General features: G+C 60.2%; 58 protein-coding genes and 6 pseudogenes (1 of these 64 only partly in view). 45 read left to right on the top strand and 19 right to left on the bottom strand.

The features are described from left to right. The 27 genes and pseudogenes from CKW15_RS17905 to CKW15_RS28820 form a co-directional block, all read left to right on the top strand. Nucleotides 1–1413: the 3' portion of a phage terminase large subunit family protein gene (locus CKW15_RS17905; RefSeq protein WP_095152534.1), read on the top strand. Its footprint begins 597 nt before the window's first position; only the last 1413 of its 2010 coding nucleotides appear in the window; its start codon lies off the left edge, out of view; it ends in the stop codon at nt 1411–1413. Nucleotides 1414–1464: 51 nt separating this feature from the next. After that, nucleotides 1465–1671 (top strand): phage head-tail joining protein, encoded by a 207-nt coding sequence (locus CKW15_RS17900; RefSeq protein WP_027923826.1) that lies wholly within the window; start codon nt 1465–1467, stop codon nt 1669–1671. Further along, nucleotides 1671–3155 (top strand): phage portal protein, encoded by a 1485-nt coding sequence (locus CKW15_RS17895; protein WP_095152533.1) that lies wholly within the window; start codon nt 1671–1673, stop codon nt 3153–3155. The genes CKW15_RS17900 and CKW15_RS17895 overlap by 1 nt, the downstream gene beginning before the upstream one ends. Continuing rightward, entirely contained in the window at nt 3152–4300 is a 1149-nt protein-coding gene (locus CKW15_RS17890; RefSeq protein WP_095152532.1) for a head maturation protease, ClpP-related, read from the top strand. Before CKW15_RS17895 ends, CKW15_RS17890 begins: the two co-directional genes overlap by 4 nt. Further along, the gene (locus tag CKW15_RS17885; RefSeq protein WP_095152531.1) at nt 4297–4641 is read left to right on the top strand and encodes a head decoration protein; all 345 of its coding nucleotides are present in this window, start codon (nt 4297–4299) and stop codon (nt 4639–4641) included. The genes CKW15_RS17890 and CKW15_RS17885 overlap by 4 nt, the downstream gene beginning before the upstream one ends. A 62-nt stretch (nt 4642–4703) precedes the next feature. Continuing rightward, on the top strand, nt 4704–5699 hold the full coding sequence (locus CKW15_RS17880; RefSeq protein WP_095152530.1) for a major capsid protein: 996 nt from the start codon (nt 4704–4706) through the stop codon (nt 5697–5699). Between the two features lie 2 nt (nt 5700–5701). Continuing rightward, on the top strand, nt 5702–6016 hold the full coding sequence (locus CKW15_RS17875) for a hypothetical protein (RefSeq protein WP_095152529.1): 315 nt from the start codon (nt 5702–5704) through the stop codon (nt 6014–6016). Continuing rightward, on the top strand, nt 6013–6645 hold the full coding sequence (locus CKW15_RS17870) for a hypothetical protein (protein WP_095152528.1): 633 nt from the start codon (nt 6013–6015) through the stop codon (nt 6643–6645). Before CKW15_RS17875 ends, CKW15_RS17870 begins: the two co-directional genes overlap by 4 nt. Continuing rightward, the gene (locus tag CKW15_RS17865) at nt 6638–7201 is read left to right on the top strand and encodes a hypothetical protein (RefSeq protein WP_095152527.1); all 564 of its coding nucleotides are present in this window, start codon (nt 6638–6640) and stop codon (nt 7199–7201) included. Before CKW15_RS17870 ends, CKW15_RS17865 begins: the two co-directional genes overlap by 8 nt. Further along, nucleotides 7168–7728 (top strand): phage baseplate assembly protein V, encoded by a 561-nt coding sequence (locus tag CKW15_RS17860; protein ID WP_095152526.1) that lies wholly within the window; start codon nt 7168–7170, stop codon nt 7726–7728. Before CKW15_RS17865 ends, CKW15_RS17860 begins: the two co-directional genes overlap by 34 nt. Before the next feature lie 56 nt (nt 7729–7784). After that, nucleotides 7785–8006 (top strand): hypothetical protein, encoded by a 222-nt coding sequence (locus tag CKW15_RS17855; protein WP_095152525.1) that lies wholly within the window; start codon nt 7785–7787, stop codon nt 8004–8006. 13 nt (nt 8007–8019) lie between these two features. Then, nucleotides 8020–8346, top strand: coding sequence for a GPW/gp25 family protein (locus CKW15_RS17850; protein WP_043302559.1), 327 nt, complete (start codon nt 8020–8022; stop codon nt 8344–8346). Next, complete coding sequence (locus tag CKW15_RS17845) at nt 8343–9230, top strand: baseplate J/gp47 family protein (RefSeq protein WP_095152524.1); 888 nt, start codon at nt 8343–8345, stop codon at nt 9228–9230. The genes CKW15_RS17850 and CKW15_RS17845 overlap by 4 nt, the downstream gene beginning before the upstream one ends. Continuing rightward, nucleotides 9227–9838, top strand: coding sequence for a phage tail protein I (locus tag CKW15_RS17840; protein WP_095152523.1), 612 nt, complete (start codon nt 9227–9229; stop codon nt 9836–9838). The genes CKW15_RS17845 and CKW15_RS17840 overlap by 4 nt, the downstream gene beginning before the upstream one ends. Further along, a pseudogene (locus CKW15_RS29135) lies at nt 9801–10226 on the top strand (phage tail protein); the annotation flags it as partial. The gene CKW15_RS17840 and the pseudogene CKW15_RS29135, both read left to right, overlap by 38 nt. A gap of 660 nt (nt 10227–10886) precedes the next feature. Beyond that, nucleotides 10887–10965: pseudogene (locus CKW15_RS29130) on the top strand (hypothetical protein); the annotation flags it as partial. 86 nt (nt 10966–11051) lie between these two features. Next, the gene (locus CKW15_RS29125) at nt 11052–11951 is read left to right on the top strand and encodes a phage tail protein (protein WP_371856307.1); all 900 of its coding nucleotides are present in this window, start codon (nt 11052–11054) and stop codon (nt 11949–11951) included. Further along, entirely contained in the window at nt 11951–12568 is a 618-nt protein-coding gene (locus CKW15_RS17830; RefSeq protein WP_095152521.1) for a tail fiber assembly protein, read from the top strand. The genes CKW15_RS29125 and CKW15_RS17830 overlap by 1 nt, the downstream gene beginning before the upstream one ends. A gap of 99 nt (nt 12569–12667) precedes the next feature. Next, the gene (locus CKW15_RS17825) at nt 12668–13831 is read left to right on the top strand and encodes a phage tail sheath family protein (RefSeq protein WP_095152520.1); all 1164 of its coding nucleotides are present in this window, start codon (nt 12668–12670) and stop codon (nt 13829–13831) included. 12 nt (nt 13832–13843) lie between these two features. Then, a complete protein-coding gene (locus CKW15_RS17820) occupies nt 13844–14347 on the top strand; it encodes a phage major tail tube protein (RefSeq protein ID WP_060539975.1) in 504 nt (167 codons plus the stop codon). A gap of 11 nt (nt 14348–14358) precedes the next feature. Beyond that, nucleotides 14359–14667, top strand: coding sequence for a phage tail assembly protein (locus CKW15_RS17815; RefSeq protein WP_095152519.1), 309 nt, complete (start codon nt 14359–14361; stop codon nt 14665–14667). Nucleotides 14668–14809: 142 nt separating this feature from the next. Continuing rightward, nucleotides 14810–17155, top strand: a complete 2346-nt coding sequence (locus CKW15_RS17810; RefSeq protein WP_095152518.1) for a phage tail tape measure protein — start codon at nt 14810–14812, stop codon at nt 17153–17155. Between the two features lie 9 nt (nt 17156–17164). Further along, nucleotides 17165–18022, top strand: coding sequence for a phage tail protein (locus CKW15_RS17805; protein WP_095152517.1), 858 nt, complete (start codon nt 17165–17167; stop codon nt 18020–18022). Then, a complete protein-coding gene (locus tag CKW15_RS17800; protein WP_095059210.1) occupies nt 17997–18203 on the top strand; it encodes a tail protein X in 207 nt (68 codons plus the stop codon). The genes CKW15_RS17805 and CKW15_RS17800 overlap by 26 nt, the downstream gene beginning before the upstream one ends. A gap of 52 nt (nt 18204–18255) precedes the next feature. Beyond that, complete coding sequence (locus CKW15_RS17795) at nt 18256–19290, top strand: phage late control D family protein (RefSeq protein WP_095152516.1); 1035 nt, start codon at nt 18256–18258, stop codon at nt 19288–19290. Nucleotides 19291–19492: 202 nt separating this feature from the next. Further along, nucleotides 19493–20287 carry a DNA adenine methylase gene (locus tag CKW15_RS17790; protein WP_095152515.1) on the top strand — a complete coding sequence of 265 codons (795 nt, stop codon included), beginning with the start codon at nt 19493–19495 and terminating at the stop codon, nt 20285–20287. Between the two features lie 60 nt (nt 20288–20347). Further along, nucleotides 20348–20452: pseudogene (locus tag CKW15_RS28820) on the top strand (lysis protein); the annotation flags it as partial. A 1-nt stretch (nt 20453) separates the two neighbouring features. Here the strand turns inward: CKW15_RS28820 and CKW15_RS17780 are convergent. The 9 genes from CKW15_RS17780 to CKW15_RS17740 all read right to left on the bottom strand — a co-directional run bounded on the left by CKW15_RS17780 (nt 20454) and on the right by CKW15_RS17740 (nt 25439). Further along, nucleotides 20454–20687, bottom strand: a complete 234-nt coding sequence (locus CKW15_RS17780; protein WP_095152514.1) for a hypothetical protein — start codon at nt 20685–20687, stop codon at nt 20454–20456. A 423-nt stretch (nt 20688–21110) separates the two neighbouring features. After that, a complete protein-coding gene (locus CKW15_RS17775) occupies nt 21111–21599 on the bottom strand; it encodes an ImmA/IrrE family metallo-endopeptidase (protein WP_177450586.1) in 489 nt (162 codons plus the stop codon). Further along, nucleotides 21577–21963, bottom strand: coding sequence for a helix-turn-helix domain-containing protein (locus CKW15_RS17770; RefSeq protein WP_095059201.1), 387 nt, complete (start codon nt 21961–21963; stop codon nt 21577–21579). The genes CKW15_RS17775 and CKW15_RS17770 overlap by 23 nt, the downstream gene beginning before the upstream one ends. 405 nt (nt 21964–22368) lie before the next feature. Next, entirely contained in the window at nt 22369–22680 is a 312-nt protein-coding gene (locus CKW15_RS17765) for a hypothetical protein (RefSeq protein ID WP_008020327.1), read from the bottom strand. 79 nt (nt 22681–22759) lie between these two features. After that, the gene (locus CKW15_RS17760) at nt 22760–22969 is read right to left on the bottom strand and encodes a hypothetical protein (protein WP_095152512.1); all 210 of its coding nucleotides are present in this window, start codon (nt 22967–22969) and stop codon (nt 22760–22762) included. Nucleotides 22970–23213: 244 nt separating this feature from the next. Next, entirely contained in the window at nt 23214–23492 is a 279-nt protein-coding gene (locus tag CKW15_RS17755) for a hypothetical protein (protein ID WP_095152511.1), read from the bottom strand. Nucleotides 23493–23750: 258 nt separating this feature from the next. Continuing rightward, a complete protein-coding gene (locus CKW15_RS17750) occupies nt 23751–24308 on the bottom strand; it encodes a Smr/MutS family protein (protein ID WP_095059191.1) in 558 nt (185 codons plus the stop codon). 88 nt (nt 24309–24396) lie between these two features. After that, nucleotides 24397–24717, bottom strand: coding sequence for a hypothetical protein (locus CKW15_RS17745; RefSeq protein WP_095059189.1), 321 nt, complete (start codon nt 24715–24717; stop codon nt 24397–24399). A 131-nt stretch (nt 24718–24848) separates the two neighbouring features. Then, entirely contained in the window at nt 24849–25439 is a 591-nt protein-coding gene (locus tag CKW15_RS17740; protein WP_095059188.1) for a cysteine hydrolase family protein, read from the bottom strand. 239 nt (nt 25440–25678) lie between these two features. On the opposite strand from CKW15_RS17740, the gene prmB reads away from it, so the two are divergent. Then, nucleotides 25679–26587, top strand: a complete 909-nt coding sequence (gene prmB, locus CKW15_RS17735; protein WP_095059187.1) for a 50S ribosomal protein L3 N(5)-glutamine methyltransferase — start codon at nt 25679–25681, stop codon at nt 26585–26587. A gap of 66 nt (nt 26588–26653) precedes the next feature. Here the strand turns inward: prmB and CKW15_RS17730 are convergent, their stop codons facing one another. Then, entirely contained in the window at nt 26654–29320 is a 2667-nt protein-coding gene (locus CKW15_RS17730; RefSeq protein ID WP_095059185.1) for an autotransporter outer membrane beta-barrel domain-containing protein, read from the bottom strand. Between the two features lie 728 nt (nt 29321–30048). Between CKW15_RS17730 and CKW15_RS17725 the strand changes: the two genes are divergently transcribed. The 3 genes from CKW15_RS17725 to CKW15_RS17715 all read left to right on the top strand — a co-directional run bounded on the left by CKW15_RS17725 (nt 30049) and on the right by CKW15_RS17715 (nt 34200). Continuing rightward, on the top strand, nt 30049–30549 hold the full coding sequence (locus CKW15_RS17725) for a sigma-70 family RNA polymerase sigma factor (protein ID WP_095059184.1): 501 nt from the start codon (nt 30049–30051) through the stop codon (nt 30547–30549). A gap of 145 nt (nt 30550–30694) precedes the next feature. After that, a complete protein-coding gene (locus tag CKW15_RS17720) occupies nt 30695–31678 on the top strand; it encodes a FecR family protein (protein WP_095059182.1) in 984 nt (327 codons plus the stop codon). A 98-nt stretch (nt 31679–31776) separates the two neighbouring features. Beyond that, on the top strand, nt 31777–34200 hold the full coding sequence (locus CKW15_RS17715) for a TonB-dependent receptor (protein ID WP_095059181.1): 2424 nt from the start codon (nt 31777–31779) through the stop codon (nt 34198–34200). A 199-nt stretch (nt 34201–34399) separates the two neighbouring features. Here CKW15_RS17715 and CKW15_RS17710 read toward each other — a convergent pair whose 3' ends face one another. Further along, nucleotides 34400–35551 carry an MFS transporter gene (locus tag CKW15_RS17710; protein WP_095059179.1) on the bottom strand — a complete coding sequence of 384 codons (1152 nt, stop codon included), beginning with the start codon at nt 35549–35551 and terminating at the stop codon, nt 34400–34402. A gap of 165 nt (nt 35552–35716) precedes the next feature. Between CKW15_RS17710 and CKW15_RS17705 the strand changes: the two genes are divergently transcribed. Then, complete coding sequence (locus tag CKW15_RS17705) at nt 35717–36703, top strand: diaminopimelate epimerase (protein ID WP_095059178.1); 987 nt, start codon at nt 35717–35719, stop codon at nt 36701–36703. 125 nt (nt 36704–36828) lie between these two features. Here the strand turns inward: CKW15_RS17705 and codA are convergent, their stop codons facing one another. The 3 genes from codA to CKW15_RS17690 all read right to left on the bottom strand — a co-directional run bounded on the left by codA (nt 36829) and on the right by CKW15_RS17690 (nt 39786). After that, nucleotides 36829–38073 carry a cytosine deaminase gene (codA, locus tag CKW15_RS17700; protein WP_095059177.1) on the bottom strand — a complete coding sequence of 415 codons (1245 nt, stop codon included), beginning with the start codon at nt 38071–38073 and terminating at the stop codon, nt 36829–36831. 201 nt (nt 38074–38274) lie between these two features. Then, complete coding sequence (queD, locus tag CKW15_RS17695; protein WP_095059175.1) at nt 38275–38631, bottom strand: 6-carboxytetrahydropterin synthase QueD; 357 nt, start codon at nt 38629–38631, stop codon at nt 38275–38277. Between the two features lie 75 nt (nt 38632–38706). Continuing rightward, nucleotides 38707–39786, bottom strand: a complete 1080-nt coding sequence (locus tag CKW15_RS17690; protein ID WP_095152510.1) for a patatin-like phospholipase family protein — start codon at nt 39784–39786, stop codon at nt 38707–38709. Between the two features lie 211 nt (nt 39787–39997). Between CKW15_RS17690 and CKW15_RS17685 the strand changes: the two genes are divergently transcribed. Genes CKW15_RS17685 through CKW15_RS17670 form a run of 4 tightly spaced genes read left to right on the top strand, consistent with a single transcriptional unit; the run spans nt 39998 to nt 42608 of the window. After that, complete coding sequence (locus CKW15_RS17685; protein ID WP_095059173.1) at nt 39998–40306, top strand: PepSY domain-containing protein; 309 nt, start codon at nt 39998–40000, stop codon at nt 40304–40306. Next, on the top strand, nt 40306–40626 hold the full coding sequence (locus tag CKW15_RS17680) for a PepSY domain-containing protein (protein WP_095059172.1): 321 nt from the start codon (nt 40306–40308) through the stop codon (nt 40624–40626). Before CKW15_RS17685 ends, CKW15_RS17680 begins: the two co-directional genes overlap by 1 nt. A 3-nt stretch (nt 40627–40629) precedes the next feature. Continuing rightward, nucleotides 40630–41298 carry a response regulator transcription factor gene (locus CKW15_RS17675; protein WP_095059170.1) on the top strand — a complete coding sequence of 223 codons (669 nt, stop codon included), beginning with the start codon at nt 40630–40632 and terminating at the stop codon, nt 41296–41298. Then, nucleotides 41295–42608, top strand: a complete 1314-nt coding sequence (locus CKW15_RS17670) for a sensor histidine kinase (protein ID WP_095059169.1) — start codon at nt 41295–41297, stop codon at nt 42606–42608. Before CKW15_RS17675 ends, CKW15_RS17670 begins: the two co-directional genes overlap by 4 nt. 150 nt (nt 42609–42758) lie before the next feature. On the opposite strand, the gene CKW15_RS17665 is transcribed toward CKW15_RS17670, so the two are convergent. The 3 genes and pseudogenes from CKW15_RS17665 to CKW15_RS29115 form a co-directional block, all read right to left on the bottom strand. Continuing rightward, nucleotides 42759–44435 (bottom strand): MFS transporter, encoded by a 1677-nt coding sequence (locus CKW15_RS17665; protein WP_095059167.1) that lies wholly within the window; start codon nt 44433–44435, stop codon nt 42759–42761. 254 nt (nt 44436–44689) lie between these two features. Beyond that, nucleotides 44690–45283, bottom strand: a pseudogene (locus CKW15_RS29120) (methyl-accepting chemotaxis protein); the annotation flags it as partial. Nucleotides 45284–45547: 264 nt separating this feature from the next. Then, a pseudogene (locus tag CKW15_RS29115) lies at nt 45548–46618 on the bottom strand (HAMP domain-containing protein); the annotation flags it as partial. A 568-nt stretch (nt 46619–47186) separates the two neighbouring features. On the opposite strand from CKW15_RS29115, the gene CKW15_RS17655 reads away from it, so the two are divergent. Then, nucleotides 47187–48503, top strand: a complete 1317-nt coding sequence (locus tag CKW15_RS17655; protein WP_177408835.1) for a Na+/H+ antiporter family protein — start codon at nt 47187–47189, stop codon at nt 48501–48503. A gap of 112 nt (nt 48504–48615) precedes the next feature. On the opposite strand, the gene CKW15_RS17650 is transcribed toward CKW15_RS17655, so the two are convergent. Next, nucleotides 48616–49548: a LysR family transcriptional regulator gene (locus CKW15_RS17650; protein WP_095059160.1), complete on the bottom strand. Its 933-nt coding sequence runs from the start codon at nt 49546–49548 to the stop codon at nt 48616–48618. Between the two features lie 112 nt (nt 49549–49660). On the opposite strand from CKW15_RS17650, the gene CKW15_RS17645 reads away from it, so the two are divergent. The 3 genes from CKW15_RS17645 (at nt 49661) to CKW15_RS17635 (ending at nt 50857) form a co-directional block, all read left to right on the top strand. Then, a complete protein-coding gene (locus tag CKW15_RS17645) occupies nt 49661–50155 on the top strand; it encodes a DMT family transporter (RefSeq protein WP_095059159.1) in 495 nt (164 codons plus the stop codon). Next, nucleotides 50155–50610: a DMT family transporter gene (locus CKW15_RS17640; protein WP_095059157.1), complete on the top strand. Its 456-nt coding sequence runs from the start codon at nt 50155–50157 to the stop codon at nt 50608–50610. The genes CKW15_RS17645 and CKW15_RS17640 overlap by 1 nt, the downstream gene beginning before the upstream one ends. Before the next feature lie 88 nt (nt 50611–50698). Further along, nucleotides 50699–50857, top strand: a complete 159-nt coding sequence (locus tag CKW15_RS17635) for a metallothionein (protein ID WP_082344443.1) — start codon at nt 50699–50701, stop codon at nt 50855–50857. Nucleotides 50858–50913: 56 nt separating this feature from the next. Here the strand turns inward: CKW15_RS17635 and CKW15_RS17630 are convergent, their stop codons facing one another. Beyond that, entirely contained in the window at nt 50914–51141 is a 228-nt protein-coding gene (locus CKW15_RS17630; RefSeq protein WP_095059155.1) for a DUF6555 family protein, read from the bottom strand. A 102-nt stretch (nt 51142–51243) separates the two neighbouring features. Here CKW15_RS17630 and CKW15_RS17625 point away from each other — a divergent pair, with 102 nt between their 5' ends. From CKW15_RS17625 to CKW15_RS17605, 5 genes and pseudogenes are all read left to right on the top strand, one after another. Continuing rightward, nucleotides 51244–52023, top strand: a complete 780-nt coding sequence (locus CKW15_RS17625; protein ID WP_095059153.1) for a helix-turn-helix transcriptional regulator — start codon at nt 51244–51246, stop codon at nt 52021–52023. A 93-nt stretch (nt 52024–52116) separates the two neighbouring features. Then, a complete protein-coding gene (locus CKW15_RS17620) occupies nt 52117–53073 on the top strand; it encodes a zinc-binding alcohol dehydrogenase family protein (RefSeq protein WP_095059152.1) in 957 nt (318 codons plus the stop codon). 90 nt (nt 53074–53163) lie between these two features. Continuing rightward, on the top strand, nt 53164–54198 hold the full coding sequence (gene selD / locus CKW15_RS17615) for a selenide, water dikinase SelD (protein ID WP_095059150.1): 1035 nt from the start codon (nt 53164–53166) through the stop codon (nt 54196–54198). After that, nucleotides 54198–55322: a tRNA 2-selenouridine(34) synthase MnmH gene (gene mnmH, locus CKW15_RS17610; RefSeq protein WP_095152509.1), complete on the top strand. Its 1125-nt coding sequence runs from the start codon at nt 54198–54200 to the stop codon at nt 55320–55322. Before selD ends, mnmH begins: the two co-directional genes overlap by 1 nt. Nucleotides 55323–55342: 20 nt before the next feature. Further along, nucleotides 55343–55503: pseudogene (locus tag CKW15_RS17605) on the top strand (IS256 family transposase); the annotation flags it as partial.

Below are 55503 nucleotides of genomic sequence, written 5' to 3'. Positions count from 1 at the left end.
CGGGGCAGTACGTTTGGGCGTAACGCCAAGTTCTACTTTTCCAGCTCGCCGACAATCCGGGGCGCCTCGCGCATTGCCGATTTGTTCGAGTCCAGCGACCAGCGTTTTTACTACGTGCCATGTCCGACCTGTGGGCACATGCAGGTCCTCGAATGGGAGCGCCTGCATTACTCGACGGATTGCCAACTGGCGCACTACGAGTGTGCCGGACCTGACTGTGACGTGCTGATCGAAGAGCATCACAAGGGTGAGATGTTGGCCAAGGGTGAGTGGCGCGCACATGCCCAGGGCGATGGCGAAACCGTCGGCTTCAACCTCAATGCGTTGTACTCGCCGCCCGGCTGGACCGGTTGGGCCGCGCAGGCTAAACAGTTTGAAAAGGCCAAGACCGCTATGTCCCGCGGTGATCTGGAGCCTATGCAGGTGTTTTACAACACCCGTCTGGCCAAGGTCTGGGACAGCGCCCAGGAGCAAACCAAAGCCGATGTGCTGATGGCCCGGGCCCGCCTTGAAACCTATGGTCTGGGTTCGATGCCGTTTGCCGTGCTGATGCTCACCGCCTCGGTCGACGTTCAAGCCAACCGTCTGGAGTTTATGGTGGTGGGGTGGGGCGCCGGCATGGAGCGCTGGATTATCGACTACCAGGTGATCTGGGGTGATCCCTCCGATGAGCGTACCTGGTCGGTGCTCGACGACAAACTCAAGGCGCGTTACCCGCATCCATGTGGTGCGCAGCTGACGATCCGCGCCGCCGGCATCGACTCTGGCGGCAACCACACCGACGAGGTGTATCAGTTCTGCCGGCTGCGCCGCTGGCGCAACATCTTCGCGGTAAAGGGCGCGAGCAAGCCGGGTCGACCGGTGATTGCGCAGCGGCCATCGATGATGGATGTCACCTGGAAAGGCCTGACCGAGCGCAAAGGTGTCGAGCTGTGGTTCGTCGGTACCGACACGGCCAAGGACTGGATTTACAACCGCTATCCGGTGGACGACGGTCCCGGCGCGCTGCACTTTGCCAACGACCTGCCGGACGATTTCTTCGCTCAGTGTGTCGCCGAGCGCAAGGTGACCCGCTACGTCAAAGGCTACAAAAAAATCGAATGGGTCAAGGGCAAGGCGGAGCGCAACGAAGCCCTGGACTTGATGGTGTACAGCCTGGCAATGGCGCATTACTTGGGGCTGAATCGCTACAAGGAACACGACTGGGATCGGGTAAAAACCGCCCTGTTGCAGGCGGTTCCCCCAAGTGAGAAAGCCGTCATGGTTGAGCGTATCAGCACTCCGGCGACGCCACGGCGGCCACCGGCTGATCCCGTATTGCCAACGGCCAAGCCGGCAGCAGCACCGCTACCCATTGCACGGCCCCCACAGCGTCGCACCTCCAGCAGCGGCTACCTCAAAAAACGGCGCTGAGTGGTAGCGCGCATTTGCACATCACGTTGTCTTTTACCTTAGAGCGATCTCATGGCCTTTACCCAACAGCAACTCGATGCAGTCGAGAAGGCAATTGCGCGCGGTGAAAAAATCGTGCGCTACGCCGATCGCAACGTCGAGTACCGCGACATCGACGAATTGCTCAGGGCACGTGACGAAATCCGTAGCTCGTTGATCGCGGCGGCCGGACCTCGTTCGCGCATCGTGCGGCTTTACCATGGAGGCAAGGGACTGTAATGGCTCGTCACTTTCCCACCTTGGGTCGTAGCGGATTCCTGATCCCGTCGAACATCAAGGCCAGCTATGAAGGCGCTGCCGAAGGGCGTCGTTCCGCCAGTTGGGATGCGCCCGACGCTGGTTTCAACAGCATTGCCATTCCGGCGTTGCGCAACCTGCGTTCACGTTCACGTGCGGCGGTGCGTAACGACCCGTACGCCTTCAACATCATCGACAAACGGGTCAGCAATCTGATCGGCACCGGCATCACGCCGCGGCCGAAAACTCAGGACGATGAACTTCGGCATCTGTTGCAGGAGCTTTGGGCCGACTGGACCGAAGAGTCCGATGCCGACGACCTCACCGACTTTTATGGACAGCAGGCGTTGATCGCCCGGACGGTGGAAACCGCCGGTGAATGTTTTGTCCGCCTGCGTCCGCGCAGCCTCGACGAAGGTTTCGTGGTGCCGTTGCAGCTTCAGGTGCTGGCCCCGGAGTTTGTGCCGCACGACAAGTTCGAGGCTGCGCGCAACGGCAACACCATCCGTGCCGGGATCGAGTTCAGTCCAGACAGCCGCCGGGTCGCGTACTGGATGTATCGCTCGCACCCCGGTGATGCCTCTTCATTGAACAGCGGCTACAACCAGCTGGTGCGGGTACCGGCTAGTCAGGTGCTGCATATTTTTGAACCGGTCGAACCGGGGCAGTTGCGTGGCTTGCCGCGCCTGTCGCCGGTGCTCAAGCGCCTGCGTAGCCTGGACAACTACGACGATGCGGTGTTGTTCCGCCAGGAGGTGGCCAACCTGTTCGCCGGCTTTATCAAAAAGCCCTCACCAGACGATATTCAAACCCCGGTGGACCCGGTCACCGGGGCGCCACTGAACCTCGCCTCGGATGGTTTCACGCCCATGGTCGCGCTGGAGCCCGGGACTATGCAGGAGTTGTTGCCGGGGGAGGAGGTCGAGTTTTCCTCGCCGCCGGATGCCGGGAACAACTATCCAGATTTTATGCGTCAGCAATTGATGGCGGCGGCCGCCGGCGCCGGGATGCCGTACGAGATCCTCACCGGCGACATGCGCGAAGTGAATGACCGTGCGCTGCGGGTGGTGCTCACCGAGTTTCGGCGCCGACTGGAGCAGCTGCAATTCGGTGTGTATGTGCACCAGTTATGTCGCCCGGTGCGAGCAGCGTGGATGGACATGGCGGTGCTCAGTGGCGCCGTGTTGTTACCCGATTATGCCCAGCGGCGCCGTGAGTACCTGCGTACGCGCTGGGTGCCCCAAGGCTGGGCCTATATCCATCCGGTTCAGGATGTTCAGTCACGCACGATGGAAGTTAACGCCGGCTTTGCCTCGCGCAGCGAAATGGTCCTGCGTACCGGTTATGACGCCGAAACGGTGGACGAAGAAAACGCCGCCGATGCCGAACGGGCTCGTGGCAAGGGTCTCAACTACAGCACGCTCGTCGAACTGCTTCAGGCGCTCGACGACAAGGAGCAAGCATGAGCAAGAATACGACTCCGCGCATTTACAACAAGGCCGGTCAGCCGGTACCGGTGCAGGACAAAAGCTGGTACGCCGTGCACGCCAGTGGCGAAGCCGCCGAGCGGGTGATCGAAGTCTTTGTGTACGGCGAGATCGGCACCTGGGGCATTACCGCCAGTCAGTTCATGCAGGATCTACGCGCCGTGGATGACGGGGTGTCACCGGTGATTGCGGCGTTCAACAGCATCGGCGGCGACCTGTTCGACGGGTTGGCCATGCACAACACCTTGTCGAGGCTGGGCGAGCGTTGCACGGCACGCATCGATGCACTGGCCGCGAGCGCGGCGAGTGTCGCCGTGTGCGGTGCCCACAAGGTAGTGATCGCGTCCAATGCGATGCTGATGATTCACAACCCGTGGACTTACGCGGCCGGCGACGCGGACAGCTTTCGTAAGGTGGCTGATGTTCTCGATCAAACCATGGAGGCGATCATCGCGGCCTACAAGGCCAAGGCACCGGACATCGATGAGGTGGAGTTACGAGAGTTGGTGGCCGCCGAAACCTGGTTGACCGCGAGTGAAGCGGTGGCGCTGGGTCTGGCCGATGAAGTGGGTGACGGGGTCCAGGTCAAAGCGTGCCTGGGGCAGGGCGGGGTGATGCAGCGATACCAGCACACCCCCGCGAACTTGCTAGCCCAGCTCGAAGAGGCACCCGATCCCGCTCCGGAGGTGGATCCAGACAATCCACCCGCACCTGTCATCGACTCAGCCAAGCTGGCATTGATGATTACGCAGCGTTGCGCCGAGTCGGGGATCAGCAATCTGGTCGCACCGCTGCTCAGCTCGACCCAGCTCGAAAGCGAAGAGATCGTCTTGGCGGGTCTGACCCGGGCCAAATCGGTACATGACCTGTGTGTCGCGGCACGTCTGCCAGAGCTGAGCGCCGAGTACGTGGCAGCGGGGCTGGACGAGCCCGCGGTGCGCGCGCGGCTGTTCGACAAGATCGTCAGCAGCGGCAACGGTTTTGAGATCGACAACAGCTTGCCTCTCAATCATGACCCGGCGCCGAAGGTGCAGGCGAAACAACCGGATCCTCCATCGATCTGGGCTGCCCGTCAGGCGGCTCACGGGAGCCAATCCAACAATGCAAAAGGAGCACGCGCATGACCGTAAAGTACGAAACGCTACACGCTGGCGAGTTTCTGCTCTCCGAGGGGGCCGGGAAGATTTCCCGCGAATCCATTCTGGTGGCAGCAGGTGCGGCATTGAATGCCGGGCAGGTGCTGGGGCTGATCGCGGCGAGCAATGAGTTTGCCCCCTACGATCCTGTCGCCGTTGATGGCACTGAAGTGGCGGCCTGCATCCTCTACGGGCCGCTGGGTGAATCGACTGAAGAGCGTCGGGCCAGTGCGGTGGTACGGCTGGCGGAGGTCAGCGAGGTGCATTTGATCGGCCTCGACGCTGAGGCCGAGGTTTCTCTGGCGGCTCAATTCGTGATTGTTCGTTAAGTCAGTCCCCCTTTTTCCAACCCCGCCCTGTGCGGGGTTTTGTTTTTCTGGAGAGTCACTTCATGGCCGACATTGGCATTTTTACCGACGATGTTTTTTCCGTGTCTTCGCTCACCGCGGCAATCAATGAGCAGGAGTACTTGCCGGGTCGCATCAGCAGCCTGGGCCTGTTTCGCGAAGAAGGCATCAGCACCCTGACCGTGCAGATCGAAAAGGACGGCAACACCCTGGCCTTGGTGCCGGCGGGTGAGCGTGGTACTTCGGGCCTGGTCGTGGGCGGCAGCAAACGTCAGATGATTCCGTTCAACACCGTACACCTGCCGCAGCGTTTCACCATCAAGGCTGACGAGATCCAGGGCATTCGCGCGTTTGGTACGACGAGCGAATTGCAGGCCGTGCAGGGGGTGGTCAATACGCGTCTGAGCAAAGCCAAACGTCAGCTCGATGCCACCCATGAGTTTCAACGCATGGGGGCACTGAACGGCCTGATCCTCGATGCGGATGGCTCGACGGTCCTGCTGAACATCTATCAGACGTTCGGTGTGGAGCAACAAGTCCTGTCCATGGGCTTGAACGACTCGGCGACGAAGATCCGGGTCAAGTGCGCCGAAGCACTGGACATGCAGGACGATGAGCTGGGCAGTGTCACCAGCTCGGGTGCTCGCGCCTTCTGCGGCAAGAACTTCTGGAACAAGCTGATCACGCACAAATCGGTTGAGGAAACCTACCTCAATACGATCCAGGCCGCGGAATTACGTGGCGATGCGCGGGACAGCTTTGAGCTGGGCGGCATTGTCTGGGAGCGTTACCGCGGGCGCATCGCCGGGGTGTCGTTTATCCATGACGATACAGCGCTGTTGATTCCGGAAGGCGTACCGGAGTTGTACATCTCCTGCTTTGCTCCGGCGGACTACATGGAAACGGCCAACACCCAAGGCCTGCCGTATTACAGCAAGCTGGAGCCCCTGCCGTTCAACAAGGGGATGGCCGGTGAAGCTCAATCTAACCCGTTGCACTTGTGCACGCGGCCCCGGGCGCAAATTCTGCTGACGCTCTGATCATGGCCTTTCGAGACCTGGTCGAGACGATCGACAGTGTGGTGTTCGACACCCTGGCCGATGTTGGCTTCATCGAAGGTCGGCGCGTGCTGGGCATGTTCTCGGCGCCCTGGTTGCAGCCCAAGGTCGGGCGCCTGAACACCGGCCTGCGCGATCCGTGTTTTCACATTCGCGTGGCCGATGCTCAGGGCGTTGAAAAAGCGCAGACGGTGCAGATCGATCTACCCGCCTTGGACGGTGGCGGCGACTACACCCTGACTCACCTTGAGCCGGCGGGCGATGGCCTCGTGGCCTTGTCGTTGAGGTTAAAAGCATGAGTGTCGTTCCTGTGACCCTGCGGTTTTCTGCCGACGATATGCAGGCGTTTAAACAGCTGGCCAAGGTCATGCCCAAGGCCGCTGCTGCGGCGCAACGACGGGCGATCAACAAGACGTTGGGCTGGCTGGCCACGCACATGGCTCGGGATGTCAGCAAACAGGAGCGGATTGCTGTGCGGGCGGTGCGTCAGCGCCTGCGCAGCTATCCCATAAAAGGCCAGGGCCAATTGGGCAAACTCTGGTTTGGCACAAACCCGATGGAGGCCAGCCGGACAGGCAATCCCCGTCAGGGCAAGGCTGGTGTTTCGGTGGCGGGTCGGCGTTATCAGGGCGCTTTTTACAAACGGGTGTATGGCAATAAGGCGGACATCTGGATTCGTACCTCCAGCAAGCATTTCAACCCGGATGACTATCCCGGTAGCAACACTTCCACAGGTGGCACCAGTTCGGGCTGGATCGCGGAAAACGACAACCGTTTTCCCCTGGCCAAAGCCAAGGTATCGCTCGAGGACGTCGAGGGACCTTTTTACACTTGGGCCAACAAGGCCGATGAGCGCTTGCTGGTTGTCTTCCGGCAGGAGATGAACTTTGAACTGCATAAATACCTGAAGGGGAGCACTCGTGTCTGATCCTGCCTTTTCGCTGGATGCGTTGTACACCGCCATCGAGGACCACATCCGCCAAGCGCTGCCTACGGTGCGATTTGTGGCGACCTGCCCGGACATTCAGGACCGGATCGCACTGCCGGCCGTGTTTCTGGAGCCGGTTGAGTTTGAACCCGGGCCAGATATCGGCACCGGTGAAACGGTGTTGATCCAGCGTTTCGAAGCACGTGTGATTGTCGCGCCCGAGCTGGCACGTCATCAGCAACTGGGCGCCCAGTTGGCGGCACAGATCGCGGTTCTATTGCGAGCGCAGACCTGGGGGCTGGATAACGTCGAACAGGCTCAATTTGTGGCCTCGCGGCAGGACTGGACCAAACCGGAGCTGGATGGTTACACCGTATGGACGGTTGAGTGGACCCAGCAGATCTACCTCGGTGAGGTGGAGTGGCTTTGGCCTGTCGAGCCGCCCGGTTCACTGTATCTGAACGTCGACGGCTGTACCGGTACCGGCAATGAAGATCACTACTTTCAACCGGAGGATCTGGCATGGGATACGCCAGCGCTGAACACGACCGGATGATTGCCGCCATGCTGCTGCCCTGTGTGGTGGCTGGCATCGATCTAAGCGCCGGTCGCGTGCGGGTCAAAGCCGGTGAGTGGACCAGTGCCTGGGTGCGTTGGCACAGCCTGGCGGCCGGCAAGGCCCGGCATTGGCGCGTCCCCAGCCTGAATGAACAGGGCGTGCTATTCAGCCCCAGCGGTAATCCGGCCTTGGGCACGTTTATCCCGGGGCTGTATGGCAACGCCGGGACACCACCGGACAACCGCGATCACGTCGAGGCCTGGTACTTCGAGGATGGCGGTTCGCTGGTCTACGACTGGCATGCTGGCAGCTACAGCATCGCGTTGCCCAGTGGCAGCCGCGCAACGATCACGGTCGGTGGCTCGCAGTTGGACGTGACGCCGGATCAAGTCCGGGTGACGGCCAGCCAGATCACCCTGGCCGGTGAGGTGAGCATCGACGGCGCGTTGAGCGTTTCCGGTGACATCAGCGGTGCCGGGACAATCATGGATGCCGGCGGCAACAGCAGCAACCACTCGCATTGAGTGAACATTCACCTTCAGCCCGCCCCGTGCGGGCTTTTTCATGTCTGGAGTAAGCCATGACCAGTAAAACCAAGGAAGTCTCAACCGCCACCGAGGCGCCCGTACCGGCCACGCTGAGTGTGTTTCGCGACACGTTGTACACCTCGCGGGTGCTGGTCCTGCTGGAAGCTGGGCGCACCTTGAAAGTGGAAAAGAGCCAGGTCGCGGTGGCCTCGGATGACACCGTCGCGATCGAGTATCTGCAGGGTCGTAAGGATTTTGTCGCGGTCGAGGGTTGATCCGATGATCGGGATGATCGGACTGGACCGCCGCACCGGCCAGCTTATTTCCGGTCTCGATCACCTGCGCCAGTCCATCGAGGACATCTTGTCTACGCCCTTGGGCAGCCGACGCATGCGCCCGGAGTACGGTAGCAAGCTACGGCGCTTTGTCGACCTGCCGGTGAACGACGGCTGGAAGAGCGCCGTGCAGGCGGAAGTGGCGAGCACCCTCGGACGTTGGGAGCCACGCCTGAAACTGGGCCGAGTGCGCGCCGTGGCCATTCTCGACGGGCGTATCACCTTTGAGCTGACCGGGCAGTACCTGGGCAGCGACGTGACGTTGGAGGTGTCTGCATGACCATGGAACTGGCGGCCCTGCCGCCACCACAAGTGCTGGAAGACCTCGACTTTGAGGTGGTCTATCAGGAAAAACTGGAAGCCTTCCGCCTGAGCATGGGCGACAACTGGAGCGCGGAGCTGGAAAGTGATCCGGTGCTCAAGCTGGTCGAGCAGGCGGCGTACGGCGCCGTGCAGAACCGGGCGCGGGTCAATGACGCGGGCAAGGCCTTGCTGTTAGCCCATTCTGTGCGTGCCGACCTCGATCACCTGGCCGCGAACGTCAACCTGCAACGTCTGGTGATTCAGGCGGCAGACCCGAGCACGGTACCGCCAACGCCGCAGGTGCTCGAAGAGGACGATGCCCTACGCGAGCGGGTGCAAATGTCGTATGAGGGACTGACCACGGCCGGACCGCGCAACAGCTACATCCTGCATGCGCGCAACGCCTCGGGTCTGGTGGCCGATGCCACGGCAGAGAGCCCGTCGCCGGCCGTGGTGGTGTGCACCGTGCTCAGTTTGGAAGGCAGCGGTGTGGCTTCGCCCGAGCTGCTGGAGGAGGTCCGGTTGCACCTGAATGACGAGGACGTGCGGCCGGTGGCCGATCGCCTCACGGTGCAGAGTGCCGTGGTCATCGATTACAACATTGAAGCGGTGCTGTACCCGCAGGCACCCGGTCCGGAAAACGAAGCCTATTTGGCCGAAAGCCAGAAACGCCTGAGTGAGTGGATCAACCCGCGGCGGCGCCTCGGTCTGGAAGTGGCGCGTTCAGGCATCGATGCGCAGTTGCACATTCCAGGCATTGCCCGGGTTGAGCTGCTGGGCTGGACCGACATCCAACCGAGCAAGGCCGAGGCGGCGTATTGCACTGGCTACACCGTGGTCCTGGGAGCCAGTCTGACATGAGCACTCAGTTGCCGCTTAACAGCACACCGCTGGAACTGGCTGTGGAAGCGGCCAACTACGAAAAAACGCTGATTCCGCTGCGCAGTTTGTACAACGCCGACACTTGCCCCGAACACTTGTTGCCGTACCTAGCCTCGGCCTGGTCGGTGGACCGCTGGAACAACAACTGGACCCAGGAAACTAAGCGCACGGCGATCCGTTCGGCGTACGACGTGCATGCGCGAAAAGGCACCATCGGTGCGTTGCGTCGTGTGGTCGAGCCCTTGGGCTACCTGATTGCCGTTGTGGAATGGTTCAACACCGTGCCGGAAGGTGTGCCCGGCACCTTCGCCCTGGAAGTGGGGCTGAATGACTCTGGCATCACCGAAGAGCTGTACGAGGAACTGGCGTGGTTGATCGACGACGCCCGTCCGGTCAGCCGGCACCTGATCAACCTGGCGCTCAGTCTGCAATCCGAGGGGGTGCTGGGCATTGCCGTATGCGTGCAAGAGGGTGAAGAGATCGACGTGTACCCACCAGCCCCAAAAGACATTGACGTGACCGGCACGTTTGGCCCGGCGCTCTGCGTTGATGAAACCGATACTTTGGACGTTTATCCCTATGATTGATAAGACCAGTCAGTTTTTTGCCATTCTCACTGCGGTCGGTGAAGCCAAGCATGCCAATGCCATCGCCATGGGCCTGGACTGGATGTTTACCGAGATGGGTCTGGGTGATGCCAATGGCACCGACCCGATTCCCGATCGTCTGCAAACCCAGTTGATCCACGAGTGGCGCCGGGCGCCAATCAACCAGATCCGCGTCGATCCGGCCAACCCCAACACGGTGATCACCGAGCAGATCATTCCGCCGGAAGTCGGCGGTGAGTGGATTCGCGAGATCGGTCTGTACGATGTCGACGGTGACCTGGTGGCGGTGGCCAATTGTGCGCCGAGCTACAAACCGCTGTTGGCCCAAGGCACCGGCAAGACCCAGGTCGTGCGGATGAACTTCATCGTCAGCAGCTCGGCGAACATCGTGCTGAAGATCGACCCGGCGGTGGTGTTGGCCACTCGTGAATACGTCGACACCGCAATCAGCGAAGCGCTGGCCAAACTGGATCACAAACAGTCGGCGCGGGTGGCCGCCACGGCCCCCATCATCCTGAGCAACGTGCAGACCATCGACGATGTCGCTGTGGTCATCGGTGATCGGGTGCTGGTCACCGCTCAGGAAGAAGCCGAGGACAACGGTCTCTATGTCGTCAGCATCGAAGGCTGGACGCGTGCCACTGATGCCGACAACAGCCTGGAAGTGACCCCGGGCCTGTTTATTCAGGTGGAGCAGGGCACCGTCAATGGTGACAGCCTCTGGCAACTGGTCACCGACGCGCCGATCACCCTCGGCACCACCGGCTTGCAGTTCGAGCTGATCGCCGGTGGCAGCGGGGTGGGTGTGGGTACGTTTCGCAGTGTCACCGTAGACGCCCTTGGGCGCGTGGTTGCCGGTACCAATCCGACCACCCTCGACGGCTACGGCATCACCGATGCGTTGCCCGTAGACGGCACCGCCGTGGCGGCCGCCCAACTGGAAACCGCACGCACGCTGAGCATCACCGGAGCAGCCAGTGGCAGTGTGTTGTTCGATGGCACCACCGATGCCGATATAGAACTAGCGCTGGCCGACAGCGGGGTGACGGCGGGGACCTATTCCAGCGTCACTGTGAATGCCCAAGGTGTGGTGACGGCCGGCGACCAGCTGACGCCAGAGGATCTTGGATTGGGAACCGCCGCGTTAGCGAACGTGCAAACCCATGTGGCGGATGCGACCGCTGAAGCGTTGATGAAGGTTGGGGCCTTTGGCCTGGGCGGTACCGGGATTATTTTGCCTCCCGACACGAATCTGGACACGGTGAATCTCGGTGGGCTTTACCGGATCAATACCGGGGGAGGAATACCGGCGGGATTTGAATACGGATCGATGCTGGTGATCCGTGCAGCCGACACGATTGCGCAGCTCATTGTCAATCATGCGACGGGCACTATCGTTTCACGGGGAGGCTCCAACTTGGTTGATGGACAGGTGCCTGCTTTTAACCCGTGGGTCACCAGCTGGAACACCTCCAACTTTAACCCTGCCGCGTACCAGCCTAATTTGGGGTTTACGCCGGTACAGCAAGGTACTGGGCATGGCCAGTTGGGGAATATCGTCAAGATCGGCTGGGGTTCAGATGGCCAGCTACGGTGTACGGTCGATGATTTGGACTTGGGGGTGGTCTGGTGCCAGAACAACTTAGACCCGGCACTCCAAGCGATGCCCATCGGCGCCCCTATTGCGTGGCCTACGCCATGGCCGCCAGTGAATTACCTACCGATGATGGGCCAAGGCTTCGACGTTAACCTCCATCCAGCGCTTGCGGCGCTTTATCCGGGTGTTCTTCCGGATATGCGGGGGGAATGGATTCGTGGCTGGGATAACGGCAGAGGTGTTGATCCAGGCCGCAACCTGCTGACGTTTCAAGGCGCAGTAGACAATTACCTCGCTGAAGTAAAGGGTACGGGGAGCGTTCCCGGCGTTCCTGAGCAGGGAACTATTTACGTGCCGAACGATGGTAACTATTCGGCGTCGTTATTTTCCGGATCAACCACCGGGACTCAAATGTCATTGCAATTCAAAAACTCGGGCGGCGGTGAAGGTCGTCCGCGCAACATGGCCTTCAACATCATTTGCAGGGTGTACTGATGATCGAATTCAAGGATGGTCTGGCGCTGGAAACTGGCGAGGTTCCCGTACACCGGTTTAATGCGTTGACGGGTGAATATCTGGGCTCGGACATCGAGCGTGTGATGGTGGGTTTTGGGCTGTCGGCGGGAGCCACCGCCGTTGAGCCGCCTGCCCCGCCCCCGGAAATGGTCGCCATCTGGACGGCGGGGGCCTGGGCACTGGAACACGATCATCGTGGCCCTGTTTACAGCACCACGGATGGGTCAATGACGGAGCTCAAAGTGCTGGGGCCGATTCCGGACGGGCATACAGCACTCGCTCGGCCATCGGCAGATTACATCTGGTCGCAGGGTGCATGGGTGTTTGACCAGGCCACGGCGGATGCTAATGCAACCGCCGCGCGGATGGCGGTGGAGACGGATGCTCTGGTGCAGCGTGATCAGGACTTAGCCTGGGCGACCCTGCGCATGGGACCTTTGCAGGACAGGGTCGATTTGGGAACAGCTACAGGCGAGCAGAGCGAGCAGCTCACGGCCTGGAAACGCTATCGCATTGAACTGGACGAATTGCCGCAGCAACCCGGTTGGCCGCTCGCGATTGAGTGGCCGGTCAACCCGTATCCGCCGACCGCCTGACGCCCCGCACTGACGGGGCGTTTTCTTTCCGGTCGCATTTCAGCGCACAACCCACGACCTCGTCTAGGCGGGGTCTTTTCGTTTCTGGAGCATCACTCTATGAGTTTCTTTCACGGCGTCACGGTGACCCTGGTGGACACCGGTGCCCGGCAAATCGCCACTCCGTCCGCCTCGATCATCGGCCTGTGCAACACCTTCACCGTGGGGCCGCCGGCCACCGCCGCGGCCAACGAACTGCTGTTGATCACCCGCGAAAGCGAAGCGGTCGCCGCCTGGGGCCCCGATGCGGCCATCACCCAGGACTGCAAGGCGATTTTCAAGCGCTCCAAGGCGGTCATTGTCGCCGTCGGTGTGCCAGTGTTGGAGGATCCCGCCGAACAACTTTCCGCGATCATCGGCGGGGTCTGGGCGGACGGCAGCCGTACCGGGATGCAGGCGTTGCTTGATGGCAAAAGCAAGTTCAACGCCCAGCCGCGCCTGCTGATTACCCCACAGTATTCGGCAACGCTGGCGGTCGGCACTGAGTTAGTGGCGCTGGGCGACAAACTGCGGGCCATGGCGATCATCGATGGGCCCAACACCACCGACGAAGCGGCGATGGACTACGCCAAAAACTTCGGCAGCAAACACGCCTACATGGTCGACCCGGGCGTGCAGTTCTGGGACACCACGACCAGTGCCACGGTCAATGCGCCGGCCTCGGCCTGGACCGCCGGCCTGTTTGCCTGGACCGATGCGACTTACGGTTTCTGGGCCTCGCCGTCGAATAAAGAGTTCGTCGGCATCACCGGCACCACGCGGCCGATCGAGTTTCTTGACGGCGATGCGTCCTGCCGCGCGAACCTGCTGAACAACGCCAACATCACCACCATCATTCGGGACGACGGCTACCGGCTGTGGGGCAACCGTACGTTGTCCAGCGACCCGAAATGGAAGTTCGTCACCCGCGTGCGCACGCTGGACATCGTCATGGACGCGATCCTCTACGCGCACAAATGGGCAGTCGACCGCTCGATCACCGCGACTTACGTCAAGGACGTCACTGAAGGTTTGCAGGCGTTCATGCGCGACCTGAAAAACCAGGGGGCGATCATCAACTTCGAGGTGTATGCCGACGAAGAGTTGAACACCGCCAGCGAACTCAGCGACGGCAAGGTGTACTGGAACATTCGCTTCACCGACGTGCCGCCGGCTGAAAACCCGAACTTCCGCGTGGAGGTGACCGATCAGTGGATCACTGAAGTGCTCGATACATCCGCCTAAGGAGGCCGCTTTATGATTCCGGAAGTGCTCTACAACACCAACCTGTTCGTGGACGGTATCAGCCTGCAAGGCGATGTACCGAGCCTGACCTTGCCCAAGTTGACCCTCAAGACTGACGAGTACCGCGCCGGCGGCATGGACGCGGCGGTAGAGCTCGACATGGGCATGGAAAAGCTCGAAGCCAGCTTTCTCACCAACGGCGTGCGCCGCGAGGTGCTGAAGTTCTTTGGTCAGTCCGACCTGACTGGGTTCAACGCCTCGTTCCGCGGCGCTTTCAAGGGCCAGAAAGGATCGGTCAAGTCGGTGGTCGCCACCCTGCGGGGCAGCCTCAAGGAAGTCGATCCGGGGGACTGGAAACCGGGTGAAAAGGGTGAGTTCAAGTACGCCGTCGCGGTGACCTATTACAAGCTGGAAATCGACGGCAGCGTGATGTTTGAAATCGATCCCCTCAACTCGATTCGTGTCATCGATGGCACCGATCAGCTGGCCGCCGTGCGGTCTGCCCTGGGCATGTAAGGAACCACACCATGAGCAATACAAAAGACAACGTCCTGCCCAAGTGGCTGCAACTGGGCGATGGCATTGCCACCATCACGTTATCCAAGGCGAGCCAGGCCAATGGCATGCAGGTCGACAAACTGACCCTGCGTGAACCGACAGTGCGCGAGATGCGTGCCGCCACCTTGCAGGGTGGGACCAATGAAGAAGAACAGGAGATGGTCTTGTTCTGCAGCCTGGCGAGCATCGGTCGTGGCGATCTGGAGGGGCTGCTGATGCGTGATTACCGTCGTCTACAGACCGCCTATTTTCGTCTGGGAGCAGACGACGGGGTTTAACCCCAAGCTGCAAAAAGCCCTGGCCAAACGCTTGGCCGCCGAGCTGAATTTTTCGGCGGCCGAGATCCAGTGCTTGTCGTTTTCCGAGATGGTCTGGTGGCTCACGGACTGAGCCTAATCCCCGCTCCCACAGGTAACCTCCATGGCGAACAAACTCTCGCTCGGGCTGGTGATTGGCGGCGCCGTCGACTCTTCGCTCGGTGCCGCCTTCAAGAACGTCAGCGGCGAAATGAAAAAGCTCGAGGCGCAAACCATGCGCGCCAAGGGTTTGCAGAAAGTCATCGGCGAGACCATGCGTCTGCGCGATGAGTGGAAAAAAGCCCACGACAGCGGGTCGGCCAATGCTGGCGCCTTGCTGAAGAAGCTGGAAGCCAATAACAGTAGCCTGAAAAAGCAGGGGATTGAGGTCGGTCGCCTGCGTCATGAGTATTTGGCGCTGGGCAAGGTGGTGCGCAGTGCCGAGTTCAAGGCCAAAGGCATGGGGCAGGTGCAGGACGGGCAGGAAAGCCTGCGCAGCGGATTTGGCACCGCGGTGGCCGGTACTACCCTGGCGGCCGTGCCGACCAAAATCAGTGCGGACTTTCAGGCGATCATTCGCGACATTGCGATCAAGTCCGGTACCGCCAATACCCAGCAGGAAGTGGACACCGCCCGAGACATCGTCCAGACCTCAAAAGACACCGGCATGGCCAACACTCAGGTGGCTGACCTGGTGAACCAGCTGGTCGGCGGCGGCATGGCGTTATCCGAGGCGCTGAAGTACGCGCCAGTGGCGGCCAAGTTTGCGGTCGGGCAGGGCGCCTCGGGCACCGACACGGCGAGGATGATTCTGGCGATGCAGAACAACGCCAAGATCACCGACCCGCAAAAAATGGAGCAGGCCTTGGCGTCGGTCGCGTTGCTGGGCCAACAGGGCAGCTTCGAGGCAGCCGACATGGCCAAGTGGTTTCCGGAACTGCTGGCGCAGATGGCCAGCAGCGGCATCACCGGCCAGGACGCGGTGACGCAGCTCGGTGCCATGCTGCAGGTGCAGATCAAGAGCGCCGGCAGTGCGGATGAAGCGGCGAATAACCTGAAAAACTGGATCGCGAAAATCGGCTCGGAGGAAACCGTCAAAGGGTATGCCGATGCCGGGATTGACTATCAGGGCTCGATGAATGCCGCCATTGGCAAGGGCATGTCGACCTTCGAAGCCAGCTTCGAACTGGCACGCCGGTATGTGGAAAAGACCGATCCGAAAAAGGCCAAGCAGCTGGATCAGGGGCTGACCCAGATCGACCAGGAGACGGACCCGGCCAAGGCGCAGGCGATGGCCGATGCCTTAGCCGCCACGTTGCGTACCGGCGATCTGTTTGCCGACATGCAGGTCAAGACGGCCCTGATGGCGTACACCCAGAACAAAAAAATCTACGCGGACCTGAAAAAAAGCGCCTCGGACCCCAACGGCGAGCGCAAGGGCATTCTCGACAAGAACCTAAGCGAGCGGCGCGAAGCCTCGTCACAACGCTGGGCCGAAACCGGTCAGGCGTTCAACGATTCGCTGCGGGCCATCGGGGATGCTCTGCGTCCGGCGACGGATGCGCTGGCCAGCGGGATTGGCGCAGCCGCGCGTGGCTTGACCGCCTTGTCCGAGGAGACCCCCAAAGTCGTGTTGGGTCTGGCGGCCGTGAGTGCCGGCGCGTTACTGGCGGGCAAGGCCTGGGCGGCGCTGAAGATCGGTCGGGGATTGATGAACATCGCCCGCGGTTCGGCCGGCGACCGGTCCAGCATCGTGCAGCGGGTCTTTGTGACCAATGCCGATGACCTCGGTGATGAGGGGCTGGATCACGATAAGGATAAAAAAAGAACAAAGGGAAAAGGTCGCACCACGCTGTCCCGTGGCATGAAAGTGGGCGGAGCGCTTGCGGCGGTCGGTGCCGGCGTGCAGGTGCTGGACACGTATCAGAACGCGACCACCCGCGATGAAAAGGCCGAAGGCTACGGAGAGGCAGCGGGCGGGCTCGTGGGAGGCGTGCTCGGTGGCGCGGCAGTTGGTGCGGCTTTAGGCTCGATCGTTCCCGTGGTCGGTACCGCCATTGGCGGGATTATCGGCGGCATGGTCGGGGCGTGGGGCGGGGGCAAGTTAGGCGCGACCATGGGCAAGGCGTTGTTTGGCGGGCCGGACACGCCTGCCAAAGCGCCGATCGGCATCTTGCCCATGCCCGCTGGACAAGGTGTTGGCGCTGTCGTGCGCTCGATGGAAAGCGCCCCCGCCGCGCCGGTGACGGCGGCGGCATTGATGGCAAGCACGGCGGTAAAGGCGCCCGAATGGCCGAAGGTCGATCAGCAATTCACTTTCGCCCCGGCCCCGGTCATTACCGTGCAGGGCGATGTGAAAGATCCGGCGCAGTTGGCCCAAGCGTTGATGCCGCACCTGCGGCGCCAGTTTGAAGACTTCGCCCGAGACGCGCGTGCACGCCAATTGTTTGATGCGCCCCATGTGGGTTGAGGAAATGCTATGTCGGATGAAAAATCCTACCTGGAGCACCTGCAGGGCGGACTGAAGTACATGGTCGATGCCGGCGAGGCCGGACGTACCGACCTGGAGTCGATGACCGGGCCCATGAATGGCGCGCTCAACGAAATCGGCGGTGCGGCGGATGCGTTGGAAGGTTTGCCCTTTATCAGCGAAGACCTCAGTGACAAGACCCGCCGCCTGCAGAGTGCGATCAACTCGGCGCAGGCCAAGATCGGCAAGGTCGCCAGTTTCTATAACCAGACTCAACGATCCCTGGCGCAGTTCGAGCAGCACTTTTCCGCGCTGACCGAACAGATCGCCCGCTTTGGCGCGGCGTTCAACAAGGTGGCCGGCAAGGCCAATGCCGCGTTGGGCAACATCTTCCCCACCGAATGGTTTGCCGGCGACATGACGCCGATCCCCGATGCGGTGAAGCCGTTTCCGCACCTGCTGATCATCTATCCGCTCAAGGCCAATGAGCGGCCGTACTACTTCAATCTGGACACCGCGGCGTTTGACGAGCTGCGGCGGCAGACTACGTTTCGCTGGGCGGCGCAGGAACGCCTGACCCGGAGGCCGGCGCAACAGGCGGTGGGTCTGGGCGAGGAGAAAATCACCATTAAGGGCGCGATCTACCCGAGCTACAAAGGCGGCTTGAAGCAACTGGATAGGCTGCGCAGCATCGGCGCCAAGTTGCTGCCGCTGAACCTGACCACCGGCTACGGCGAGGTGCTGGGTAACTGGGTGTTGACCACGATCGACGAGGAACAAAGCGCCTTGCTGCCAGGCGCCATTCCGCGCAAACAGAGCTTTTCATTGGAGTTTGTCCGTTATGGCGATGACTTGCAGAACAGCTGATGGGGATCTGCTCGACACCCTCTGCCACCACTATTACGGCCACCTGAACCGCAGCGTCGAAGCGGTGCTGGCCGCTAATCAGGGCTTGGCTGATGAGCCACAGCCTTTCCGGGCAGGGCTGTTGATCACGCTGCCGGAGCTGGTGATCGAAACCGACAGTGTGATTTCACTGTGGGACTGACCCCGTTACCCGGCCCGCCCAGTGCGGGCTTTTTCTTGTCTGGGATACCACTATGCAACCGCTTTTTCGTATCGTCGCCGACGGCGCCGACATCTCCACCCTGATCAATGATCGGCTGGTCTCGCTGCAGCTTGCCGACCGCCCCGGGATGGCCTCGGACTCGTTCGAACTGCGCATCGATGATCGTGATGGGGCGGTGTCGCTGCCGGTGCGTGGCGCGAGCATCGAGGTCTATCTGGGCTATGCCGGCGCCGACCTGACGCGCATGGGCCGCTACACCGTGGATGAGGTGGCCGTTTCCGGGCCACCGGACACGCTGGTGATCAGCGGCAAGGCCAGCGACATGCGCGGCAGTGGCAAAACCACCCGCAGCGGCAGCTGGGAGGACGTCAGCCTGGCGCAGATCGTCGGCGATGTCGCGGCGCGCAATGGCTGGCAGCCATCGTGTCCGGTCGACACCCGCGTGCCGCGCATGGATCAGCTCAATGAGTCGGACTTCAACTTCATCACCCGCCTGGCCAAGAAGCATGACTGCACGGCCAAGGTGGCCGACGGCAAGCTGTTGGTGCTGCCGCGACAGGGTGGGCAGAGCGCAAGTGGCAAGGCCCTGACGGTCATCATCCTGCAGCGCGCCGACGTCACCCGCTGGCAGTTTCGCTTGAGCGACCGCAGCACCCATCAAGGTGTCAGCACCCAGTACCAGGACCCGGCCAGCGGGGAATTACAGATTTCGTACCTGGACAACCCCAACGTGCCGGAGGGCATGCCGCCGGTGCACACCGACCGCCATCTTTACCCGGACAAAAGCGCGGCCGACGAAGCGGCGAAGGCCCGCCTGGCGGCGTTCAATCGTTCGACTGCTTCGGTGCGTCTTGATCTGCCCGGACGAACTGACCTGTTTGCCGAAAGCATGATCGAGGCCCAAGGCTTCAAGCGTGGGCTCGATGGCGAGTACCTGGTGGAATCGGTGGATCACACCTTTACCCCGTCCGGGTGGACGGTGTCGGTGGAGTGTAACGGCGGCAAGGAGGGCAAGGCCAAAGCCTCAGGCAAGCCGCAGAACGTGGTGCTCGACGTGCCGGTTTGATTGCCCGGGCGTGTGAATCGTCCCAGGTTCAACAGATTTCAAATTCGATGTAAAAGGAGCGGCTAGGCTGGATGCGTCAACATCCAACCCGGCCACCGTCCCCGCAGATGATCCCTGCAAGTCCCGCCAAGGCTCCTGCTCTGTGCACAAAGCGGAGCGAGCCTGGCACCTGTTTATTTATACAGTAAAGGTCTTGCTAACTATGTCTACCCCAATCATCCCTTGGATGGGCGGCAAACGCCGCCTGGCCGATCGCCTTATTCCGCTGTTCCCTCCGCACGAATGCTACGTCGAAGTCTTTGCCGGCGGCGCCGCGCTGTACTTCATGCGGCCCCAGGCTGCGCCGGTGGAAGTCCTCAACGACATCAACGGCGACCTGGTCACGCTGTACCGCGTCGTACAGAACCACCTCGAAGAGTTTGTCCGCCAGTTCAAGTGGGCGCTCAGCTCGCGCCAGGTGTTCGAGTGGCAGAAGATGACTCGCGTCGAAACCCTCACCGATATCCAGCGTGCCGCCCGATTTTTCTACCTGCAGCACCATGCCTTTGCCGGCAAGGTCACCGGGCAGACCTTCGGTACCGCCACCACCACCCCGTCGATTAACCTGCTGCGCATCGAAGAAAACCTCTCGGCCGCCTGGCAACGCCTGTCCGGCACCTACGTGGAAAACCTGCCCTGGCTGGAATGCGCGGAACGCTACGACCGCGCTCATACCTTCCACTACATGGACCCGCCGTATTGGCAGACCGCAGGCTATGGCGTGGATTTTCCGTTTGAGAACTACGAGCGCATGGCCGACTTCATGCGCCGCTGCAAGGGCAGGGTGATGGTCAGCATCAACGACCACCCAGACATCCGTCGGGTGTTTGAGGGTTTTCATTTTGAGACGCTGGATATCCGCTACACCACGACCAACCAGCGGCAGGGTAAGGCTGAGATCAGCGGTGAACTGGTGATCATGAACTGGGAGCCGGCGGCATTGGGTGGCCTCTTTTGAAGGAGAGGCATTTGATTGTGGGTTCAACCTTGGTGGCACAGAACCATAGGTTCCCAAATTGCCCCAGCGCATGCTCAACGAATTGTCGCCATCACCAGCACCGGTGACGAAGGATTGATCGCACTGGCGGCATGTCAGGCTTATGTGCGGGAGATGGCGCGCTGATCTACTTTTTCCTACGGCGAGAGAGCTTGAAAACGGCAGGCTTGCCTTTGCTGCTGATCGTTGCACCGATAACGTATTTGCTGATTGCTGCCATTCCCACCTCGGTTAATACGTTGTACCCGCCTCGAGTTTTTAGAAGGTCACCGTTAGCAACGAGGGCGTCTACGTCTGGGTATGGAGGGAAGTTATCAATGGTCTCCCTAATCTGCCTGTATAGCTCTGGATCGATCTGCATCTCTGAACCTCCTTGGAATGACAATAAGGTGTCTAAACTGGATCAAGCTATTTTGAGTTTCTACTGATGCAAAATGAAAAGCCCCAACCATCGCTGGTCAGGGCTAAAGCCTACATCAGTCTTTGATGTAGATTTTGAAGGGCTTGCCTACCGCGCGCTGGATAAGACCGTTTTTTAGGCGGCGACTCCAACGCAGGATGAACGTGCCCCGTTCGTCGGTATAAGTCATGAGACTCACCTCTTTATGGGGTGGCCACTACTCACCTTCTGTGGACAGATCCGAAGAACGAAGCTAGGATACGCAGCTGTTGAAGGCACGAATCTGCTAGCTGTCTGCGGTTGCGGAAAGCGAGTGGAGAACTTCCCTGGTAGATTTGCGGTCTACCACCAGCTTCTGGCTAATCACGTTTGCGGCGTGATTAGTTAGAAGTTTTTAAATTCAAGCTGTCTGCCCTGCCTAGGTAACTTCAGCCGATCGATTACACAGTCAGCGAAGGTATCTGCCTGCCACTCTGAGTCTTCTATCTGTAAAGCGTTTTTGTCTGAGAAGTGCAATAGCGGCCTGTGACACAGAAAAATATGGCCCAGTTCATGCAAAAATATTCTCAGCGCTTCAGGTTCTGACCTGTTCAAATTTTTATATAGGCTGTAAGGCATATATATAAAACCTGTAGACGGGTCGACCGTTGCTCTCGCTACGTCAATCCACTCTTCGTCATCAACGATGTCAATATTGATACCGTTTTCCTCTAGGCTGTTTAAGAACATGCCTATTTTTGAAGGGGAAAATGAGTGTTTCGTAGCTTTCAAAATTTTGCAGATTCGACCGGAAATGTAGTCTATTTCAGTTCGGTCAATTGCGGGCACTCGGTGCCCGCGCAGTGTAAATTCAGCTAGGTTTCCGCTCGTCATTATCTGCATCCCCGTGGATTTCGCTTAGCAAGCGCCCCAGCTTCGCAAGCTGTTCTTGGTTTAAATCGGAATTAGCAAATCCTGCAATCAACATTCTGTGGTGTGCGGGAAGACCTACTAGAGACACGCTTTCGTTGTCCTCGCATGCACTAGCTTTGAGCTTGGAACGGTTGACGTGAAGTCCGGCGGCTTCGAAGTAGCTTGAGATTTTGTCGACCCACTCCATCGGTATTTTGCTTCGGCCCGTCTCCATAGCGCTCAGAAAAGCCGGCGATGTATCTAAAGCTGCCGCCATTGAGCTGAGCGTAAGCTGCAGAGAGCGCCGGAACTCCCTCACTGCGACTCCGAATTTTGAAAGTGACATTGCCCTCTCCCTATCCTGTTGAAACTTGACCCCATTAAGCCTGACGGGTTCGGTTCCGTCAAGCATTCAACTAGAATACTTGAATGCTTGAAATCAAGTGTTGGGGTTGATGACTTTTTTTGGGTGATCCTGCTGCCAATTGAGTGGTGTCTTGGTGTGGTTGAGTTGCAGATAGGGATCGTGTTCGGTCGACAGAACGCCGTAGATGGCTGGGTCAATTTTTCGGGGGGTATAGGGCAGGGCGGGGAATCGCTGGGATTCAGCCCTTGATTTCAAAGGCTGATCCCCCGTGCATCCCCGTGTTGACGTTATAATTAAATGTCGCGTCTACCCATGCGAAGGGCTGCGGACGACCCAGAACGGTCTGTCAGAAAGCTGGTAATGATGAGCGATAGCCTAGGCAACTCAAACGCTGCCCTCACGTTCGATAACCAGAATCCGTGCTTCTCCACGAGGATGCGCAACATGTTCACATCCAACCCCTGCGAAAAACACATCGCCAACCACCAATGTCACGACGCGCTCGATTCCTGACTCGCGATAATGCATATCTACCGTGCCGTCGAGGACTGCAAATACCTCCTCACCATCATTGACATGCCACTTATATGGCTGGTCGGTCCAGTGGAGGCGGACGGTGGTTCCATCCATGTTAGCTATGTCGTCAGCACCCCAAGCGCGAGTGGCGGTGAAATCCTTGCTACGAATAACTCTCATTGATCGCGGTTCTCGAAGAGGTAGTGAATTTCTACCAATCTATCAGAACCTTTGACCGACCACTGCTGGTCGAAAGCCCTCACTCCGGCGCCATCATCACCGCGAGGGTCATCTTGATGAACTCTTCATTTTTATCGATGGCCTCCAAGGCTCCACGCACATTGTCGGCGACGTCGGCTGATCCGCGTTGCTCGACCCAGTTCGACAGCTCCAGGATGGCGGCTTCCAGCGCGAGCTGGTTTTCGTTGATCTTGTACAGCAGGGAAGGGAGTAGGTCTGAGTTTGGCATCGTGAATCCTCGGTTATGAGGTCAGCGTAGCACTGCATCGAAAGGATTTTTTACGGTTGGCAGAACGCCTGGAAAGGGAACTACTGTAGGAATATACAACGCTAAGTTATTGATTCTAATAGGATGATGTCGCTGTTTTAAACCCTATTAAAAACACTATTTTTGCCTTATGGATCAATTGCTTGCTGAGGTTTCGGGGTCACCTTGACATGGTGGCGCCAAGAAACGCCGCCACTGCGAATGCTTAAGGCTTCAGGTCGAGCAGATAACTGGCGATATCCTCGCCACGTTGCGCGAACTCTTCGATATCGCTTTCGAATGCCCCTACATCCCCTGGGCGATGATCTTTCAAGCAGGCGGCGATTGCTTTCCGAAAATCGTCCGAGCTTATTTGTACGCCAAGCTCATCAAATGCTGCTTTCAACGCATGGTGGAAGCGCTGGTCGTCCATCGGATGACCGGTATGCCAAGTGTCCACACGTAACCAAGGTTTCAGCAGGAGCGAGAGCTTTTCAATATCCATATTTGCCTCAACGTTAAATCAACTGATGGCGGTCGAAAGTCCGTACCACTTTTTGTACCACTGACCGTGTAAAGCAGGTTAAAACCGGGTATTTCAAAGTAAGGAAGTGCCCGGTTCCATTGGCCCTGAGTACTTTGCCTTACCCCTTTAGAATCGCCGTGTAATTCTGTTCCAGGGACATGAAACTACCTGTGGGATTTTACGCAAAGGGCAAGGGTACGGTGGCGGACACGGCGCTGCAAGCGTGGCGCATCAGGTTTACTCGTCGCGACCTTCCATCATGGTTCGTTTGAGCATCACATAAACCGCACCGGCACCGCCATGTTTAGCCTGGCACGAGGTGAAACCGAGCACCTGCGGATGCTGACGCAGCCACGTGTTGACGTGGCTTTTGATCATCGGGCGCTTGCCGTCCAGACGCACGGCTTTACCGTGGGTGACGCGCACGCAGCGAATTTCGAATTTGGTGGCTTCGGCGAGGAACGCCCAGAGGGTTTCCCGGGCCTTTTCCACGTTCATGCCGTGCAAGTCGAGGCTGCCTTCGAACGGAATCTGTCCGATCTTGAGCTTGCGCATCTGGCTTTCCTGCACGCCGTCACGTGCCCACATCAGCTCGTCTTCAGGGCCGACGTCGATGACAAACTGATCGGACAGCCCGTCAACGGTGGTGGCATCGGTGCGCACGGTGGCCGCCTGGCGTAGCTTGGCGATCTGCGCACGGTCAGCTTTGGGTTTACCGGTTTCGGCGCGATCGTGCTTGATCGGCTTGACGCCTTGGATCGCGCTTTTGAACAGGGAAAAATCGTCGTCTTGCATGTCAGCCTCCGCGAAGGGCGGCCAGTTTACCCAACTCGGAGCGAGTCGGGCGCGACAAAACGCGTGATGTTCGACTGCGACCCAGGTTTCAGTCGTGTTTTTTCATCAGGTGCGGAGACATGTTCAAGCCCAGCGACTGTCGCGCGCGGCGACGGCAACGGCGCCACAGCCAGACGCCGATGTACAGGACAACCAGGCCGATCGCCAGAACTGCCGCCGCACCGGCACGGTTGCTGTTCAGCTCGCCCAGGCCTGGAACCTGGCCCAACAGGCTGGCAATGCCGGCCATAGTGAGCAGCACACCGCACATCGCCAGCAACGCCGCGAACGTCGCAGCGATTCGAAAACGCCAGTTTCTTTGGCCTTTGGGCCGTAAGCGGCGAGCGTCAAAACCATCGGATAACTTCATTCCGACCTTCCTCAATGGGTATCGGCCCTTCGACCGGGAGATGACCGGGATGTTCCTGAGGCTATGACAATTACGGCGAATGAGAGGTTTTTGCAGATGAGCGGTGGTGTAGACCGCTCATTGAGCGGTGTTCAGATCAACTCGCAGGTCGGTGCGAGGGTGGCGAAGTTGTCCGCCATGATCGCCATCTCAGTCTGGTGAACGTGCTCGGCACTCAGGATGCCGCCCTTGTAAGGCAGGTCGCGAGTGGCGCAGGCGTCTTCCACCAGGGTGCAGCGGAAACCCAGGTTTTTCGCCGCACGCACCGTCGTGCTGACACTCGAATGGCTCATGAAACCGCAGACGATCAGGTCAAGGGCACCCAGGTCTTCCAGGCGCTTGGCCAGTTCGGTGCCATGGAACGCGCTCGGCAGCAGTTTGCCGATGACGGTTTCATCGCCCTCAGGCTCCAGGCCTGCAATGAACTCACCGCCGACGCCTTGCGGGTTGAACATGCCGCCGAGCGTGCCGAGGTGGCGTATGTGCACGATGGGACGGCCGGCAGCGCGGGCTGCGGTGAGCAATTGCTTGATGTTCGCAACCGCTTCATCCATACCGCTCAGGGCCAGGGGGCCGCTCAGGTATTCTTTCTGGGCATCGATGATGAGGAGGGTAGCGTGGCTCAGGTTGGCTGCTGCGTAACCGCGGCCGCTGAGTTGAAACATCGTTTTTGGAACAGACATTCTGGGGCTCCTTCGAGTGGGGCTTTTGCGACATTCTCCTCTGGCTGAGCGCTTCTGTGAATCGCTACCATCGTAAGCACCGTCGTTATTGGCGTGCAGCCTTGTCAAGTGCTGCGTTTTGTTCAATACCAACCTGAAAAAAGAGATTAGTCCTACATTCGCACCGGCGTTTCTCGTGCGTCGTCGTGGCGACGATTGGCTGATAGAATCGTCCGTCGATTTTTCTGGAGTTTACCGTCGTGATCACTTCCCGCCTTCGTACCCTGCGTGACCATATCCGTTGGGCCGTCAGCCGCTTCCATGGGGAGGATCTGTTTTTCGGCCATGGGACCGACAATGCCTGGGACGAAGCCCGCCAACTGGTGTTGGGTGCATTGCACTTGCCGTGGGAAATCGCCGACAGCTATCTCGACTGCAACCTGGAAGAAGACGAACGGGTTCACCTGCAACAATTGCTCAAGCGCCGCATCGAAGAGCGCGTGCCGACCGCTTACCTGTTGGGTGAGGCCTGGTTCTGCGGCATGTCGTTCATTGTCGATGAGCGCGTGCTGATCCCGCGTTCGCCGATTGGCGAACTGATCGAAAACCGCTTTACACCGTGGCTGGGTACCGAGCCTGCGCGGATTCTCGACCTGTGCACGGGCTCCGGCTGCATTGGCATTGCCTGCGCCTACGAGTTCCAGAAGGCTGAAGTGGTGCTCGCCGACCTGTCGTTCGAAGCACTGGAAGTGGCCAACCAGAACATCGAGCGCCATGGCGTCGATGAGCGCGTGTACACCGTACAGGGCGATGGCTTCGACGGTTTGCCGGGCCAGCGTTTCGACCTGATCGTGTCGAACCCGCCTTATGTGGATGCCGAAGATTTTGCCGACATGCCGGATGAATACCAGCACGAGCCGGAACTGGGACTGGCCTGCGGTGATGACGGCTTGAACCTGGTGCGACGCATGCTCGCCGAAGCAGCGGATCATCTGACCGAGAAGGGTTTGTTGATTGTCGAAGTGGGCAACAGCCAGGTACACGTCGAATCGTTGTACCCGGAAGTCGATTTCGCCTGGCTCGAGTTCGAGCGCGGTGGGCATGGCGTGTTTATGTTGAGCGCGGAGCAGTGCCGCGATCATCAGGCGTTGTTCGCTTCACGCGTTTAACCGCTAAGCGGGCGCACCGAATAGCCCGGTGGGAGCGAGCAGACTCGCTCCCACCGGTTTTTCACCTTACCAACTCATGCGCAGACCCACGGTGCCCGTCGTACCGCTCAGGTCATTGCTGTCCAGATTGAAGCTGTATCCGACGTTGCCATAGACGCTGATATCCGACGTCAGTTTGGCTGCAATCCCCGCATCGATGTCAGCGGATGAAGACTTGTGTTCGGTCTTGATCCGGTCCACATCGTCGTAGGTGACGGTGTCGTAACCACCGAACGTACGCCAGAGGTTGGCCCTCACATACGGTTCCAGCGGGATGTTGTCGGCCTGGTAACGCCCCTTGAAACGGGTACCGAGGCGGCCCGTCCAGTAGTCCTGCGAGTCGAAGGACACGTCGGAAATACCGTCGTTCTGATCATCCAGATCGATCTGCTGGTTGATCACCTGTACCTGGGGTTCCGCAACCCAGTTTTCCGAGATGCGAATGGGGTAACCCGCTTCAGCCGACAGGGTCACGGCATCGCCCTTGGTGTCCATTTTTACCCCGCGCTCGGAACTGTTGTCGCCATCCAGGCGTGACCACATCGCCACGGTATCCACATACCAGCCGGTGGGATCTATCAGGGTCCAGTAGGCCCCGAAGTGATCGCCATCGAGTTTCACCCGGCCCGAGCGGCGGTCCTGAAAGCCTTCGGCAAAACCATCGACATCCCCTTGCAGATGGGTGTGGCCGACGAACAGCCCAGCGCGCTGCAATTGCCCGCCGCTGGTCTGTGAGCCGTACAGGTCATGACCGATCTGGAAGCCCTGAAGTGAGCCATCGAAGCTTGGCGACACGGTGCCGGTCCAGTTTTTCTGCAGGTTGCTGCCATAGGCCCGGCCCCAGCCTGCGGGAACGCTGCCGGTTTCGCCCAGCAGGCTTTGTTCACCCTGGCGTTCATGGAAGGTGCCCAGCGCTTGCAAAACCATCAGTTGCGCAGCGGGAACAACCACGGAATACACCGGCACCTCCACGCGATACAGCGGAATCGGGTCTGCGCCTGCTACTGCCTTAGGGATTGGCGGTGTGGTGGCGGCGGGCGTTGGCGACGTCACTGCGGAGATCTGCGTAGGGGGCGGTTCGGTCGGCTCGGTGGGGACAACTGGGCGTGCGGTCGGTGGTTCGACCGGTGGCTCATCCGGATCCACCACCGGCGCCGGTTGCTCAATGGGTGGCGGGGCAGGCGGTACGGGCGGCGGTGGTGTCACTGCGGGCGGCACCGTGGGAGGTGGCACGGCCACCACCGAGGATCGCAGGTACCAGTTGTTCTCCGAGCCGGCCGTGACGCCACCCTTGAACAGGTAGTACTCGTAGGCCCCCGCCGATAGCGACCCTTTCAAGGCAAAGGCATCGCTGCTGCTGGTGGCGCCATTTTGCGCCTGTACCACTTCGATGCCGTTTTGCCGGGTCAGCCCGCCAAGTCCGCCCAGGTTGGTAATGCCCAATTGGGTATGGCCGCTGATGGTGCCCTGGGATACCCGAAGTTTGTCGCTGGCCGAACTGTCGTCGCCGAGCACCGTTTGCAGCCGTAATTGCCCGCCGTTGCCGACATAGTTGCCATGAACCGTCAGCGAGTCGCTCGCACTGTTGCTGCCGGTGGTCATGTCGATCGTGCCCGCGTTGTTCAGAGTTGCCCATTGACCCGCGGTAAAGGGACGCAGGTTGCCTTGGGTCACGGCCAGGGTGCTGCTGCCATCAATCGAAAACACGCCGGTTGCGGTCGCGCTGTCACCGAGGAAAAAATCCCCGGCCAGGTCGAAGCGTGAGTTGTTAGTGAGGCTCACGCTTTCCCAACCGATGTATCGGGACGGCGTGGCCGAGGTGGTGTTGGCGAAGGTCAACTGATCGTTACCCAGGCCGCCGTCGATGGACGGTGTCGGTGCCAGCAGGGTTTCATTCAGGCCACCGATCAGCGCGGTGTCGTCACCATCGCCCATGAGTACCGCTGAGTTGATCCGGCCGCCGTTCGTCCACGTGAACTGGTCATTGCCGACGCTGGTGCGGATCTCACCATTGATCACACCCCCCGAGACGGTGATGTTGTCGTCGCCGCCGCTGGTGCTGATGTTGCCGCCAATGGTGCCGCCCGAGACGATAATGGTGTCCTTGTCGAACCCTGTGACCAGGTTGCCGTCAATCGTACCGCCAGACATGTCGAAAATATTGGTGTACAGCTTCATGTCGACGCGACCGATTCTACCGGCGGTCATCTTCGCGATATCGCCGTCGACAAACGAGTCGACGATTCTGCCCCCTGTCATCAGGAAGGTATCGCGTCCACCCCCTTGGGCCAGGGACTGGATCTGCCCGCCGGTCATGACGAAATCATCGGTACCTTCATCTTGTATCACCGCGCCGTTGATCTGCCCGGCGGATATTTGAAACGAGTCCGCACCATTACGTTGATCTAGCCTGCCGGTGATGAGGCCGGAGTCCATCACTACGCGGTCAATGCCATCGCCGAAGATGACATTGCCGTCGACGGTGCCGGTTCCATTGGCCGGGAAGGTCAATGTGTTGTTGCCGTCGGTGTCGGTGAGTGAACCACTGGTGCCGCTGTCACAGGTGTAGGAAGTGTCACCGACCCCGCTCACCAAGTTACATGCGGCCTGTGCTTGTTGTAATGCCAAGCTTAATATTGACAATGCTCCTGCCTGGAGCACCCCGATTTTCCTTAATCGAATGGCAAGGTTCATAAGATCTCTTGGTTCTGAAGTTATTATTGATTGTGGGGGAACTGACTTCGAGTTTATGTGTAGCTCATGGATATTAAATCCACAAGTTATTGGGTTTTTTTGGGGCGCGCGTGAACAAACTCGTGTTTGGGGGGGGCAATGTTTCAAACAATCGATGCCCGCTGCACACTCTCGATCCGCGACAAAATCGTATATCAACAGCCTTGTACAAATCTGAGCTGATGTATCGATAAATGCCGGTCCATTTGCGCGGCGTAATTGCAGAGATCAGCGCTACCCGCAAGGCGCGATGGGCCTTGCTGGGGTAATACTCGACTCTGCCGTGATGTGTTAATACTGGCCAGCTCAAGCCAAACTTTTCGCGCCAAAAACTTATTTCTTGTTCAATATCAAATCAAACAAGAACCGACACCTGAATATTTCGGGTTTAATTTCATGCTCAGATAAGGGGCGAATCAGATCGGTATGCAGTCCGTTTGGACCCTGTGCAATATCGGATATTATTCTTTGAACTTTAGATAGTGTCTCAGAGCCATCATCGCATATACATCCAAAGTTCGAAAAAAGCTCTTTCCCGCCTTCATCAGCGTGGCGCAAGAGGATCTGCTCGCGTTGATCGAACGTTTGCTGGCCGGTTATCCGCTTCCTGCCGTGAGTGCTGCGCAGGGCATTGCTTCTGGTTAATAGGAAGCATTACTATTCGCGCTCTATCTTCACAGCACACCGCAATGACCCCCAAGCTGCCCCGCAGACACGGCTTTTTCGAGCATTACGAAGAGTTGGTTGGCACCTGGACCCGTCGCCTGAGAAATCGTCAGCAGGCCGAGGACCTGGCCCACGACACTTTCGTGCGGGTGCTCGAGTCGGATTCGGCGAAGGTGGAGCAACCACGGGCCTATCTGCACCAGACCGCACGCAATATTGCGGTGGACGGTTATCGGCGTGAGGACCGGCGGAGCGCCATGGAAACCGAGGCGATTGATCTCAGTGAGTCGCCCACCGGCGACCCGGAGCATTTCATGCAGGCTGTCCAGCTGGCCGACTCCATCGAACGGGCGCTCACCGAGTTACCGGTCAACTGCCGCAAGGTGTTTGTCTGGCAGAAGATCGAAGGCCTGACCCAAGCCGAAATCGCCGAACGCCTGGGACTGTCCAAGAACATGGTGGAAAAGTATATGATCCGCACGCTGCGGCATCTGCGCGACCGACTGGACGGGTTGCAGTCATGATGTGCAGTTGCTTGTGTAGGAGCTGGCGAAGCCTGCGATCTTTTGGCGGCTTTGAGGCCTCTGAAGATCAAAGGATCGCAGCCTTCGGCAGCTCCTGCGCCAGAGTTCGGCGTGAATTCCCATCCCCAGCCAAACAGGAACTTCCATGATGGATACTCGTGATTGCGCGTGTGGGCAAACAGCGGTTCGCGATGATGCGGCGCAGTGGTTTGTGCGGTTGCAGGAACCGGTCGTCGATGTCGAGGTGCGTCGCCAGTTCCAGGTCTGGCTGGATGAACATCCTCAACACCGAAAAGAACTCGATGTGCTCCAGGGGTTGTGGACGGCCGCCGACCTGGTGCCGGCCGCGCGATTGCGGGCTTTGTGTGAAGCGCCACCGGAGCGCCACCCGCGCCGTCCGGTGTTGCGTTACGCGGTGGCGGCCAGTGTGTTGTCCGTGGCCCTCGGGCTGGGTTTGTTCAGTGGGTTGAATCACCCGGCACCGTATACCGCCGCGTTTTCCACAGCCCTGGGTGAGCGACGTCATGTGGCATTGCCCGATGGCTCGGTGGTCGACCTGGACAGCCGCAGCCGGATTCAGGTGCGCTTTGAAAACAATCTTCGCAGCGTCGAGCTGACCGAGGGCGAGGCGATGTTCAGCGTCGAACACGACACCCGTCGGCCCTTTGTGGTCGAGGCCGGCAGCGGCAAGGTCACGGTCACCGGCACCCGCTTCGATGTGCGCCGAGGCAGCCGCGATACCCGGGTGGTGGTGGAGCAGGGCACCGTCAAGGTTCAGGGGCGCGAAGCCGCCGATAGTGAATTCATCAACCTCACCGCTGGCCTTGGCACTCATGTCGACGCCCAAGGCAAGGTCGCTGACGCGTATGCGGTCAACCCGGCCGAGATGACGGCCTGGCGCAACGGCAAACTGGTGTTCAACAACGCCAGCCTGGCCGACGTTGCCGAGCAGGTCTCGCGCTACCGCGAGAAGCCACTGAAAGTTGGCAGCGCAGCGGTGGGCAATCTGCGCCTGACCAGCGTGTTCAAATCCGACAACACCGATGCGCTGCTCAAGGCCTTGCCGAACATCCTGCCGGTGGCCGTGCGCACCCTCGATGACGGCAGCCAGGAAATAATTTCAAAATAAAATTCAGGTTTTTTTCGAGTTCGTCGTCTTCCTGTTCAACTGCAACTGGTTTGCATTAACAGGCGCACACTCTTGCGATCCACAGGACTACGTTCGACGTGAAGAAATCCACCGCTAAAAATAACAAATCCACCTGGTTGCCCCTGGTCCTTGCGCTGGCCGTCAACGTTGCGCTGCCTCAGGCCCACGCGGGCGAAGCGATCCACATTCCGGCGCAACCCCTGGGACAGGCCTTGAGCCAGTTGGGCCAGCAGACTTCGCTTCAGGTGTTCTTCAGCCCCGATCTGGTGGCCGGCAAGCAGGCACCCGCGGTGGACGGCAATATCTCCCCGGAAGAAGCGCTGCGTCAGTTGCTGCAAGGCAGCGGCTTGCAATATCAGATCGATGAAGGTTCGGTGACCTTGATGTCAGCACCGTCCTCGGCGGCCAACGGTCCGCTGGAACTGGGCGTGACCGACATCAAGGTGGTCGGCAACTGGCTCGGCGATGCGGATGCCGCCGTGGTGCAAAACCATCCGGGCGCGCGGACCGTGATTCGCCGCGAAGCCATGGTCGAACAGGGCGCGATGAACGTCGGTGATGTGCTCAAACGCGTCCCCGGCGTGCAAGTACAGGACGCCAACGGCACCGGTGGCAGCGACATTTCCCTGAACGTCGGCGTGCGCGGCCTGACGTCGCGCCTGTCGCCACGCTCCACTGTGCTGATTGACGGCGTGCCCGCCGCGTTCGCGCCTTACGGTCAGCCGCAGCTGTCCATGGCACCGATTTCCTCGGGCAACCTCGACAGCATCGACGTGGTACGCGGTGCCGGCTCCGTGCGTTACGGGCCACAGAACGTCGGTGGTGTGATCAACTTCGTGACCCGAGCGATTCCGGAGAAAGCCTCCGCTGAAATCGGCACCACCCTGGAAACCTCCCAGCACGGTGGCTGGAAGCACATCGACACGGCCTTCATGGGCGGCACCGCCGACAACGGCATGGGCGTGGCGCTGTTGTATTCCGGTGTGAACGGTAACGGCTACCGTGAAAGCAACAACGGCAACGACATCGACGACGTGATCCTCAAGACCCATTGGGCACCGACCGATTACGACGACTTCAGCCTCAATTTTCACTACTACGACGCCAATGCCGATATGCCCGGCGGCCTGACCCAGGCGCAATACGACGCCGATCCGTTCCAGTCCGTGCGCGACTACGACAGCTTCAGCGGCCGCCGCAAGGATGTGTCGTTCAAGTGGATCCGGCAGATCGACGATCGCACCCAGGCTGAAGTGCTGACGTACTACACCGACAGTTTTCGCGGCAGCACCATCGCCTCCCGTGACATGAAGACCCTCAGTTCCTATCCGCGCACCTATTACACATTCGGCATCGAACCGCGGGTGTCGCATATTTTCGATGTGGGCCCGACCACCCAGGAAGTCAGCGTCGGTTATCGCTATCTGAAAGAGGCCATGCACGAGGAGGCCAGCCGTGTGGCGCTGGTCAACAATGAGCCCGTCGTGCGTCCGGGAGCGGACGGCCATGTCTATCAGGACCGAACCGGGGGCACCGAGGCCAATTCGGTCTACATCGACAACAAGATCGACGTGGGCAACTGGACGGTCACCCCAGGCATTCGCTTCGAGCACATCAGCACCGATTGGCATGAACGCCCGGTACTCGACACCGCCGGTAAACCGGTGCAGGAAAAAAAGCGCAGCATCGAAAGCAACGAGCCGCTGCCGGCCCTGAGCGTGATGTACCACATGTCCGATGCCTGGAAACTGTTCGCCAACTACGAAACCTCGTTTGGCGCCCTGCAGTATTTCCAGCTGGGGCAGGGCGGTATTGGCGACAACACGGCCAACGGCCTGGAGCCGGAAAAGGCCAAGACCTACGAAATCGGTACGCGCTACAACGATGACGTCTGGGGCGGTGAAGTGACGCTGTTCTACATCGACTTCGATGACGAACTGCAATACATCAGCAACGACGTGGGCTGGACCAACCTCGGCGCGACCAAGCACCAGGGTATCGAAGCGTCCGTGCACTACGACATGGCCGCGCTGAACCCGATGCTGGACGGCCTGACCGCCAATGCCGGGTTCACCTATACCCGCGCCACTTACGAAGGCGATATCCCGGGCTTCAAGGGGCGTGACTTGCCGTTTTACTCCCGGCAGGTGGCCACCGCAGGGCTGCGCTACGACATCAATCGCTGGACCTACAACCTTGATGCGTTCGCCCAGTCCAAGCAGCGCTCGCCGGGCACCGGTGTGAACGCCGACGGCAGCTTCAACGGCAACTACATCACCGAAGGCACGGCTGACGGTCAATACGGCGACATCCCGGGATACGTACTCTGGAACGCGCGCGCCGGCTATGACTTCGGTCCGCAGGTGTCCAACCTGAAACTCGGCGCGGGTGTGAAAAACATCTTCGACAAGCAGTACTTCACCCGCTCCAGCGACAACAACTCGGGGATGTACGTTGGCGCACCGCGCACGTTTTTTGTGCAGGCCAGTGTCGGATTCTAAAAGCCTTCGCCAGCTCCCTCAGGTGTACACAGTTCCCTGTGGGAGTGGGCTTGCCCGCGAAGACGGCTTAACAGTCGACGAAGATGTTGCCTGATATACCGCTTTCGCTGGCAAGCCAGCTCCAGGGGGCTTCGGTGAATGCGCTGTTTGTCTTCGTCATCGATCATCAATGTAGGAGCTGGCTTGCCGGCGAAGCTTTTCAGACTTTCAACACCTTCCCGCCGACGGCCACCGCCACCAGCAACACCGCCATCAAGGCAAAGGCAAAACTCAAGCTGCTGCCATGGGCGATAAAACCGATCAATGCCGGGCCCGCCAGAATCCCTGCATAACCCAGCGTAGTAATGGCCGGAACCGCAATGCTCTCGGGCATCACAGTCTGTTTGCCCACGGCCGTATACAGCACCGGCACAATGTTCGAGCAACCGGCGCCGAGCAACGCATAACCCACCAGCGCAGCTTCCCAACTCGGCGTGAAGGTGGCCAGCAGCAATCCCGCCGCCGCCACCAAACCGCCGAATACCATCACCCGCGTTGCGCCCAGGCGTCGCACGATCTTGTCACCGGTCAAGCGGCCCGCCGTCATGGTCAGGGCAAACGCCGCGTAACCCAGCCCTGCATACGCTGTGTCGATACCGCGCTCCTGCGCCAGGAACACCGCACTCCAGTCCAGCGCCGCGCCTTCGGCGAGAAACACGATGAAGCACATCCCGCCGATAAACAGCACGATGCCGTGGGGAACGGCAAACGCCGGCCCCGAACTTTCGCTGCCGTAGGGCAGCATGTGCGGCACGGCTTTGGCCAGTGCGATCAGCAGCACCACGTTCACCACCAGTGTTGCATTCAGCGGTGAAAGGCCAAGGCCGAGCAGTGCACTGACACCCGCCGCCCCGGCGATCCCGCCGAGGCTGAACAAGCCATGGAACCCCGACATCATGTTCTTGCCGCTGGCGCGTTCGATGATCACCGCTTGCAGATTGACCGTCGAATCCAGCGTGCCGAGGCCTGCGCCAAACATGAACAGCGCCGCGATCAATGCCGGAATCGACGACACCGTCGCCAACAGCGGCAGGGCGGAGCAGATCAGCAATGTCCCGGCGGTCGCGATCCGTCGACAACCGAAGCGCGTCGCCAGGATGCCGGCCAGCGGCATCGCCAGCATCGAGCCCACGCCAAGGCATAACAACAAAAGCCCCAGGGTGCCTTCATCCAGTGCGGCCCGGGCCTTGGCATAAGGCACCAGCGGCGCCCACGCGGCGATGCCGAACCCGGCGATGAAAAATGCGATGCGCGTGGACATTTGTTCCAGGCGTCCGGGAACGAATGTGGTCTGGGAGTTGAGGCTGGTCATATCAATCCTTGGCAAAAAAACGTCGCGTTTCCAAGGGACAGGGATTAAACGCTGAGGTTCGCTCCGTGTCCGGTTGGTTGCGCGGTGATGCAGGGCGACATCGTTGCACAGCCGCTGCCAGTTTCGCGATATGTTGGGCCCATCCAATGACACGCGGAGGACACCATGGCGCAACGTTACGATGCACGGGGCAATATCTACATCGTGGTGGCGCCTGATGCGTTGCGCCGCCAGGGAATCGATCTGCCCGAACACGCCAGCGACGCTGCGCAACATCGCGAGACCTGGGCGCTGGCAGCCATCGAGATGTTTTGTAGCTGGCCCCCCGGTACGCAACCGCCCGGCGCCAAGGACCATCGCAGTGACGGTTTGCTGGTCGGGCCTTTTCAGACCGCGTCACCCTTCGATCTGCTGATCGTCAACACCGACGGCACCTTTGCCGAGCGCAGTGGCAACGGGCTGACGATTTTTTCCCAGGCCCTCAGCGATCAAGGGTTGTTGGACGAAAGCTGTGAACTAAGGGTTCATCACGACAAGGCGGATACGCCTTCACCCGGCCAGACGTCGGTGAAAGCCGCAGTGGTCGATGGCGTGAAGGGTTTCTGGCTCGATCTGGGTCGACCGGGATTCGGGCCGACGGCGGTCAGCGCTCACGGGGTTGAAACAGTGATGTTGAACGGTCGCGAGCTCAGCCACGTCAGTCAATTGTCGGCATTGAACGACGCCTGGTCGCGCAGTCAGTTCGCGCGGGTCGGCAATCCCCATTGCGTCACCCTCGTGGACAGCGCCGTGGCATTGCCGAGCAATGAGCTGATGCGAGAAGCGGCGTTGGGCGAAGGGTTGACCCGTATCGCCTACGCCATGCCGTCCGGAGCGGGTAAGCCGTGTCCGGCGGGCATCAATCTGCAATGGGCGATGCGGCTGTCCGAGGGGCATATCGAGGCGCGGGTGTTCGAGCGCGGCGAAGGGCCGACCGCTTCTTCGGGCACCAGCGCCACCGCGGTGGCGTGTGCGGCCTGGCGGGTGGGCTGGGTCAGCGCCGGTGAGGTCAAGGTGACGATGCCGGGCGGTACGGCGCCGATTTTGCTGGAAGAGGAAGGGGGAGAGTTGAGTCGGGTGAGCTTGTTTGGTACGGCTCGAATGAGTGATTGATCTTTAGATCCCTATCGCGAGCAAGCTTGCTCCTACAGGTTTGCGAACGACACAAATCCACTGTAGGAGCGAGCTTGCTCGCGATGGGGCCAACCCAGTCAATGCAAAGCTCAGCTCAGCTCAGCTCAGCTCAGACCACTGAACTCCACCACCGGCATCGTCCGCTTCATCAACACCTTGCCGTCGCGCACTGAATACAGCGGCAACCCCTGGCTGCGGATCACTTCATAGTCGCTGTCCGCCGACAAAATCAGCAGGTTCGCCGGTCGCCCGCGCTCCAACCCGTAGCGGTCACCCAGGGCCATGGCCTTGGCGCTGTTGTCGGTGATCAGGTCCAGCGCGCTTTGCAGGTTGCGGTACCCAAGCATGTGGCAGATGTGCAACCCCGCCTCGAGCACCCGCAGAATGTTGCCGTTGCCCAGCGGATACCACGGATCGACGATCGAGTCCTGGCCGAAACACACGTTCATGCCTGCTTCCAGCAACTCGTTGACCCGCGTCACGCCCCGGCGTTTCGGGAAGTTATCAAAGCGACCTTGCAGGTGAATGCTTTCGGTGGGGCAGGAGACAAAACTGATCCCCGAATGCCCAAGCAGGCGAAACAGCTTGGCGCAGTAGGCGTTGTCGTAAGAGCCCATGGCCGTGGTGTGACTGGCGGTGACCCGCGAACCCATGTCGCGGCTGCGGGCTTCTTCGGCCAGCACTTCGAGAAACCGTGAATGCGGGTCGTCGGTTTCGTCGCAATGCACATCCACCAGGCAACCAGTGCGCTCGGCCAGGTCCATGAGGAACTTCACCGAACTGACGCCCTGATCGCGGGTGTACTCGAAGTGCGGAATGCCACCCACCACGTCCGCGCCCATGCGGATCGCTTCCTCCATCAGTTCACGGCCATTGCGGTACGACTCGATGCCTTCCTGGGGGAACGCGACGATTTGCATGTCCACCAGGTGACGGCTTTCCTCGCGCACTTCGAGCATGGCTTTGAGGGCCGTCAGTTGCGGGTCGGTCACGTCGACGTGGGTGCGAATATGCTGGATGCCGTGGGCGGCGAGGCTCTGGATGGTTTTCCGGGCGCGGGTCTTGGTGTCTTCCTCGGTGATCGTCACCTTGCGCTCGCCCCAGCACTCGATGCCTTCGAACAACGTACCGCTCATGTTCCAGCGCGGCTCGCCGGCGGTCAGGGTCGCATCGAGGTGAATGTGCGGCTCGACAAACGGCGGCACCACGAGATTGCCGCCGGCGTCCAGATCGTCCGGCCCCAGGGTCGGGGCCTCGGTCTGGCGGGCGATGTTGCTGATCAGTCCGTTCTCGAGGTGCAACTCATGCAGGCCTTCCTGGTTGCGCAGACGGGCGTTGATGATGTGCATGAGGTGAGTCCTTTTGGAGATCGTGTAGTCGATACGTTAGCCCGACTGCGGCATTCCCCGCCAGTGACATTGATCAGCGTAAAACGACTGTGGGAGCGAGCCGGTTCGCGATAGCCGTTTGTCTGTCACATTGATGTTGAATGTGCCGACGCTATCGCGAGCAGGCTCGCTCCCACAGGGATTTACATTTGTTTTGCCGTGTTACTCGCCGCGATAGATGCAACCGCTGGTGCATGTCTCGTGGATACGGATCGCGCTGAGTTCCGGCAACAACGGCTTGAGTTCGGTCCAGATGAATTTGGCCAGCACTTCGCTGGTCGGGTTTTCCAGGCCGGGGATGTCGTTCAGGTAGTTATGGTCCAGACGCTCGTACAGCGGCTTGAAGATCGCCTTGATCTCCGAGAAGTCGCGAATCCAGCCGGTGTGCGGATCAAGATCGCCGCTCAGGTGAATCGCCACTTTGAACGAGTGACCGTGCAGGCGCCCGCACTTGTGGCCGTCCGGTACGTGGGGCAGGCGGTGGGCGGATTCGAAGGTAAACTCTTTGAAAATTTCCACGATGTTTTTCAGCTCTGTTCAGGTGGCGTCGCCGCAGCGATTCGGGCAGGCGGCGAGTTTACCAGTTTGTCCTGACTAAAGGGTCAGCAAGCGTTCGCCAAGGCGACCGTTGGCGGCCAGTTCAAGGAACTCGTCACCCAGGCGACGGCTTTCATCCATCGTCGCACGCCAGTATTTCTGCCGGCCCGGCGCATCGCCCATGAAGCGTTTGAAGTCATTACGGTCCGGTAACTTGCCGTAGGGCAGGCGCGCCAGGTATTCCTTCGACGGTGCCAGCAACAGCACATTCTGCAGGCGTTCCGGGCAGGCGCGGCGCCATGGCAGGGTTTTGTCGAACCAGCCGGGGATCACCCGGTCGGTGAAGTGCGGATAGAGCACGATGTCATTGCCGCTGTAGGGCAGGTCGAGGTGATAGTCCAGCAGACCGCCGTCACGGAAAGTGCCAACGCCGGCACCCGGCAGGTCGCGCACGCCTTCCATCACCATCGGGATCGAGCCTGAGGCCAGCAAGGCCTGGCGCAGGTTGCCGGTGTTGAGGGCGACGAAGCGTGAGGGGAAATCGTTCAAGGCATCGACCGGCGGTGCCCGTCGCGGGTCATGGATGATCAGGCGTTCGAAGTGACGCGCCAGGCGTGCGCGACCGCGCAGGTTGTCAGCGATCACCGAGGACAGTCCCAGACCCAGCCGCCCGCGATGATCGTCCGCGAGCCAACCGTGGCTTTTGACCACCATGATGTTCAAGCGGTAATAGGTGTTGTCGAGGATCGAGGCATCGCGGCCGTCAAGCAGGTCATCGAGCATGCGCTGCGAGCTCTGGCTGATCTGCGCCATGGTCACGCCTTTGGCGAAGTTCTGCTCGGTGTACAACTGCCCGAGGCGCCGGATGCCTTCGGCGGCGTCCGGCAGGCAGGCACTGGCGAAGCGCCAGGAACCCACCGAGGCGCCGATCAGCGACCGCTCCCGGGGCGCCGACGGCAACCACTCGCCGAACAGTGCCAGGTCCAGACCTTGAATCCCCAGCGCCTTCGGCCCGCCCGCCGCGCCGGGCAGGGTGCCGACGTCGGCGGCGTTCAGGCCGTTTTCACGGATACGCGCCAAAGCACGCGGTCCGGCCTTGATCGTCAGTGAAGGAAACTTGATGTGGATGGCGGTCATACCGGTCTCTGTGTCTGTGTAGGTGCTGCCGAAGGCTGCGATCTTTGGAAGTTTTTGCTGACGACTCAAGTGAAATCGAGAAAAAGATCGCAGCCTGCGGCAGCTCCTACAGGGGGTTGGATGTGGCCAATGATGGCCATTCAGTTTCAATTAAGTTCATCCAGTTAACGTGGCTCGCGTACGCAACACCGAAAAGAATACGGAGACACCCATGAAAACCCTGACTGCCCTGTTCACCGCGTCCATCATCGGCTTGGCCGCCAGTGTTACCCACGCCCGTGACCTTGGCCCTGATGAAGCCCTGAGACTGCGTGACGCTGGTACCATTGTGTCTTTCGAGAAACTCAACGCCACCGCACTGGCCAGACATCCCGGCTCGACCGTGACGGAAACCGAACTGGAAGAATCGTACGGCAAGTACATCTACCAGGTGGAACTGCGCGATCCGCAGGGCATTCACTGGGATCTGGAATTAGACGCGGTCAGCGGGCAGATACTCAAGGATCATCAGGATTCGTAATGAAGGTGTTTTTTTCAAACCGATGTTCCGGCGCTCGAATCGCCCTGGTGCTTCTGGCATTTTGCTCGGTGGTGATGGCCCGCGACCTGGATCAGGACGAAGCCCTGCGCCTGCGTCAACAGGGTGTGATCATGCCGCTGGAGCAATTGCTGCAGCAGGCACTGGACCGCTACCCCGACGCGAAACTGCTGGAAGCCGAGCTTGAACAGAAGCACGACGTCTACATTTATGAAGTCGAGTTGCTGACCGCCGAAGGCGTGGTCCGCGAACTGGACTTCAGCGCCACCACCGGCCAACTGATCAAAGACAAGGAAGATTGACCGATGCGTTTGCTCCTGGTGGAAGACCACGTCCCCCTCGCGGACGAACTGTTGGCCGGCCTCAACCGTCAGGGCTATGCCGTGGACTGGTTGGCCGACGGGCGCGATGCGGTGCATCAGGGCAGCACCGAGCCGTATGACCTGATCATCCTCGACCTCGGTTTGCCGGGGATGCCGGGGCTGGACGTACTGGCGCAATGGCGAGCGGGCGGCCTGGCGACCCCGGTGCTGATTTTGACCGCACGCGGTTCCTGGGCTGAACGCATCGAAGGGCTCAAGGCCGGTGCCGACGATTACCTGACCAAACCGTTCCATCCCGAAGAGCTGCATTTGCGCATTCAGGCGCTGTTGCGCCGCTCCCACGGGCAGGTCAATCAACCGACCCTCCAGGCTGCCGGGCTGCATCTGGACGAAGGTCGTCAATGCGTAGTCCGCGACGGCGCCGACATTCAACTGACAGCTGCGGAATTTCGCTTGCTGCGTTATTTCATGCTGCACCCCGAGCAGATCCTCTCCAAAAGCCATCTCGCCGAGCACCTTTACGACGGCGAAACCGAGCGCGATTCCAATGTGCTGGAAGTCCACGTTAACCACTTGCGGCGCAAACTCGGCAAAAGCGTGATCGAAACCCGTCGTGGCCAGGGTTATCTGTTCGGTGGGCAAGCCCGGTGAGGTCGATCCAGCGCCGCTTGAGTCTGGGTTTGATCAGCGTGATGGTGATCGTCGGCCTGGTGCTGGCGCAATCAAGTTTGTGGCTGTTCGAAATGGGTTTGCAGCGCTACCTCGAAGCCGGGCTGCGCAACGACAGCGAGAGCCTGCTGCTGGCGCTGGTGCGAGGCCCGCAAGGCTTGCAGCTGGACGAGCGGCACCTGTCGCCGGCCTATCAGCGGCCATTCTCCGGGCATTATTTCCGCATCGACTTTGCCGACAACCATTGGCGCTCTCGTTCGTTGTGGGACCAGGAACTGCCGCAACTCGATCAGCCGGGCCTGCACAGCAATCTGCAACTGGGGCCCGAAGGGCAGCAACTGTTGGTGTTGCGCACGGACTATCGGCGCCTCGGTCAATCGATTTCCATCAGCGTCGCGCAGGATTACACGCCCGTGCGCGAGAGCTTCCGGCGTATGCAGCAACTGGGTCTGGCGCTCGGACTGGCGGGCTTGCTGCTGATTTTGCTGCTGCAGCGCATCACCGTGCGCCGCGCCTTGCGACCGCTGGAAAAGGCCCGCGAGCAAATCGCGCAGTTGCAGCAGGGCCAGCGTTCGCAACTCGATGATCAAGTGCCGGTGGAGCTGGAACCGCTGGTGGCGCAGATCAACCATTTGCTGGCGCACACCGAAGACAGTCTCAAGCGCTCGCGCAATGCCTTGGGCAATCTCGGTCATGCCCTGAAGACGCCGCTGGCGGTGTTGTTGAGCCTGGCCTCAAGCGAACAACTCGATGCGCACCCGCAACTGCGTAAAGTCCTCAAGCAGCAACTGGAGCAAGTCCAGCAGCGGCTCAATCGCGAGCTCAATCGGGCGCGGCTGTCCGGCGATGCGCTGCCGGGGGCGCTGTTTGATTGCGACGCTGAACTGCCGGGATTGCTCGCAACCTTGAACATGATCCACGGCGAACATCTGGCGTTGAGTTATCGCGCACCGGCCGGTTTGCAGTTGCCGTGGGATCGCGAAGACTTGCTGGAACTGCTGGGCAACTTGCTGGACAACGCTTGCAAATGGGCGGATGCCGAAGTGCGGCTGAGCGTTGTCGAGACGGCCGAGGCGTTCGAACTCAGCGTTGAAGACGATGGCCCGGGCATTCCCGAAAATCGCCGCGATCAGGTGTTCAGTCGCGGCACGCGGCTGGACGAGCAAACCGACGGGCATGGGTTGGGGTTGGGCATCGTGCGCGACATCGTTGACACCTGGGGCGGCCGGTTGTCGCTGCTGGAGAGCGAGTGGGGCGGGTTGAAAGTGCTGATCGAATTGCCGAAGCGCTAAATTCGACAGCTACCTGAATCACCATCATAAAAACACCTTGTGGCGAGGGAGCTTGCTCCCGCTGGACTGCGTAGCAGTCCCTTTTTTGGGGCCGCTTCGCACCCCAGCGGGAGCAAGCTCCCTCGCCACAGGATTTTTTCACGCCCTGTCTCAGGTGTGATGAATCTCCCGATCCTTGGTTTCGGGCATGAAGAAAATCCCCAGCACGGCCGTCATCACCGCGATGACGATCGGGTACCACAGCCCGTAGTAGATATCCCCCGTGGCCGCCACCATGGCGAATGCCACTGTCGGCAGGAACCCACCGAACCAGCCGTTACCGATGTGATAAGGCAGAGACATCGAGGTGTAGCGGATGCGCGCCGGAAACAGTTCCACCAGCCACGCGGCAATCGGCCCGTAGACCATGGTCACGTAGATCACCAGGATGGTCAGGAGCAGCAGCACCATCGGATAGTTGGTCTTGGCCGGATCGGCCTTCTCTGGGTAACCGGCGTCCTTTAGGGCCTTGGCGAGGTTCGCGGTGAAGGCATCGTTCTGGGCCTTGAAGTCGGCGGCCGGCATGCCGGTGCCCTCGAAGCTCTGGATCACGTTCTCGCCAATGCGCACTTGTGCCACGGTGCCCGGCTCGGCCTTCACGTTCTTGTAGGGGATGGCCCGTTTGGCCAACACGGTCTTGGCCAGGTCGCAGGAACTGGTGAATTTGGCCTTGCCCACCGGGTCGAACTGGAACGAGCACTGATCGGGATTGGCGACCACCGTGACCGGGTTCTTCTCCTGCGCGATGAACACGTCGGGGTTACCGTACTGAGTCAACGCATGGAAGATCGGGAAGTAGGTCAGGGCCGCGATGATGCACCCGGCCATGATGATGCCCTTGCGCCCGATGCGGTCGGACAGGCTGCCGAAGATGACGAAGAACGGCGTGCCGATCAGCAGCGAGCCGGCAATCAGCAAGTTCGCGGTCTGCGGGTCGATCTTCAGCGTCTGCAACAGGAAGAACAGCGCATAGAACTGCCCGGTGTACCAGACAACGGCCTGGCCGGCGGTGCCGCCGAGCAGGGCCATGATCACGATCTTCAGGTTATCCCAGCGCGCGAAGGATTCGGTCAGCGGTGCCTTCGACGATTTGCCTTCGGCCTTCATTTTCAGGAACACCGGCGATTCGTTGAGCTGCAAGCGGATGTACACCGAGACAATCAGCAGCAGGATCGACAGCAGGAAAGGGATGCGCCAGCCCCAGGCTTCGAAGGCTTCAGTGCCCAACACGGTGCGGCAGGTGAGGATCACCAATAGGGACAAAAACAGGCCGAGGGTCGCAGTGGTCTGAATCCATGAGGTGAAAAAACCCCGTTTGCCTTTGGGCGCATGTTCGGCCACGTAGGTCGCCGCGCCGCCGTACTCACCGCCCAACGCCAGACCTTGCAGCAAGCGCAGGGTAATCAGTATGACCGGTGCCGCCACGCCAATGGTCGCGTAGCCCGGCAGCAAGCCCACCACAGCCGTGGAAACACCCATGATCACGATTGTGATGAGGAAGGTGTGTTTGCGCCCGATCATGTCGCCCAGTCGCCCGAACACAATTGCCCCGAAAGGCCGGACGGCAAAGCCTGCGGCGAAGGCGAGCAATGCAAAGATGAAGGAAGTGGTCTCGTTGACGCCGGCGAAGAAGTGCTTGGCGATGATCGCGGCGAGGGAGCCGTACAGGTAAAAGTCGTACCACTCGAACACGGTGCCCAACGACGAGGCGAAGATGACCTTGCGCTCCTCCTTGGTGATCCCGCGATTGGGTGTGCTGCCCGTGGTTGTATTGTCGATTGCCGCCATGAGTGTTCTCCGTAGTGCTTGTTTTAGGCCGGAGTACCTCTCAATTGTTGCCGCACCCTGGCCCTGGGGCTGATGTCATCGGATTACGGATTGCGCGAAGCCTGCATGCAGGTGGACGCCTGGCATCGCTGCAAGGTTCCTTGAAGCTTAATCAGGTTTTGGTAGATATCCACTCGCCATCATTGAGTGCGGACACAAAACCTGTAGGAGCGAGCAAGCTCGCTCCTACAGTAGTTAACGTTGCAGTAGCAGGCTTAAACGCGGAACTGATCCATCAAGCTCTGCTGCTGATTGGCCAGGCTGTTGAGTGACTGGCTGACCCGTGCCGATTCGTTGGCCTGGCCCGACAGCGACTCGGTCACGTCACGAATGGTCGCGACGTTATTGTTGATCTCCTCGGCCACAGCGCTCTGTTCTTCGGCGGCGCTGGCGATCTGCATGTTCATGTCGTTGATCACCGTGACCGCGTCGCCGATCTGGCGCAGTGCCGTCACGGCCTGACCGACTTGCTCGACGCTGCCCTGGGCCTGGCGATGGCTGTTGCTCATCGAACCCACCACCTCTTGGGTGCCGGTTTGCAGTTGTTCGATCACCACGCGGGTTTCTTCTACGGATTCCTGGGTTCGCCGCGCCAGATTGCGTACTTCGTCGGCCACCACGGCGAATCCGCGTCCAGCTTCACCGGCCCGGGCCGCCTCGATCGCGGCGTTGAGCGCCAGCAGGTTGGTCTGTTCGGCGATGGCGCGGATCACTTCCAGCACTGAACCGATTTTTTCGCTGTTGGCCGCCAGGCCTTCGACTTGAACCATTGCCGCGCTCATGTCGGCGGCGAGGTTGTCGATGCTGGCGGTGGTGCGGTCGATCACGGTCAACCCCTGGCGGGTCGCCTGATCGGCATCGCGGGCGGCGTGGGCCGCTTGCGCGGCGCTGCGGGCGACGTCCTGGGCGGTGGCGCTCATTTCGTGGGACGCGGTGGCCACCTGATCCACCTGACGGTATTGCTGCTCCATGCCGGCGCTGGTCTGGGCGGCGATGGCGGAGGACTGGTCAGCGGTGCTGCGGGCGTCCTGCACCGAGCGTTTGACGTCGGCAATGATCGGTTGCAGCTTGTCGAGGAAACGGTTGAACCAGCCGGCCAACTGGCCCAGTTCATCTTTTTTGTCATAGGCCAGGCGCCGGGTCAGGTCACCTTCGCCGCTGGCAATGTCTTCGAGCATGTGCGCCACGCCGAGAATCGGTTTGGTCACGCTGCGGGCCATCAACCACACCAGCAACAAGCCGATCAGCGCCGCGAGCGCGCCAAGGCCGAGTTCCATCAGGGTGCCGGCGGCGTTGCTTTCATCCAGTTGTTTTTTCAGCGCTTCGGCGGGTCCGACCAGGACCTTCTCCGGTACATCGAGCAGTACACCCCAGGACTTTCCGCCCGGAATCGGCTGGAACGGCGCCAGCACTTTCAGTTGTTGATTGCTGTGCAGGCTGGTGGTCGCGCTGCTGGTGGCGAGCAGGTGCAGCAACTCGGTACCGCTGGTCTTGTCGACGGCATCCAGACGCTGGCTGAGTTTGCTGGCGTCTGGGCTGTAACCGGCCAGCAAACCGGCCGGGCTGATGATGCTGACGTTGGTCTGGCCGTCGTAGAGTTTTTTGCTCGCGCCCTGACTGAGGGTTTGCAGGCTGTTGAGGTTGATGTCCACCGACAGCGAGGCAATCACCTTGCCGTTGACCATCAGCGGGAAAACGATACTGGTCATCAGCACGTTCTGGCCGTCGATCTCATAGAAGTACGGTTCGATCACGCACGGCTTGAGCGTTGTGCGAGGGCACGTGAACCAGGCGTTGGCCGGTTCACCGCTGGGGCCGGTGCGGGTGTCGGCCATGTCTGATTCCGGCAGGGCCATGGAGGTCACTTTGCCTGGCGTCGGTTGCGACCAGTACAGGGCAAAACGGCCCTTGTCGTTGCTGCCCAGATCCGCCTGACCGCTGAACAACTCGTCCTTGCCGTCCAGCCCATTGGGTTCGAACACCAGCGACAGGCCGAGCAGTTCCGGGTTGGCTTGCAGGGCCGACTTGACCTGACGGGTCAGGTCTTCGCGCAGGTCGAAGGCATCGAGAAAACGCTTCTCGGCCTGGTCGCGCAGAAACAGCACCTGGCGTGAAAAACCATGCCCGTACTGATACGCGTCCATGAACTGCTGGCGAATGCCCAGCGCCTGATTTTCGCCCTGGGACTCGATCCGCGCCTGAGCCGATACGTTCAACATCTCCATGCTCGAGGCTTTCACCAGCGCGGAGCTGTGCTCCATGCGATACAGCGAAAGACCCACCAGCAGGGTCACGACACCGGCCAGGCAGAGCCCGGCCAGCAGGGTGATTTTCCATTGAATGGAAAGTTGTCTGAGTGACATGGAGGAGTCCTTTATTCGATAAATATCTGAGACTTTGCACTGTAACGGCCGTCATTCGGCTTTCTTTATCCAACCGTTCAAATAAGCCTTGTTACAGATATTGTGGCGAGGGAGCTTGCTCCCGCTGGGGCGCGAAGCGGCCCTTCCTGCGCCTGAATTACGACTGTTGCACAGCCGAGCGGGAGCAAGCTCCCTCGCCACAGGGTAATCAGTCTGAGCTCTACTGCTTTGACACCGGAGCCGCTGTGCGGCAAAGTGCGCGCCCTCTAATAAAACCCATATTTCAATCTGCTGGCGGCTTACACAGACTGCCGGCCGGACTCTTTTCGCTTGCTCAGAGGTAACGATGATTAATGCAGTAATTGCCGCGGTTGGCGTCATGCTGGTCCTCAGCCTGTCCCGCGTGCATGTGGTGATCGCGCTGATCGTCGGCGCGCTGGTGGGTGGTCTGACCGGCGGCCTGGGCATCGAGGCGACGCTCAAGGCGTTCAACAGCGGCCTGGGCGGCGGCGCGACGGTTGCGTTGTCCTACGCCTTGCTCGGTGCGTTCGCCGTGGCGATTGCCAAGTCTGGCCTGGCCCACGCTTTGGCGGACAAAGCCCTGGCGATGGTTGACCGTCAGCACGCGACCGGCGGCGGTCAGGTCAAGTGGCTGTTGATCGGTTTGCTCTGGGTGGTGGCCATTGCCTCGCAGAACATCCTGCCGATACATATCGCCTTTATCCCGTTGCTGGTACCGCCACTTTTATATGTGCTGACCAAGCTGCAACTGGATCGTCGACTGATCGCCTGCGTCATGACGTTCGGTCTGATCACGCCGTACATGTTCCTGCCGGTGGGCTTCGGCAACATCTTCCTCAATGAAATCCTGCTGGCCAACGTTGCCCGCAGCGGCGTGGACATCAGTGGGGTCAACGTAACCCACGCCATGGGCATTCCGGCCCTGGGCATGGTGGCGGGCCTGTTGATCGCGTTCATCAGCTACCGCAAGAAGCGCGTCTATGACCTGGCGAAAATCGAGCAAGTCGAGCAGGTCGCGGTGCAATACAACCCGTTGAGCCTGATTGTCGCCGGCGTGGCCATCGCCGCGGCGTTCATCATTCAGTTGCTGCTGGACTCGATGATCATCGGCGCGCTGGCCGGGTTCCTGATTTTCTCGGCTTCGGGCATCGTCAAATGGCGTGACACCGACGATCTGTTCACCGAAGGCATGAAGATGATGGCGATGATCGGTTTCATCATGATCGCCGCCTCGGGGTTTGCCGAAGTGATGAAAGCCACCGGCGAGGTGCAAACGCTGGTCGAGTCGTCGGCGTCGTACATCGATCACAGCAAAGGCATCGGTGCATTGTTGATGTTGCTGGTCGGTTTGCTGGTGACCATGGGCATCGGCTCGTCATTCTCCACCGTGCCGATTCTGGCGGCGATCTTTGTGCCGCTGTGCGTGCAACTGGGCTTCAGTCCGTTGGCGATTGTCTGCATCGTTGGAACCGCCGGCGCGTTGGGTGATGCCGGTTCGCCTGCTTCGGACTCGACCCTCGGCCCGACTTCCGGCCTGAACATCGACGGTCAGCACCATCACATCTGGGACACCGTGGTCCCGACGTTCCTGCACTACAACCTGCCATTGCTGGTGTTCGGCTGGGTGGCCGCGATGGTCCTGTAACCCGGTTCCCCCTTGTTGGAGCGAGCTTGCTCGCGATGGCGGTGAAACCGTCAGCATCTAATTCGCTGACAGACCGCCATCGCGAGCAAGCTCGCTCCTACAGGTATAGCCGTCAGGGTCTGTCCCAATACGGCACGTCACCAAAACACTCCACAAAGAAATCGATCACCGTCCTGACCTTCACCGACAAACGCCGGCTGCCCGGCCAAAGCACGGCGATCTGTTGCGGCTCCAGACTGTTGGACACCTGATAATCCTCCAGCACCGGTACCAACGTGCCGTCGCGTACCGCCTCGCCGATCAACCATGACGGAAACATCACCAGCCCCAGGCCTTGCTCGGCGGCTTGGGTCAGTGTGTCGGCGTGGTTACCGGTGATCGGGCCTTTTACCGAATAAGCGGTCCACTCCTGAGCCTGGCGGAAAAACCAGCGCTGCTGACCGGTCGCGCCTTTGTACGCCAGGCAGTGGTGAGCGACGAGTTCGGCGGGATGTTGTGGCGTGCCATGCCGTTTGAGGTACGCGGGACTCGCCGCCACCTGAAAGCGATGAGGGGCCAGAATCCGCGCCTGCATGCTTGAGTCGTGCAACGGACCGATGCGAAACAGCAGGTCAGCGCCTTCCTGCAACGGGTCGACATAGTGATCGGTCTGCTGGATATCCAGCTGCAGTTTCGGGTAGCGCTCGCACAACCGCCCCAGCCACGGGCTCAGGTGCCGTTGACCGAACACCACTGGCGCATTGATGCGCACCAGTCCACTGGGTTCGCTTTGCTGTTCCTGCAACGCCTGTTCGGCTTCCTCCAATTGCACCAGCACCAGGCGCGCATGCTGACCGAGCACGCGCCCCGCTTCGGTGGGTGTGACGGCGCGGGTGTGACGGTAGAGCAATTGCTGGTTCAGGGCCTGCTCCATCAACTGGATTTGCCGGGAGATCGAAGAGGGCGCCAGGCCCTCGCGGCGAGCCACTTCGGAAAAACTGCCATGATCGAGCACCGCGACGAACAGCCGAAGTGCCTTGAATCCCAGTTCATTGAGGCCGCGCATAAGAAGTCCTGCTGTGCGAGTTGCGCAAAAGTGTTGTCAGGATGCTCCCATTTATCGCACAGCTTCGCCAATCGATAATGCGCGCCATTGTTCACTTTCACAGGAATTTTCCATGCAGTCTTCTTCAACCCTGGAGGTGGGTGCGATGCCGGCAACGGCCGTCAGCCCCGGTCTGCGCTTGCTGCTGTTGCCACTGGTGATCCTTGCCGGAATGGGTTTGTCCGTAGAAGCCGGGTTGCTCGGACCATTGGGTGGGCAGGTCGGGCATCTGTGGGCAACGTTGAGCATTTTCGGTGTCGGTTCGGCGATTCTGTTTTTGCTGTTGTTGTTCAGCGGTCCACAACGCGGTCCTGCCTTCAGTCAGTTGCCGCGCTGGCAATTGATCGGCGGATTCCTCGGGCCGATGTACGTGGTGGTGCTGACCCTGGCCACGCCGCATATCGGCATTGCAATGACCATGATCGCCATCCTGTCCGGGCAGGTCGGCAAGAGTGTGTTGATCGACCACTTCGGCTGGTTCGGTGCCACCCGGAAGAAGATCAACGCTGAGCGTTGGTTGGCCTTGCTGCTGATCGTCGCGGCACTTGTCTTGATCGCACGGGGCTGATGATGAATCTGATAATTCTGTTGTCCGTGGTGGTTGCGGCCGGTGCGGTGTTGAGTGTGCAGGCGGCGATCAATGGTCGTCTCGGTGAAACCGTGGGCGTCTTGCGCAGCAGTTTGCTGACCTTTGTGGTGGGCGCCGTGAGCACCGGGTTGCTGGTTCTGTTTTTTGAACCGGCCCATGCGGTAAGCCTGTTGGATGTACCGAAATGGCAACTCGGCGGGGCGCTGTTCGGCGTGGTTTACATGGTGGTGATGGTCGCAGCTGTCCCGCGAGTGGGGGCCGCGGTGGCGACCGTCGCGGTGATCGTCGGGCAGTTGGGGATGGGCATGCTGATCGACCAGTTTGGCTGGCTGGGCAATCCGGCGATCGAGTTATCCAGTAGCCGGCTGCTTGCGATGGTCTGTCTGGGCCTGGCCCTGGTGTTCATGTATCGCAGCAGTGTGCGCCAGGGGTGACTTAGCGCCTTTGCGTCCGACTTCTACACTGGTATTACGGGTCGCATTGTCGAGACCCCGACGACCACCACCCAGAGGAGTCGACTCCATGACTGATGACCGCACCTGCGATTGTCCGAAATGCAACTGCAAGCTCGGCGAGCATCCGATTGTGCGACACGGCAAGCACTATTGCTGTGAAGCCTGCGCCAAGCACCACGAGCACGGTGAAGAATGTGTCCATCAAGGATGCAAGTGTGCCCACTGACCGCCTGAATGAAAGTGGAGCCTGTTCAGGCTCCATTTCCCGATGGTTGCCGGGCGCTAGTTCGCCGAACGCCACTTGACGTTCTCTACCCCGAATTTCTCCGCCATCGGTTTGCTGGTCTTTTGCACCTTCTCACGGCCAAAACGAGGGATTCGCCCCACCCCCGCATCACAACTCGCCCAATGCCAGGCATCCGCGTTGTCCAGTTTATCCAGACGGATAATGAACGACTTGGGTGCGCCATGGAGGGTGTATTCAATGACGAAAAGTTTTGCGCTGTTCATAAAGCCTCTGCTCCTCCCTGTTGTACATAGAAGGATCGTTTGCCACCCGGAAAATTCCTTCGGATTGCCGGGCGGTGGCGGCCGGTTCGTCGCCTCGCTACCATGGCCCTCGCAACGCCACCCGACCTGAGTGACACCGCTGTGCCCGTGCAACCGCTGGCGCGCACCTACCCGCGCGGGTTGTTCATCGAGCCCCATGAGCATGTCTGGGGGCAGCTGCTGTATGCGATGAGCGGCGTGATGTGGGTCGAGACGCCGCACGAGGCATTGGTGGTCCCGCCACAACGGGCCGTCTGGTTGCCGCCCGGCGTTCCCCACGGGATTCGCGTGGTGTCGGACCTGCAAATGCGCAACATCTACCTGCGCCCGTCCCTGGCGGCGACGCTGGATGACAGTGTGCAGGTCATCGAAGTCGGCGGGTTGCTGCGCGAGCTGATCGTCGGCCTGGTGGAGCAGGGCGACGACGGTGCGCCGGAGTATTACGAGGCATTGGTGGGCCTGGCGTTGCTGGAACTCAAGCGAGCGAAACGCTCACAGCTGAAAATCCCGCTGCCGGACGGTTCCGACCGACGGCTGATGAATCTGTGTCAGGCGGTCATGGCCGCGCCTTCGCTGGACATTCCCTTCGAGCAGCACGCAGAAAACGCCGGGGCCAGCGTGCGCACCCTGGCGCGGTTGTTCAAGGACGGTCTGGGCATGGGCTTCGCCGAGTGGCGGCGTCAGGTGCAACTGGTGACGGCGGTGGCCGAGCTGATTCAGGGCGTGCCGGTCAGTGCGATTGCCCGGGCGTTGGGCTATTCGCCGAGCAGCTTCAGCGACATGTTCCGCCGGGAACTGGGGGGCACGCCTTCGCAGTTTGCCTTGGCGCAATGCCACGGCTGAAACGATGCTTTGGCCGATATTCAGAAGCACTTGGCCGATGCTCGCCGACACTGATCTCTAGAATCGGTACATCCCTGTTCGATGGATGTACCCATGAAAGCATTGCAGTTCGATAAAACCGGCGACCTCTCGGCCCTGCGCTACGTTGACGTGGCCACGCCCGTTCCTGGCGCCGATGAAGTGCTGGTCGAGATCAAGGCCGCGGGCCTCAACCCCAGCGATGTGAAGAATGTGCTGGGGCGCTTTCCCTACACCACGCTGCCGCGCATCCCGGGACGTGACTTTGCCGGCGTGGTGGTGGCAGGCCCGCAGGCGTTGATCGGTCAGGAGGTTTGGGGCACCGGGCGGCAGCTGGGCTTTTTTGCCGACGGCACCCATGCGCAGTTCGTCAAATTGCCGGCCAATGGCGTGGCGCTCAAGCCTGTTCACCTGAGTTTCGCCCAGGCCGCCAGCCTCGGCGTGCCTTACACCACGGCATGGGATGCGCTGGAGCGCAGCCTGGTAACGGCCGGGACAACGTTGCTGGTGATCGGTGGCGGGGCGGTCGGCAGTGCCGCGCTGGCGCTGGCCAAGGTGCGGGGCGCCCGGGTGCTGGCAGCGGCGCGACGACCGGAACAGGTCAAGGACTTGCAGGCTCAGGGTTATCAGACGATTCAGTTGGACAAGCCTGAAGACCTCGGCGCGCAGGTCAACGCCGTGTATGCCGGTGGCGCCGAAGTGATTTTCGACACCACCGGTTTCTGGCTGCCTGCATCGGTTGCGGCCCTGGCAACCTTCGGCCGTATTGCGATCATTGCCGCGCCGGTGGACGGTCATGTGCAATTGCCAGCCCTGGGTTTGTATCGCAAGGGCGGCTCGGTGGTCGGGATCAATTCGTTGTTGTATGGCGTGCAGGCCTGCGCGGCGATGCTCGATCAGTTCGGCAAGTTCTTCGATGAGGATTTGTTGCCATTGCCACAAGGGTTGCTGGAGTCGCCATTGGCCGAAGGGCTGGAGCGTTATGCCGAGGTGAATCAGGGACGTGGCGATAAAGTGATCCTGCTGCCCTGACCCGCTCCCACAGGGTCCGTGGTTGCGTAACGCCTTGCGTATGCCTCGCTCTGTTAGAATCGGCCTCATTGACCCCATGAGGCTCCCCTGATGAGCGAACCAATTCGCCTGACCCAATACAGCCACGGCGCTGGATGCGGTTGCAAGATCTCCCCTCAAGTACTGGAAGTGATTCTGGCCGGTAGCGGGGCGCAGAACCTTGATCCGAAGCTCTGGGTCGGCAATGCCTCGCGTGATGACGCGGCGGTGTACGCCATCGATGAAGAACGCGGTGTGGTTTCGACCACCGACTTTTTCATGCCAATCGTCGATGATCCATTCGATTTCGGGCGTATTGCCGCCACCAATGCCATCAGCGACATCTACGCCATGGGCGGCGATCCGTTGATGGCGATTGCGATTCTGGGCTGGCCGGTCAACGTGCTGGCGCCAGAGATTGCCCGGGAAGTAATTCGCGGCGGGCGTTCGGTGTGCGACGCGGCGGGCATTCCGTTGGCGGGTGGGCACTCCATCGACGCGCCGGAGCCGATCTTTGGCCTCGCCGTGACCGGTCTGGTAGAAAAACGCCACATGAAACGCAACGACACGGCCACCGCCGGTTGCTTGCTCTACCTCACCAAACCCTTGGGCATCGGCATCCTCACCACGGCCGAAAAGAAGGGCAAATTGCGCAACAGCGACATTGGCCTGGCCCGTGACTGGATGTGCACCCTGAACAAACCCGGTAGCCGTTTTGGCAAGCTCGACGGCGTGACCGCGATGACCGATGTCACCGGTTTCGGCCTGCTCGGCCACCTGGTGGAAATGGCGGACGGCAGTCAGCTCACCGCGCGTATTGAATATGACCGTGTGCCGCGCCTGCCGGGGGTCGAATACTACCTCGAACAAGGCTGTGTGCCGGGCGGGACACTGCGCAACTTCGACAGCTATGCGAGCAAGCTCGGCCGTCTTCAGGAACTGCACAAACGCGTGCTTTGCGACCCGCAGACCAGCGGTGGCTTGCTGATTGCCGTAACGCCCGAGGGCAACGAGCAATTCCTCGCCGTGGCTGCCGAACTGGGTCTGAACCTGGAACCCATCGGTGAACTGGTCGAGCGACAGAGCAACGCGGTCGAGGTGTTTTGATGTTTGCCGACTGCACCGATTACCGCGACATCTTTCTCAACGACCGGCCGATGATGGACGCCCGTGCGCCGGTCGAATTTTCCAAGGGTTCGTTTCCCGGGGTGGTCAACCTGCCGCTGATGAACGATCACGAGCGGCAACGCATCGGCACCTGCTACAAGCAACACGGTCAGCAGGCGGCCATCGTGCTGGGACATCAGTTGGTGTCTGGCGCCATCAAGGCCGAACGCATCCAGGCCTGGGCCGATTTTGCCCGGGCGCACCCTGACGGCTATTTGTATTGTTTCCGTGGTGGGCTGCGCTCACAGATTGTCCAGCAGTGGCTCAAGGACGAGGCGGGCATCGAGTACCCGCGTGTCGGCGGCGGCTACAAGGCCATGCGCACCTTCCTGCTCGATACGCTGGATCAAGCGATTGCCCAGTGTGATTTCGTCCTGCTGGGCGGCATGACCGGCACCGGCAAGACCGAAGTGCTGACGCAACTGCGCAACGGGCTGGACCTTGAAGGCCACGCCAATCACCGTGGCTCCAGCTTCGGCAAGCGCGCCACCGGGCAACCCTCCAACATCGACTTTGAAAACCGCCTCGCCGTGGACGTGCTGAAAAAACGTGCCCAAGGCATCGAGCAATTCGTGCTGGAAGACGAGAGCCGCGCCGTCGGCAGCTGCGCGCTGCCATTGCCGCTGTTTCAGGGCATGCAGCAGTTTCCGATGGTCTGGCTGGAAGACAGCCTGGAAGGGCGGGTCGAGCGGATCCTGCGCGATTACGTGGTGGACTTGTGCGCGGAGTTCATCGACGTGCATGGCGATCAAGGTTTTGCGCTGTTCGCCGAGCGCTTGCTCGAGAGCCTGAACAATGTGCAGAAACGCCTGGGCGGCGAACGTCACCGGCGGATGCTGATCTTGATGGAAGACGCATTGGCCGAGCAGGGGCGCAGCGGTGCGGTGGATTTGCACCGGGGCTGGATCGAAGGGTTGCTGCGCGAGTACTACGACCCGATGTATGCCTTTCAGCGGGAGAAGAAAGGGTCGCGGATCGAGTTTGCCGGGGAGCGCGGGGCGGTGCTTGAGTATTTGCGGGAGCGGGTCAGCCGGGGGTGTCAGAAATTTTGTGTTCGGGCATAACATGAGTAAGAGGTGCATGTATGCCAACCAAAAAGAAACCCGCGTTGCGAGAACTACCGAAAATCCCGAAAGAGCTGCTCGAGCAATTCACCGATGGACCGATGACCGCTGAAGCCATTGAGGACGCCTCTGCGGCGTTCAAGAAGGCTTTGATCGAGCGAGCCCTCAGTGCTGAGCTTGG

The organism is Pseudomonas sp. Irchel s3b5 (assembly GCF_900187435.1).
GTDB lineage: Bacteria > Pseudomonadota > Gammaproteobacteria > Pseudomonadales > Pseudomonadaceae > Aquipseudomonas.
The sequence above is the reverse complement of the archived record's forward strand: the minus strand, read 5'-3'. Positions and strand labels throughout refer to the sequence as shown.

Excerpts from the sequence above, each read along its gene's own strand:
- CKW15_RS17850 (WP_043302559.1), top strand. The coding sequence starts at position 8,020 with ATGATCGGACTGGACCGCCGCACCGGCCAGCTTATTTCCGGTCTCGAT.
- CKW15_RS17630 (WP_095059155.1), bottom strand. The coding sequence starts at position 51,141 with ATGAACAGCGCAAAACTTTTCGTCATTGAATACACCCTCCATGGCGCA.
- CKW15_RS17830 (WP_095152521.1), top strand. The coding sequence starts at position 11,951 with ATGATCGAATTCAAGGATGGTCTGGCGCTGGAAACTGGCGAGGTTCCC.
- CKW15_RS17855 (WP_095152525.1), top strand. The coding sequence starts at position 7,785 with ATGACCAGTAAAACCAAGGAAGTCTCAACCGCCACCGAGGCGCCCGTA.
- CKW15_RS17665 (WP_095059167.1), bottom strand. The coding sequence starts at position 44,435 with ATGGCGGCAATCGACAATACAACCACGGGCAGCACACCCAATCGCGGG.
- CKW15_RS17875 (WP_095152529.1), top strand. The coding sequence starts at position 5,702 with ATGGCCTTTCGAGACCTGGTCGAGACGATCGACAGTGTGGTGTTCGAC.
- CKW15_RS29125 (WP_371856307.1), top strand. The coding sequence starts at position 11,052 with ATGAAGGTTGGGGCCTTTGGCCTGGGCGGTACCGGGATTATTTTGCCT.
- CKW15_RS17825 (WP_095152520.1), top strand. The coding sequence starts at position 12,668 with ATGAGTTTCTTTCACGGCGTCACGGTGACCCTGGTGGACACCGGTGCC.
- CKW15_RS17870 (WP_095152528.1), top strand. The coding sequence starts at position 6,013 with ATGAGTGTCGTTCCTGTGACCCTGCGGTTTTCTGCCGACGATATGCAG.
- CKW15_RS17690 (WP_095152510.1), bottom strand. The coding sequence starts at position 39,786 with ATGACCGCCATCCACATCAAGTTTCCTTCACTGACGATCAAGGCCGGA.
- CKW15_RS17745 (WP_095059189.1), bottom strand. The coding sequence starts at position 24,717 with ATGAAGTTATCCGATGGTTTTGACGCTCGCCGCTTACGGCCCAAAGGC.
- CKW15_RS17885 (WP_095152531.1), top strand. The coding sequence starts at position 4,297 with ATGACCGTAAAGTACGAAACGCTACACGCTGGCGAGTTTCTGCTCTCC.
- CKW15_RS17890 (WP_095152532.1), top strand. The coding sequence starts at position 3,152 with ATGAGCAAGAATACGACTCCGCGCATTTACAACAAGGCCGGTCAGCCG.
- CKW15_RS17790 (WP_095152515.1), top strand. The coding sequence starts at position 19,493 with ATGTCTACCCCAATCATCCCTTGGATGGGCGGCAAACGCCGCCTGGCC.
- CKW15_RS17895 (WP_095152533.1), top strand. The coding sequence starts at position 1,671 with ATGGCTCGTCACTTTCCCACCTTGGGTCGTAGCGGATTCCTGATCCCG.
- CKW15_RS17710 (WP_095059179.1), bottom strand. The coding sequence starts at position 35,551 with ATGACCAGCCTCAACTCCCAGACCACATTCGTTCCCGGACGCCTGGAA.
- CKW15_RS17815 (WP_095152519.1), top strand. The coding sequence starts at position 14,359 with ATGAGCAATACAAAAGACAACGTCCTGCCCAAGTGGCTGCAACTGGGC.
- CKW15_RS17820 (WP_060539975.1), top strand. The coding sequence starts at position 13,844 with ATGATTCCGGAAGTGCTCTACAACACCAACCTGTTCGTGGACGGTATC.
- CKW15_RS17705 (WP_095059178.1), top strand. The coding sequence starts at position 35,717 with ATGGCGCAACGTTACGATGCACGGGGCAATATCTACATCGTGGTGGCG.
- CKW15_RS17805 (WP_095152517.1), top strand. The coding sequence starts at position 17,165 with ATGTCGGATGAAAAATCCTACCTGGAGCACCTGCAGGGCGGACTGAAG.
- CKW15_RS17740 (WP_095059188.1), bottom strand. The coding sequence starts at position 25,439 with ATGTCTGTTCCAAAAACGATGTTTCAACTCAGCGGCCGCGGTTACGCA.
- CKW15_RS17730 (WP_095059185.1), bottom strand. The coding sequence starts at position 29,320 with ATGAACCTTGCCATTCGATTAAGGAAAATCGGGGTGCTCCAGGCAGGA.
- selD (WP_095059150.1), top strand. The coding sequence starts at position 53,164 with ATGAGCGAACCAATTCGCCTGACCCAATACAGCCACGGCGCTGGATGC.
- CKW15_RS17840 (WP_095152523.1), top strand. The coding sequence starts at position 9,227 with ATGAGCACTCAGTTGCCGCTTAACAGCACACCGCTGGAACTGGCTGTG.
- CKW15_RS17775 (WP_177450586.1), bottom strand. The coding sequence starts at position 21,599 with ATGACGAGCGGAAACCTAGCTGAATTTACACTGCGCGGGCACCGAGTG.
- CKW15_RS17755 (WP_095152511.1), bottom strand. The coding sequence starts at position 23,492 with ATGGATATTGAAAAGCTCTCGCTCCTGCTGAAACCTTGGTTACGTGTG.
- CKW15_RS17620 (WP_095059152.1), top strand. The coding sequence starts at position 52,117 with ATGAAAGCATTGCAGTTCGATAAAACCGGCGACCTCTCGGCCCTGCGC.
- CKW15_RS17900 (WP_027923826.1), top strand. The coding sequence starts at position 1,465 with ATGGCCTTTACCCAACAGCAACTCGATGCAGTCGAGAAGGCAATTGCG.
- CKW15_RS17645 (WP_095059159.1), top strand. The coding sequence starts at position 49,661 with ATGCAGTCTTCTTCAACCCTGGAGGTGGGTGCGATGCCGGCAACGGCC.
- CKW15_RS17780 (WP_095152514.1), bottom strand. The coding sequence starts at position 20,687 with ATGCAGATCGATCCAGAGCTATACAGGCAGATTAGGGAGACCATTGAT.
- CKW15_RS17765 (WP_008020327.1), bottom strand. The coding sequence starts at position 22,680 with ATGAGAGTTATTCGTAGCAAGGATTTCACCGCCACTCGCGCTTGGGGT.
- CKW15_RS17680 (WP_095059172.1), top strand. The coding sequence starts at position 40,306 with ATGAAGGTGTTTTTTTCAAACCGATGTTCCGGCGCTCGAATCGCCCTG.
- CKW15_RS17800 (WP_095059210.1), top strand. The coding sequence starts at position 17,997 with ATGGCGATGACTTGCAGAACAGCTGATGGGGATCTGCTCGACACCCTC.
- CKW15_RS17685 (WP_095059173.1), top strand. The coding sequence starts at position 39,998 with ATGAAAACCCTGACTGCCCTGTTCACCGCGTCCATCATCGGCTTGGCC.
- CKW15_RS17810 (WP_095152518.1), top strand. The coding sequence starts at position 14,810 with ATGGCGAACAAACTCTCGCTCGGGCTGGTGATTGGCGGCGCCGTCGAC.
- CKW15_RS17640 (WP_095059157.1), top strand. The coding sequence starts at position 50,155 with ATGATGAATCTGATAATTCTGTTGTCCGTGGTGGTTGCGGCCGGTGCG.
- CKW15_RS17635 (WP_082344443.1), top strand. The coding sequence starts at position 50,699 with ATGACTGATGACCGCACCTGCGATTGTCCGAAATGCAACTGCAAGCTC.
- CKW15_RS17720 (WP_095059182.1), top strand. The coding sequence starts at position 30,695 with ATGATGGATACTCGTGATTGCGCGTGTGGGCAAACAGCGGTTCGCGAT.
- mnmH (WP_095152509.1), top strand. The coding sequence starts at position 54,198 with ATGTTTGCCGACTGCACCGATTACCGCGACATCTTTCTCAACGACCGG.
- codA (WP_095059177.1), bottom strand. The coding sequence starts at position 38,073 with ATGCACATCATCAACGCCCGTCTGCGCAACCAGGAAGGCCTGCATGAG.
- CKW15_RS17770 (WP_095059201.1), bottom strand. The coding sequence starts at position 21,963 with ATGTCACTTTCAAAATTCGGAGTCGCAGTGAGGGAGTTCCGGCGCTCT.
- CKW15_RS17625 (WP_095059153.1), top strand. The coding sequence starts at position 51,244 with ATGGCCCTCGCAACGCCACCCGACCTGAGTGACACCGCTGTGCCCGTG.
- CKW15_RS17795 (WP_095152516.1), top strand. The coding sequence starts at position 18,256 with ATGCAACCGCTTTTTCGTATCGTCGCCGACGGCGCCGACATCTCCACC.
- CKW15_RS17650 (WP_095059160.1), bottom strand. The coding sequence starts at position 49,548 with ATGCGCGGCCTCAATGAACTGGGATTCAAGGCACTTCGGCTGTTCGTC.
- CKW15_RS17860 (WP_095152526.1), top strand. The coding sequence starts at position 7,168 with ATGGGATACGCCAGCGCTGAACACGACCGGATGATTGCCGCCATGCTG.
- CKW15_RS17845 (WP_095152524.1), top strand. The coding sequence starts at position 8,343 with ATGACCATGGAACTGGCGGCCCTGCCGCCACCACAAGTGCTGGAAGAC.
- CKW15_RS17675 (WP_095059170.1), top strand. The coding sequence starts at position 40,630 with ATGCGTTTGCTCCTGGTGGAAGACCACGTCCCCCTCGCGGACGAACTG.
- CKW15_RS17725 (WP_095059184.1), top strand. The coding sequence starts at position 30,049 with ATGACCCCCAAGCTGCCCCGCAGACACGGCTTTTTCGAGCATTACGAA.
- CKW15_RS17760 (WP_095152512.1), bottom strand. The coding sequence starts at position 22,969 with ATGCCAAACTCAGACCTACTCCCTTCCCTGCTGTACAAGATCAACGAA.
- CKW15_RS17750 (WP_095059191.1), bottom strand. The coding sequence starts at position 24,308 with ATGCAAGACGACGATTTTTCCCTGTTCAAAAGCGCGATCCAAGGCGTC.
- CKW15_RS17880 (WP_095152530.1), top strand. The coding sequence starts at position 4,704 with ATGGCCGACATTGGCATTTTTACCGACGATGTTTTTTCCGTGTCTTCG.